The organism is Sphingomonas sp. URHD0057, assembly GCF_000620665.1.
In the GTDB taxonomy this organism is placed as follows: domain Bacteria; phylum Pseudomonadota; class Alphaproteobacteria; order Sphingomonadales; family Sphingomonadaceae; genus Sphingomicrobium.
Genome location: NZ_KK211162.1, coordinates 444,835 through 497,655 on the forward strand (window position 1 = coordinate 444,835; position 52,821 = coordinate 497,655).

63 protein-coding genes and 1 pseudogene (2 of these 64 cut by a window edge) are annotated in these 52,821 nt (G+C 64.7%); 34 read left to right on the forward strand and 30 right to left on the reverse strand.

Annotated elements, in window-relative coordinates; genetic code table 11:
- From fabF to N539_RS0111010, 4 genes are all read left to right on the forward strand, one after another.
- Positions 1-1,033: the 3' portion of a beta-ketoacyl-ACP synthase II gene (fabF, locus tag N539_RS0110995; RefSeq protein WP_028970293.1), read on the forward strand. The gene continues 224 nt to the left of window position 1, outside the view; 1,033 of the gene's 1,257 nt are visible here — the last part of the coding sequence; its start codon lies beyond the left edge, outside the window; its stop codon occupies positions 1,031-1,033.
- Positions 1,030-1,989, forward strand: a complete 960-nt coding sequence (mltG, locus tag N539_RS0111000; RefSeq protein ID WP_028970294.1) for an endolytic transglycosylase MltG — start codon at positions 1,030-1,032, stop codon at positions 1,987-1,989. The genes fabF and mltG overlap by 4 nt, the downstream gene beginning before the upstream one ends.
- A complete protein-coding gene (locus N539_RS0111005) occupies positions 1,986-2,312 on the forward strand; it encodes a hypothetical protein (protein ID WP_028970295.1) in 327 nt (108 codons plus the stop codon). Before mltG ends, N539_RS0111005 begins: the two co-directional genes overlap by 4 nt.
- A gap of 103 nt (positions 2,313-2,415) precedes the next feature.
- Entirely contained in the window at positions 2,416-3,402 is a 987-nt protein-coding gene (locus tag N539_RS0111010; RefSeq protein ID WP_443027629.1) for an acyltransferase family protein, read from the forward strand.
- On the opposite strand, the pseudogene N539_RS19200 reads toward N539_RS0111010, so the two are convergent.
- The 3 genes and pseudogenes from N539_RS19200 to N539_RS0111020 form a co-directional block, all read right to left on the reverse strand.
- Positions 3,358-3,501: pseudogene (locus N539_RS19200) on the reverse strand (glycoside hydrolase); the annotation flags it as partial. The gene N539_RS0111010 and the pseudogene N539_RS19200 overlap by 45 nt on opposite strands.
- A 91-nt stretch (positions 3,502-3,592) precedes the next feature.
- Positions 3,593-3,949: a MarR family transcriptional regulator gene (locus N539_RS0111015; protein WP_028970297.1), complete on the reverse strand. Its 357-nt coding sequence runs from the start codon at positions 3,947-3,949 to the stop codon at positions 3,593-3,595.
- A 138-nt stretch (positions 3,950-4,087) separates the two neighbouring features.
- Positions 4,088-5,485, reverse strand: coding sequence for a leucyl aminopeptidase family protein (locus N539_RS0111020; protein ID WP_028970298.1), 1,398 nt, complete (start codon positions 5,483-5,485; stop codon positions 4,088-4,090).
- On the opposite strand from N539_RS0111020, the gene N539_RS0111025 reads away from it, so the two are divergent.
- Entirely contained in the window at positions 5,444-5,917 is a 474-nt protein-coding gene (locus N539_RS0111025) for a hypothetical protein (RefSeq protein ID WP_028970299.1), read from the forward strand. The two genes, N539_RS0111020 and N539_RS0111025, sit on opposite strands and share 42 nt — an antisense overlap.
- Positions 5,918-6,570: 653 nt before the next feature.
- On the opposite strand, the gene N539_RS0111030 is transcribed toward N539_RS0111025, so the two are convergent.
- Positions 6,571-6,795, reverse strand: a complete 225-nt coding sequence (locus N539_RS0111030; RefSeq protein ID WP_156029895.1) for a hypothetical protein — start codon at positions 6,793-6,795, stop codon at positions 6,571-6,573.
- A gap of 348 nt (positions 6,796-7,143) precedes the next feature.
- Here N539_RS0111030 and N539_RS0111035 point away from each other — a divergent pair, with 348 nt between their 5' ends.
- Positions 7,144-7,446: a hypothetical protein gene (locus N539_RS0111035; protein ID WP_156029896.1), complete on the forward strand. Its 303-nt coding sequence runs from the start codon at positions 7,144-7,146 to the stop codon at positions 7,444-7,446.
- A gap of 52 nt (positions 7,447-7,498) precedes the next feature.
- Here the strand turns inward: N539_RS0111035 and N539_RS17885 are convergent, their stop codons facing one another.
- Positions 7,499-8,578, reverse strand: coding sequence for an acyltransferase family protein (locus N539_RS17885; protein WP_197018411.1), 1,080 nt, complete (start codon positions 8,576-8,578; stop codon positions 7,499-7,501).
- Positions 8,579-8,725: 147 nt separating this feature from the next.
- Positions 8,726-9,277, reverse strand: a complete 552-nt coding sequence (locus N539_RS18825) for a TetR/AcrR family transcriptional regulator (protein WP_028970302.1) — start codon at positions 9,275-9,277, stop codon at positions 8,726-8,728.
- A gap of 96 nt (positions 9,278-9,373) precedes the next feature.
- On the opposite strand from N539_RS18825, the gene N539_RS18830 reads away from it, so the two are divergent.
- Positions 9,374-9,955 carry a hypothetical protein gene (locus N539_RS18830; RefSeq protein ID WP_028970303.1) on the forward strand — a complete coding sequence of 194 codons (582 nt, stop codon included), beginning with the start codon at positions 9,374-9,376 and terminating at the stop codon, positions 9,953-9,955.
- A gap of 71 nt (positions 9,956-10,026) precedes the next feature.
- Positions 10,027-10,818 (forward strand): bestrophin-like domain, encoded by a 792-nt coding sequence (locus tag N539_RS0111055; RefSeq protein ID WP_028970304.1) that lies wholly within the window; start codon positions 10,027-10,029, stop codon positions 10,816-10,818.
- Here N539_RS0111055 and N539_RS0111060 read toward each other — a convergent pair.
- The 3 genes from N539_RS0111060 to N539_RS16765 are packed head-to-tail and all read right to left on the reverse strand — an operon-like array spanning position 10,815 to position 14,150.
- A complete protein-coding gene (locus N539_RS0111060; RefSeq protein WP_028970305.1) occupies positions 10,815-11,927 on the reverse strand; it encodes a glycosyltransferase in 1,113 nt (370 codons plus the stop codon). The two genes, N539_RS0111055 and N539_RS0111060, sit on opposite strands and share 4 nt — an antisense overlap.
- The gene (locus N539_RS18835; RefSeq protein WP_197018412.1) at positions 11,924-13,093 is read right to left on the reverse strand and encodes a hypothetical protein; all 1,170 of its coding nucleotides are present in this window, start codon (positions 13,091-13,093) and stop codon (positions 11,924-11,926) included. Before N539_RS18835 ends, N539_RS0111060 begins: the two co-directional genes overlap by 4 nt.
- Positions 13,094-13,103: 10 nt before the next feature.
- Positions 13,104-14,150, reverse strand: a complete 1,047-nt coding sequence (locus tag N539_RS16765) for a phospholipase D-like domain-containing protein (RefSeq protein ID WP_081774325.1) — start codon at positions 14,148-14,150, stop codon at positions 13,104-13,106.
- A 192-nt stretch (positions 14,151-14,342) separates the two neighbouring features.
- Between N539_RS16765 and N539_RS16770 the strand changes: the two genes are divergently transcribed.
- Positions 14,343-15,380 carry a glycosyltransferase family 2 protein gene (locus N539_RS16770; protein WP_081774326.1) on the forward strand — a complete coding sequence of 346 codons (1,038 nt, stop codon included), beginning with the start codon at positions 14,343-14,345 and terminating at the stop codon, positions 15,378-15,380.
- 2 nt (positions 15,381-15,382) lie between these two features.
- On the opposite strand, the gene rimO is transcribed toward N539_RS16770, so the two are convergent.
- Together rimO and N539_RS0111085 are read right to left on the reverse strand one after the other, a co-directional pair.
- Positions 15,383-16,732 (reverse strand): 30S ribosomal protein S12 methylthiotransferase RimO, encoded by a 1,350-nt coding sequence (gene rimO / locus N539_RS0111080; RefSeq protein WP_037552892.1) that lies wholly within the window; start codon positions 16,730-16,732, stop codon positions 15,383-15,385.
- A 46-nt stretch (positions 16,733-16,778) separates the two neighbouring features.
- Complete coding sequence (locus N539_RS0111085) at positions 16,779-17,348, reverse strand: cysteine hydrolase family protein (RefSeq protein ID WP_028970308.1); 570 nt, start codon at positions 17,346-17,348, stop codon at positions 16,779-16,781.
- Positions 17,349-17,484: 136 nt separating this feature from the next.
- Here N539_RS0111085 and N539_RS0111090 point away from each other — a divergent pair, with 136 nt between their 5' ends.
- Genes N539_RS0111090 through N539_RS16775 form a run of 4 tightly spaced genes read left to right on the forward strand, consistent with a single transcriptional unit; the run spans position 17,485 to position 21,996 of the window.
- Positions 17,485-18,801, forward strand: coding sequence for a UDP-glucose dehydrogenase family protein (locus tag N539_RS0111090; protein ID WP_028970309.1), 1,317 nt, complete (start codon positions 17,485-17,487; stop codon positions 18,799-18,801).
- Positions 18,802-18,859: 58 nt separating this feature from the next.
- Positions 18,860-20,128: a nucleotide sugar dehydrogenase gene (locus N539_RS0111095; protein WP_028970310.1), complete on the forward strand. Its 1,269-nt coding sequence runs from the start codon at positions 18,860-18,862 to the stop codon at positions 20,126-20,128.
- A complete protein-coding gene (locus N539_RS18585; protein ID WP_051531755.1) occupies positions 20,125-21,405 on the forward strand; it encodes a sugar transferase in 1,281 nt (426 codons plus the stop codon). Before N539_RS0111095 ends, N539_RS18585 begins: the two co-directional genes overlap by 4 nt.
- Positions 21,406-21,453: 48 nt before the next feature.
- Positions 21,454-21,996: an Lrp/AsnC family transcriptional regulator gene (locus tag N539_RS16775; protein WP_051531756.1), complete on the forward strand. Its 543-nt coding sequence runs from the start codon at positions 21,454-21,456 to the stop codon at positions 21,994-21,996.
- Here the strand turns inward: N539_RS16775 and N539_RS0111110 are convergent.
- Positions 21,980-23,272 (reverse strand): MFS transporter, encoded by a 1,293-nt coding sequence (locus N539_RS0111110; protein WP_028970312.1) that lies wholly within the window; start codon positions 23,270-23,272, stop codon positions 21,980-21,982. The two genes, N539_RS16775 and N539_RS0111110, sit on opposite strands and share 17 nt — an antisense overlap.
- Positions 23,273-23,350: 78 nt before the next feature.
- Between N539_RS0111110 and N539_RS16780 the strand changes: the two genes are divergently transcribed.
- A complete protein-coding gene (locus N539_RS16780; RefSeq protein WP_051531757.1) occupies positions 23,351-25,447 on the forward strand; it encodes an EAL domain-containing protein in 2,097 nt (698 codons plus the stop codon).
- A gap of 40 nt (positions 25,448-25,487) precedes the next feature.
- Positions 25,488-26,429: an MBL fold metallo-hydrolase gene (locus N539_RS0111120; protein ID WP_028970313.1), complete on the forward strand. Its 942-nt coding sequence runs from the start codon at positions 25,488-25,490 to the stop codon at positions 26,427-26,429.
- Here the strand turns inward: N539_RS0111120 and N539_RS16785 are convergent.
- Positions 26,418-28,013, reverse strand: coding sequence for a cupin domain-containing protein (locus tag N539_RS16785; RefSeq protein WP_037552748.1), 1,596 nt, complete (start codon positions 28,011-28,013; stop codon positions 26,418-26,420). The genes N539_RS0111120 and N539_RS16785 overlap by 12 nt on opposite strands.
- 189 nt (positions 28,014-28,202) lie before the next feature.
- On the opposite strand from N539_RS16785, the gene N539_RS0111130 reads away from it, so the two are divergent.
- From N539_RS0111130 to N539_RS0111150, 4 genes are all read left to right on the forward strand, one after another.
- Entirely contained in the window at positions 28,203-28,409 is a 207-nt protein-coding gene (locus N539_RS0111130; RefSeq protein WP_028970314.1) for a hypothetical protein, read from the forward strand.
- 278 nt (positions 28,410-28,687) lie between these two features.
- Entirely contained in the window at positions 28,688-28,855 is a 168-nt protein-coding gene (locus N539_RS18590; protein WP_156029899.1) for a hypothetical protein, read from the forward strand.
- Positions 28,856-28,952: 97 nt separating this feature from the next.
- Entirely contained in the window at positions 28,953-29,168 is a 216-nt protein-coding gene (locus tag N539_RS0111145; RefSeq protein ID WP_028970315.1) for a hypothetical protein, read from the forward strand.
- A 98-nt stretch (positions 29,169-29,266) separates the two neighbouring features.
- On the forward strand, positions 29,267-29,458 hold the full coding sequence (locus tag N539_RS0111150) for a hypothetical protein (RefSeq protein ID WP_028970316.1): 192 nt from the start codon (positions 29,267-29,269) through the stop codon (positions 29,456-29,458).
- Between the two features lie 43 nt (positions 29,459-29,501).
- On the opposite strand, the gene N539_RS0111155 is transcribed toward N539_RS0111150, so the two are convergent.
- Positions 29,502-29,684, reverse strand: a complete 183-nt coding sequence (locus N539_RS0111155; protein WP_028970317.1) for a hypothetical protein — start codon at positions 29,682-29,684, stop codon at positions 29,502-29,504.
- Between the two features lie 147 nt (positions 29,685-29,831).
- Here N539_RS0111155 and N539_RS0111160 point away from each other — a divergent pair, with 147 nt between their 5' ends.
- Together N539_RS0111160 and N539_RS18840 are read left to right on the forward strand one after the other, a co-directional pair.
- A complete protein-coding gene (locus tag N539_RS0111160; RefSeq protein WP_156029901.1) occupies positions 29,832-30,584 on the forward strand; it encodes a hypothetical protein in 753 nt (250 codons plus the stop codon).
- A 181-nt stretch (positions 30,585-30,765) separates the two neighbouring features.
- Positions 30,766-31,113: a hypothetical protein gene (locus N539_RS18840; protein WP_197018413.1), complete on the forward strand. Its 348-nt coding sequence runs from the start codon at positions 30,766-30,768 to the stop codon at positions 31,111-31,113.
- A 141-nt stretch (positions 31,114-31,254) separates the two neighbouring features.
- Here the strand turns inward: N539_RS18840 and N539_RS0111170 are convergent, their stop codons facing one another.
- From N539_RS0111170 to N539_RS0111205, 8 genes are all read right to left on the reverse strand, one after another.
- Positions 31,255-31,908: a glutathione S-transferase family protein gene (locus N539_RS0111170; protein WP_028970319.1), complete on the reverse strand. Its 654-nt coding sequence runs from the start codon at positions 31,906-31,908 to the stop codon at positions 31,255-31,257.
- Positions 31,905-32,573, reverse strand: coding sequence for a hypothetical protein (locus N539_RS0111175; RefSeq protein WP_028970320.1), 669 nt, complete (start codon positions 32,571-32,573; stop codon positions 31,905-31,907). The genes N539_RS0111170 and N539_RS0111175 overlap by 4 nt, the downstream gene beginning before the upstream one ends.
- 62 nt (positions 32,574-32,635) lie before the next feature.
- Entirely contained in the window at positions 32,636-32,944 is a 309-nt protein-coding gene (locus N539_RS0111180; RefSeq protein WP_028970321.1) for a hypothetical protein, read from the reverse strand.
- An 89-nt stretch (positions 32,945-33,033) separates the two neighbouring features.
- A complete protein-coding gene (locus tag N539_RS0111185) occupies positions 33,034-33,270 on the reverse strand; it encodes a hypothetical protein (protein ID WP_028970322.1) in 237 nt (78 codons plus the stop codon).
- 11 nt (positions 33,271-33,281) lie between these two features.
- The gene (locus N539_RS0111190) at positions 33,282-33,482 is read right to left on the reverse strand and encodes a hypothetical protein (protein WP_231463039.1); all 201 of its coding nucleotides are present in this window, start codon (positions 33,480-33,482) and stop codon (positions 33,282-33,284) included.
- A gap of 20 nt (positions 33,483-33,502) precedes the next feature.
- Positions 33,503-33,709 carry a hypothetical protein gene (locus N539_RS0111195; protein WP_028970324.1) on the reverse strand — a complete coding sequence of 69 codons (207 nt, stop codon included), beginning with the start codon at positions 33,707-33,709 and terminating at the stop codon, positions 33,503-33,505.
- A gap of 64 nt (positions 33,710-33,773) precedes the next feature.
- Positions 33,774-33,980 carry a cold-shock protein gene (locus N539_RS0111200; protein WP_028970325.1) on the reverse strand — a complete coding sequence of 69 codons (207 nt, stop codon included), beginning with the start codon at positions 33,978-33,980 and terminating at the stop codon, positions 33,774-33,776.
- A 140-nt stretch (positions 33,981-34,120) separates the two neighbouring features.
- Entirely contained in the window at positions 34,121-35,053 is a 933-nt protein-coding gene (locus N539_RS0111205) for a hypothetical protein (RefSeq protein WP_156029902.1), read from the reverse strand.
- A gap of 227 nt (positions 35,054-35,280) precedes the next feature.
- Between N539_RS0111205 and N539_RS18600 the strand changes: the two genes are divergently transcribed.
- Positions 35,281-35,562, forward strand: coding sequence for a hypothetical protein (locus N539_RS18600; RefSeq protein ID WP_156029903.1), 282 nt, complete (start codon positions 35,281-35,283; stop codon positions 35,560-35,562).
- 32 nt (positions 35,563-35,594) lie between these two features.
- Here N539_RS18600 and N539_RS0111215 read toward each other — a convergent pair whose 3' ends face one another.
- Positions 35,595-36,086 carry a hypothetical protein gene (locus N539_RS0111215; RefSeq protein WP_028970327.1) on the reverse strand — a complete coding sequence of 164 codons (492 nt, stop codon included), beginning with the start codon at positions 36,084-36,086 and terminating at the stop codon, positions 35,595-35,597.
- 267 nt (positions 36,087-36,353) lie between these two features.
- Between N539_RS0111215 and N539_RS0111225 the strand changes: the two genes are divergently transcribed.
- Both N539_RS0111225 and N539_RS18605 read left to right on the forward strand, forming a co-directional pair.
- The gene (locus N539_RS0111225) at positions 36,354-36,887 is read left to right on the forward strand and encodes a hypothetical protein (protein WP_028970329.1); all 534 of its coding nucleotides are present in this window, start codon (positions 36,354-36,356) and stop codon (positions 36,885-36,887) included.
- 25 nt (positions 36,888-36,912) lie between these two features.
- Entirely contained in the window at positions 36,913-37,653 is a 741-nt protein-coding gene (locus N539_RS18605; protein WP_156029904.1) for a hypothetical protein, read from the forward strand.
- Positions 37,654-37,902: 249 nt separating this feature from the next.
- On the opposite strand, the gene N539_RS0111240 is transcribed toward N539_RS18605, so the two are convergent.
- Entirely contained in the window at positions 37,903-38,217 is a 315-nt protein-coding gene (locus tag N539_RS0111240) for a GIY-YIG nuclease family protein (RefSeq protein ID WP_028970332.1), read from the reverse strand.
- A gap of 139 nt (positions 38,218-38,356) precedes the next feature.
- Positions 38,357-40,336, reverse strand: a complete 1,980-nt coding sequence (gene parE / locus N539_RS0111245; RefSeq protein ID WP_028970333.1) for a DNA topoisomerase IV subunit B — start codon at positions 40,334-40,336, stop codon at positions 38,357-38,359.
- Between the two features lie 100 nt (positions 40,337-40,436).
- On the opposite strand from parE, the gene N539_RS0111250 reads away from it, so the two are divergent.
- Entirely contained in the window at positions 40,437-40,895 is a 459-nt protein-coding gene (locus N539_RS0111250) for a hypothetical protein (protein WP_028970334.1), read from the forward strand.
- A gap of 99 nt (positions 40,896-40,994) precedes the next feature.
- Here the strand turns inward: N539_RS0111250 and N539_RS0111255 are convergent, their stop codons facing one another.
- The 3 genes from N539_RS0111255 to N539_RS16795 form a co-directional block, all read right to left on the reverse strand.
- The gene (locus tag N539_RS0111255) at positions 40,995-41,174 is read right to left on the reverse strand and encodes a hypothetical protein (RefSeq protein WP_028970335.1); all 180 of its coding nucleotides are present in this window, start codon (positions 41,172-41,174) and stop codon (positions 40,995-40,997) included.
- Between the two features lie 78 nt (positions 41,175-41,252).
- Positions 41,253-41,813, reverse strand: a complete 561-nt coding sequence (locus tag N539_RS0111260) for an OsmC family protein (RefSeq protein ID WP_156029905.1) — start codon at positions 41,811-41,813, stop codon at positions 41,253-41,255.
- Between the two features lie 28 nt (positions 41,814-41,841).
- A complete protein-coding gene (locus tag N539_RS16795) occupies positions 41,842-42,750 on the reverse strand; it encodes a diiron oxygenase (RefSeq protein WP_051531758.1) in 909 nt (302 codons plus the stop codon).
- A gap of 309 nt (positions 42,751-43,059) precedes the next feature.
- Here N539_RS16795 and N539_RS17895 point away from each other — a divergent pair, with 309 nt between their 5' ends.
- Positions 43,060-44,874, forward strand: coding sequence for an alpha/beta fold hydrolase (locus N539_RS17895; RefSeq protein WP_051531759.1), 1,815 nt, complete (start codon positions 43,060-43,062; stop codon positions 44,872-44,874).
- A gap of 66 nt (positions 44,875-44,940) precedes the next feature.
- Entirely contained in the window at positions 44,941-45,486 is a 546-nt protein-coding gene (locus tag N539_RS0111275) for a hypothetical protein (protein WP_028970337.1), read from the forward strand.
- Between the two features lie 179 nt (positions 45,487-45,665).
- Here N539_RS0111275 and N539_RS0111280 read toward each other — a convergent pair whose 3' ends face one another.
- On the reverse strand, positions 45,666-46,322 hold the full coding sequence (locus N539_RS0111280) for a GcrA family cell cycle regulator (protein WP_028970338.1): 657 nt from the start codon (positions 46,320-46,322) through the stop codon (positions 45,666-45,668).
- Between the two features lie 81 nt (positions 46,323-46,403).
- Between N539_RS0111280 and N539_RS0111285 the strand changes: the two genes are divergently transcribed.
- From N539_RS0111285 to N539_RS0111310, 6 genes are all read left to right on the forward strand, one after another.
- Entirely contained in the window at positions 46,404-47,207 is an 804-nt protein-coding gene (locus tag N539_RS0111285; protein WP_037552897.1) for an ABC transporter permease, read from the forward strand.
- A complete protein-coding gene (locus N539_RS0111290) occupies positions 47,189-47,578 on the forward strand; it encodes a hypothetical protein (RefSeq protein ID WP_156029906.1) in 390 nt (129 codons plus the stop codon). The genes N539_RS0111285 and N539_RS0111290 overlap by 19 nt, the downstream gene beginning before the upstream one ends.
- A 92-nt stretch (positions 47,579-47,670) precedes the next feature.
- Positions 47,671-48,165 carry a hypothetical protein gene (locus tag N539_RS0111295; RefSeq protein ID WP_028970341.1) on the forward strand — a complete coding sequence of 165 codons (495 nt, stop codon included), beginning with the start codon at positions 47,671-47,673 and terminating at the stop codon, positions 48,163-48,165.
- A 31-nt stretch (positions 48,166-48,196) separates the two neighbouring features.
- Positions 48,197-48,709: a hypothetical protein gene (locus N539_RS0111300; RefSeq protein ID WP_037552751.1), complete on the forward strand. Its 513-nt coding sequence runs from the start codon at positions 48,197-48,199 to the stop codon at positions 48,707-48,709.
- An 83-nt stretch (positions 48,710-48,792) separates the two neighbouring features.
- Positions 48,793-49,191 (forward strand): hypothetical protein, encoded by a 399-nt coding sequence (locus N539_RS0111305; RefSeq protein ID WP_028970343.1) that lies wholly within the window; start codon positions 48,793-48,795, stop codon positions 49,189-49,191.
- Between the two features lie 135 nt (positions 49,192-49,326).
- Complete coding sequence (locus N539_RS0111310) at positions 49,327-50,517, forward strand: aspartate aminotransferase family protein (RefSeq protein WP_028970344.1); 1,191 nt, start codon at positions 49,327-49,329, stop codon at positions 50,515-50,517.
- 64 nt (positions 50,518-50,581) lie between these two features.
- Here N539_RS0111310 and N539_RS17900 read toward each other — a convergent pair whose 3' ends face one another.
- The gene (locus tag N539_RS17900) at positions 50,582-52,528 is read right to left on the reverse strand and encodes a tetratricopeptide repeat protein (RefSeq protein ID WP_051531760.1); all 1,947 of its coding nucleotides are present in this window, start codon (positions 52,526-52,528) and stop codon (positions 50,582-50,584) included.
- 92 nt (positions 52,529-52,620) lie between these two features.
- Here N539_RS17900 and N539_RS0111320 point away from each other — a divergent pair, with 92 nt between their 5' ends.
- Positions 52,621-52,821, forward strand: the start of a protein-coding gene (locus tag N539_RS0111320) for a calcium-binding protein (RefSeq protein WP_028970345.1). Its footprint extends 1,758 nt past the window's final position; the window shows 201 of its 1,959 coding nt (coding positions 1-201); the start codon lies at positions 52,621-52,623; the stop codon falls past the right edge of the window.

Here is a 52,821-nt window from a genome sequence, read left to right on the forward strand (position 1 = left end):
CGATCCGTTCATCGTCTATGCGATCGACGCCGCCGGACAGGCGCTCGAGGATGCCGGGCTGACCGACATGGATCAGGATCTCAAGGAGCGCACGGGCGTCTCGATCGGCTCGGGCATTGGTGGCTTGCCGGGAATCGAAAGCGAATCGCTGGTGCTTGCGGAAAAAGGGCCGGGACGGGTCAGCCCTCACTTCGTCCACGGTCGTTTGATCAACCTCACCTCCGGCCAGGTTTCGATCAAATATGGGCTGATGGGACCCAACCATTCCGTGGTCACCGCCTGTTCGACGGGCGCACACTCAATCGGTGACGCCGCGCGCATGATCAAGGATGGCGATGCCGACATTATGCTGGCCGGCGGAGCCGAGAGCACGATCAACCCGCTTGGTGTGGCCGGGTTCGCCCAGGCGCGTGCGCTCAACACGAGCTTCAATGATCGGCCGGAGCAAGCGAGCCGGCCCTACGACAAGGGCCGCGAGGGCTTCGTCATGGGCGAGGGTGCAGGCGTGGTGGTGCTCGAGGAATATGAGCATGCCAAGGCGCGCGGCGCCAAGATCTATGCCGAGGTCGTCGGTTATGGCCTATCGGGCGACGCGTATCACGTGACTGCGCCGCACCCGGAAGGCCGGGGCGCCGAGCTGGCGATGCGAATGGCCCTCAAGAAGGCTGGGATGAAGCCCGAGGACATCGATTACGTAAATGCCCATGGCACTTCGACCATGGCCGACACGATCGAGCTGGCTGCGGTCAAACGCGTGCTTGGCGACGACCTCCATGGCGCCTCGATGAGCAGCACCAAATCGGCCATCGGGCATTTGCTTGGCGGCGCCGGGGCGGTCGAAGCGATCTTCTGCATTCTCGCAATTCGCGACCAGATCGTTCCTCCGACGCTTAATCTCGACGACCCGGACGAAGGGACCGAAGGCGTGGACCTGGTTCCACACAAGGCGAAGAAGCGACGGGTGCGCGCAGTGCTGAACAACAGCTTCGGGTTTGGCGGGACCAACGCCTCGCTGATCATGAAGGCCGTGTGAGGAAACTCGCCGCCGCCGCCGCGGCACTTGCCGTCGCGGCCCTTCTTGGCATCTACCTTCTGTGGCTTGGCGGCGGAGCCAGCGCTCCGACGACAATCATGGTCGAAGAAGGCGCGACGTTGACAAGCCTTTGCCCTGGGCTGGAGCGCAAATATCTCGTACCCGGCAATTGCACGACCTATCGCGCGATGGCGCGGCTGCTCGGCTCCCCCGACCCGATCCAGGCCGGGGAATTCGAGGTTCCGGCAGGCACCGGCGGCGCTGCCTTGCTCGAACTGCTGCAGCATGGCCGGCCGGTGCAGCGGCTGATCACCGTCACGGAGGGAATGCCCGCGATCAGCGTCGCGGAGAAGCTCGCCGCAAACCCATATCTGACCGGCGCCACGCCGCCGATCGGCGAGGGTTCGCTGCTCCCCGACAGCTACGGGTACGAGCGTGCCGAGGCGCGGTCCGCGGTCGTCAGACGCATGCAGACCGCGATGACCAGGACGCTTGAGCAGCTGTGGCCGGAGCGGAGCACCGATTGCCCGATCGTCACCAAGGAGCAGGCGGTCATTCTCGCCTCCATCGTCGAGAAGGAGACGGGCAAGCCGGCCGAGCGCCCAACCATTGCCGGGGTTTATTGCAACCGCCTGCGGATCGGCATGAAGCTCGATGCCGACCCGACCGTGATTTACCCGGTCACCAAGGGCAAGCCGCTCGGCCGACGCATCCTCAAGTCCGAGCTCAATGCGAAGAACGGATACAATACCTATCGGATTGAGGGTCTGCCCCAAGGTCCGATCGCCAATCCCGGCAGGGCGAGCATCGAGGCGGTGCTGCATCCGGCGCCGACCAAGGCGCTCTATTTCGTCGCCGACGGGACCGGCGGGCATGTCTTCGCCGCGACTCTGGCCGAGCAACAGGCGAACGTCGCCAAATGGTTCGCGCTTCGCAAGGCAAGAGGACAAATGTGAGCAACCGGGGGATCGGTCGCGCACGTCTGTTTCTCGGCACCGTGATCCTGCTCGCAACGGTCATGGCCTGGGCCATTGCGTTCATGATGAGCCCCCACGGCGACACCGTTGTTCGCGGCACCGAACACGTGCGCCCGTCCGTCGCCGCCTTCCTCAACAAGAGCGCGATCGGGACGCTGCTCTTGGCAGCGCTTGCCGGCTGGCTGTTGTTCCCTGCGCGACGACCAAGGAAGCCGCGGCGCGACTGGGCGATTGCCGCGGTGCTGGCCGTGCTCGTGCTCAGCAGTCTCTACCAGTTGTTCTGGTTGAACTTCGTCCTTTAGCCGGCAGTCCCTTCGGTAGAGCGTTTCTTAAGGGGCTGAACCTTAAACTTGACCCCGCCGAGCGCTGTGGCGGGGAAAAGTCGTGAAGTTGCGGTCGATCCAAGTGTTGCGCGGTGTCGCCGCGATGGCGGTTGTGGCGCATCATGCCTTTGCCGGGGGCACGAAGCTCGGCGCCGCCGGCGTCGACCTGTTCTTCGTGATTTCGGGCTTCATCATGGCGACCTGCGCCGGCGGCCGCAGCCCGGGGCAATTCCTCGCCGACCGCGCCTGGCGGATCTATCCGCTGTGGCTCATCGCCGTCCTCCCGTGGCTGTTGATGGAGCCGGTCAGCCTGCTCGGCCTCGTGCGGAGCCTGACGCTGTGGCCCGTCTACGGCCGCCAATATGTCGAACCGGCGCTGGGCGTCGGATGGACATTAAGCTTCGAGCTGCTGTTCTACGCCGGCTTTGCCGTGGCGATTGCGAGCCGCGCCTCCATTCCGTTGCTGATCTTCGGCCTGTGCCTCATCCTCGGCCTGACCACGAACAACCTGTTGTTCTGGTTCATCGGCAGCCCGCTGGCGTTCGAGTTCCTGCTTGGGGTCGCCATCGCGCAGATGCCAAGCCGAGCGAGTTTCGGTGCAGTTGCGGCTGCCTTGGGCCTGATCCTGCTCGCCGTCGCTCCGGACACCTATTACGATCAGTCGTTCGGCGGGGGCGCGATCCTGCGGGTCATTTGCTGGGGCGTTCCGGCGTCCTTGCTGGTGTACGGCCTACGCTCGCTGGAGCCGCGGCTGTCAGGCCGCGCCTTCGATCTGCCGGTGCTCATCGGCAATGCTTCCTACTCGATCTACTTGTTCCATCAGCTGATCTTCAAGCAATTCCACGGGATCGGGGGGCTCGTCCTGTCGGCCGCCGCCGGGATCGCGATCTACTTCCTGGTCGAGCGGCCGATCATCCGGGCGCGGCCGAAATGGACGCGCGGATGGAAAAGCGGGCGTTCAGGACAGGGCCTCGCTCCGCACGTAGCCGACACGCCGCTCCTCGCCGGCATAGCCCCACGCCCAGCCGACGCTGTCGTCGAGCATCGCGAACGGCTCGCCCGGAACTAGCTCGCGGACGGCGTCCGCTTCGTCGGACGGCCCTTCGCGGAGCGGAGCTCCGTGAGTCACAATGCGCTCGACCGGCTCCGCATAATGCGAAGCGATCACGCAATCGATCAGGGCGACGTCGGCGAGGTCCTTGCGAAAGGCGTGGAACCGGCGGTCGGGCGGATTCGACGGCCCGGTAAGCGAGACTTCCTCAGCGCTGATGGGCGTAGGCGTGGGCCTGGCCGATGATCGGCCGGTGCGCCGTGGATTGCCCGCCGTCGCCTTCGCGGAGGTTACGCTTGAAGCCTTCAAGGAAATCTGCCCCGTTATTGGTGCGGACGACGAACACGTTGCGGCGGTCGTCCTGATCGCGTTCGCGACGGAGATAGCCGAGCGCGCCGAGCGTATTCAAGGCGCGTGTGACGACCGGCTTCGACACGCCCAGGACGCGCGCCAGGCCACGCACCGTATGGGGGCCCGGAGTCAGGTAGACCATCATCAACAACGCCATCTGGCGATTGGTCAAATCGGGCTCGCCCGAACGGACGTAGGCGATAAGCGCCTTCATCCAGCCTGTTAGCGATACCTCGCCCATAGCTGCCTCGTTTCCATCCCGTGCCGCGTAGCGTCGAACTAAACCGGTAAGGACGCGAAATGTTGCAGCGAATTGGCCGAAAAGACCCGGAACTTTCGGCGAACGGCAACGTCAGCGAGGCGGATAACGCGCTTCGAGCAGGCCAAACACCGCGCGCAGTCCAAGCGCCTCGCCGCCCTTCGGCCGCCCCGGCTTGGCCGAATCGCGCCACGCATAGGTGTCGAGATGGGCCCAGGGAATGTCGTCGGGGACGAAGCGCTTGAGGAACAGAGCGGCGGTGATGCAGCCGGCCATCGGCGAGTTCGACGCATTGGCGAGGTCGGCGACATCGCTTTTCAGCAGCTCGGCATACGGATCCCACAACGGCATCCGCCACAGCGGATCGTCGGTTCCGCGGGCTGATGCCTCGAGCTCGGCGGCGAGGTCGTCGCGGTTGGCGAACAGCGCCGGAAGATCGGGCCCGAGCGCGGTGCGCGCCGCCCCGGTCAGAGTCGCGAAATCGACGATCAGCTCGGGCTTGTCCTCGGCGGCGCGAGTCAGCGCGTCGGCGAGGATCAGCCGGCCTTCCGCATCGGTATTGTCGATCTCCACGAAGTCGCCCTTGCGGGACTTGACGATGTCCCCGGGACGGTAGGCCGCGCCCGACACCGCATTCTCGACCGCCGGGATGACGAGATGCAGCCGCACCGGCAGCCGGGCCATGCTGACCAGCCGCGCCAGCGCCAGCGCATGGGCCGCCCCGCCCATGTCTTTCTTCATGTTCCGCATCCATGCCGGCTGCTTGAGGTCGAGCCCGCCGCTGTCGAAGCACACGCCTTTGCCGACGATCGCAATGCGCGGGCTGCCGGCCTTGCCCCATTCGAGCTCGATCAGGCGTGGCGCGCGCTCGGCCGTCGCCGCGCGGCCGACCGCGGCGATCAGCGGATAGCCTTGCGCAAGCTCATCGCCGCCGGTGACGCGGACGTGACCGCCCGAACGCTTGGCCTCGTCACGCACCGCGGCCTCGATCTCGGCGGGTCCAAGGTCGCCCGCCGGCGTGTTGACGAGATCGCGGACCAAAGCGGTCGCCTCGGCCAGGCGCACCGTGGCTTCGATCCGCGCCGGCTCGCCGCTCACCAGCACGCGCGCGCCGCGCTCGGGCTCGTCGGCCTTCGCGCGATAGGAATCGAACCGATATTGGGCGAGCAGCCAGCCGAGCGCCGCCACGCCCGGATCGCCGTCCGCCAGCTTGTAGGTTCCTTCGGGCAGGCTCGCGCCGAGCTTGGCCAGGCACCACGGCGACAGGCTTTTCGCGTCCTTGACGGCGCTCACCACCTCGAAGTCGCCGCCGCGCGGCAGGATGACGAAGGCGAAGCCGGTTTTGCCGTCGAAGCGGTGCGCCGCGAGCAGCGCGCGGTCCTCGGCCGGGCGCTTCTTGGCCCAGCCCTCGAAGCTCTGCTTGTCGACGACGTGGATCGGGCGAGCCTTTTGCCCGCGGTCGGCGACGAGGAGGGCAGCGAAATCGGTCATGGGCAGCCCTTACCCTCCACGCCCCCTCTCCCCAACCCCTCACCCGCGGAGGAGAGGGGCATCCTGGTCGCCGTCATTTCCTACGAAGTTGACGAAGTTGACGCCATCGATCGCGCGCGAGGTTTCGCCGACGCCGCCGGGAAGTGCGGCTTCGTCGACAAGGTCATCGAGCTGGAAGTCGAGCGTTTCAATCGCTTCGTCGGGATCGATCTCGCCGTCGCAGTCTATGACCGATTAGGCTATCCGTCACGAGCGCGCTGGAGGGTTGTCACCCCACGTGATCGTGGTCCGGAAAGAGCGATCTCCAAAGCACTAGAGACGCTGGAGACACCGCCCCGATCCAGCAAAGGCCGGCGAGGCCAGACCATGTTGTTGCCGACGAAAGGCCAGAGCCGACACGTCTCCCAGACATTGATTGGGAAGGTCCGGTAACGGCTCTCTATGGTGTAGTTTTCAATTCGAGAGGCGTTAAGGTGAACGAGGATACGCCCGAGCAAGAACGAGATCGACTGTACGTTCTTGGGGCGTCCCCAAGGCGGTGGATTAGAAACAGGCCCTGTAAGTGAAATGCCGACGCTGTGACGGTTATAACGAATCCCGTGTTTGATGTTGTGGTTGATTAAATAGATTTGGAAGTAATCCGGAATTGCTCCCCTGTCGCGTAATGCAAAGCGGTCAGTTTCCGGCGTGAGCGTAGTGTCGCGAGAGGCGTGTTCTGCGACAATGCATTTTAGAGCGACCCATCGTGCAACTATAGTGCCTTGTTCAACTCCTAGCGCAATCAGTGACCCCTTAATCAACGGCGTGAGAAATGGTCGTGCTGCCTCTTCGAGATTTCTCATCCAACCCGTGTTGCAAGTGGCGCAAACGGCGCGGATTTTAATCGTGTGGAGCGCACCAGGGCGATGCGATGCACCCTCCTCAATCGTACCGACCTTTGGGTGATAATGATACGCCTTCCGATTGTGACGCGGGTCCGGCAATTGTGGTAGGAGCTCGTGCATCCATTCAGGCCAGAAATGCTCTTTGCTGTTGGCCGGATTGGTGCAGAATATGCATTGTTTTTGAGGTCGCGACATGAAAGCTCAGATGTCCAATGGAACCCTAAGAGCGACGCGGTAGGTCTTTTCGTGGGCGGTGATCTGCTTGCTCTGCTCGATGTTACGGGCGAGGGTCAAAAAGGTCGGTGGACGATTGACACTGACAACGATCAATTTGCTCTGCATCAGTGTCTGCTTTCCACCCATTGCGGACATTCGATGTTCCGGCGATGTTAGCGGGATGATCGAAGCCAACATCAATTTGTTCAATGGTATGGCCTGCATTTTTTGGTCGGTCGATTTATCGGCAGAAAATCCCCTACAGCAAGCATGGGGCGGTCGTGCGCCGGGAGTCGCCCAAACTGTTTTGGGTGTTGGTCGGCGTGATCGGCGCCGTTGTCGTTTGGACGGGCGTGGCCTTTGTGCTTCATCAAGCATGACCTGACGTCTGCTTTCCGCCCGTTGCGGACGTCAGCGCCCCGCCCAGTCTGATCTCCGCATCGCCAGTCTCGGACCGGACAGCGAGGGGCAGTTTTGCCGCCCGGCGTCGGATCGCGTATAGCGTTGGCGGGGGATTGCTCGGTGCCCCCTGCACTCCAAATCGCAGGGAGGACGAGCATGAACATGGCATTTGCAGCAATGATGGGCTGGTGCGGCACGATGTGGCCGGGCTGGTTCCTGTGGTGGTTGATCCACCATGGCGGCCGGCCGCCGATCCCCGATCCCGAGCCCTGGTGGCGCAACCTCGTTCGCGGGGTGATCGGGGCCATCGGCGGCATCGGGGCGGTGACCGTCATCGGTCCCGATTTCCCCAATCCGGGCCTGGTCGGCACGGGTGTCCTGGCGTTCTTCGGCGGCGTCTTTCTCGGCAGCCTCGCCGACAGCGTGATGGCTGCGGGACGCGGGCAAATACGCGGATAATCGGTTGCGTGCGGGCGGGGCGGCGAAACACTCGCCGTCCCGCTTCCGCGGCTCAACCGCCTCGAGAATGCGCGGTATTGGCGCCAATGGCATGCGCCTTCGAGCGCGCGGTCAGCCAGGCACGCAGCGGTTCATCGATGTAGCGCAACACCAGATAGGACGTTGCAACCAGCGTCACCATGAACAAGGCCAGCGCGGGGCCGGCCAAGCCGCTCGCCACCACCGTGAACAGGAACGGCACGATCAACAGGAACGCGAGCGGAAAATGGAGGACGTAAATGGGATAGGACAGGACGCCGCTCAGTAACATCGTCCGTCGCGCAATCCCATAGAGATTGTCGTTCGTGCTCGCGGCGACCAACAGCGGCATTCCCATCGTGATCGAAGCGAAATCGAACGCGGCGTCGAACCTGGTCGGAGGCGCGAGCAGGACCGCGCACAGAATTGTCACCGCCATCACGGGCGACAGCCTGAGTGACGTCAGCCTGCCGTCGCGGAACGCGCGGCTCACCAACACGCCGGCAAAGAATGGGTAGAGCACGCGTCCCGCCGAAAGGCCGATCGTGTCCGATTCCCACACGCGGCCGATCCCGCCGCTCATGCTTAACAAGACGAGCAGGATGCCGAGCCCGGCCACGAGCAGAGCTTGCAGCCGGACACGGGTCAAAGCCGGCGCGATGAACGAATAGAGGATGTTGACCCAATATTCCGCGAAGAGCGACCACACCGGCCCGTTGAGCGGAAACGCGGCAGGCGCGGAAAGCGTGTGAAACGGAATGAACAAGGAGGCCGCGACCAGGGCCCACAGGATGGCTCCAGCGCCCGTGCCCGTGCCCGACCAGCCCTCGATGATGACGATGGTTGCGGTCAGGACCGCGCCCAGGATCACCATCGGTTGCAGACGGATGGCGCGCCTGATGAAGAACTCGCCCGGCGTCATGGTCGTCTGCAGTCTAGCCTCGTAGACCTGGGCGATGACGAAGCCGCTCAGGACGAAAAAGAAATCGACGGCCAAATGGGCGTGGGGAAGCACGCCGAAACCGAGCACTTCGCTGATGTGGCCGAAGGCGACGATCAGCGCCGCAACGCCCCTCAAGCCATCGAGCATCACAAAGCGGTGACCAGTCGACACGCGCAACTCCCGATTGATCAAGGGCCGGTTGCGGCCAAGAGCCTCCGGGACAGTTCGAATTTCGCCGAGCGAGACCCGAGCCATCCAGTTCAAGCAGGCTAGGACTTTACGGTTGAGGTGGCGTTAACGTCACCGGTTCGCGCATCTCTAATCGGCACCGAGAAGCGCCAGCGCCGAGGCGCGGCTGCTCCGGTGGAGCGCGGCCGCAAGATCGTCGGGCGCGGCGTGGGCGTGGCCGCGCAGCCAGCTTTCAACCAGCGACAATTGCGCCTCGGCGAGATGAATCGCGGCGAGGCGGGAAGGAAGCGGCCCTTGCGGTCCGATCGTCTTCAACCGGCTTTCGATGAGGTCGGTTTGGTTGCGCGAAAGCACCTTGCGCGCCTGGCCCGAGAAGATCGCGTCGGTCAGGCGCCGGTTCGACCACAAATGCTCGAGCACCTCCACCAGCCGGCCCGGCGGCTGGTCGGACGCGATGCAGTCGGCGACGACCGCGAATATGCGGGTCATGCAGGCGCGCAAGACATCCTCCTTGTCGGAGAAATGCTCGTAGAAAGTGGAGCGGGCCAGTTGCGCTTCTTCGACCACCTTCTTGACCGAGACGCTTTCGAAGCCGTGGGCGAACACCAGGCGCGTGAACGCCTTCATGATTTGGGCGCGCGTCTGGTCGCTGCGCCGTGCCGGATGTGCCGGACAATTCATGCCCAATGTCCGCCTGATCGTTCCCTGATCGAAATCGCGGCCCTTTCCTAAGCGCGTGTGGCTAGCGAAGCGACGAGTTTTCGACAGGAGACAAGGATGCGATTCTCGATTGCGATTGCGACGGCTTTGCTGGCCGTGCCTGCCGCCGCCCAACAGCCGGCGCCCCAACCACAGATGCGGATCGATGCCCCGACCATGATCGCCAGCCCGTATGGAGCGTACGAGTTCCTCATCGGGGACTGGTATTCCAAGCCGAGCGGCGGCCCGGACATCTCGATCCATCAGAAATTCGAATACGGCCCGAAGCAATCGTACATCTTCTACACCACCCTGACCCGCGAAGGCGGCAAGCCCGAGGCGGTGCATTTCGAGGGCATGGCGGTGTGGAACGGCAAGACCAAAAACCTCGACTATGTGGTGACCAGCGAGCCCGGCTCCGGAGCCCAGGAGCAAGGGACCATGCACGCGGAAGCCGACGGGTCGATCGTTCGCGATGTCCTCCTCACGCGCGCAGACGGCAATCAGTCCCAGTTCCGCCAACGTTTCTGGAAGGTTGGCGAAACCACGGTGATGACGTCGCTGATGCGCAAGATCGCGACGGGCTGGGAGCCGAACTTCCCCGGCAGCGAGAAGATCGAGATGAGCCGCACGCTCGCTCCAACTTCCGCCTCGCGCTGACGGCAACGTCCTTGGAGCCATGACGAGCGGCTGATAGGCTCCGCTCGCCGTGTTGGCCGAGCGGGGGTGGGATGGTCGGGTTCTTCTATGGCTTGCCAATCTGGGCGGCGACAATGCTCGTGCTCGGCCTTTCGCTGGCGGTCGGTCTCGGCAGCAGTTTCGGCCTGCGCCACGCCTTTCGCCTGCACTCGTCCGACGACGAGATGGAGGCCGCGGTCAGCCTGATGCAGGTGGTCGCGGCCTATATCGGCATCCTCATCGCATTTGCCGGCGTCCAGGTCTGGCAGGACTTCGCGGACGCCGAGAATGCGGTGCACCGGGAGGCGGCGTCGGCGGCCGAGCTCTACCGCGACCTCGCGGTTTATGGCGAGGCGACCATCCCCGCGCGGCAGGAGTTGCGGACCTACACCGCCAGCATCCTCAAGGACGAATGGCCGCTCCTCGCGCAGGGCAAGCCGAGCGGAAGGACCGAGGTCCAGCTGTTCCGGTTGTTCAGCGCAATCGGCCGGCTCCAGCCGGGCACCGAGCGCGAGAGCGCGATCTTCGCCGAGGTCTTCCGCAACCTCAACGAGCTGGTCGGTTTGAGGCGGGACCGCCTGATCCACAGCGAATCCGGGATGCCGGTGATCCTGTGGATCGTGGGGCTGGTCGGCTCGGTGCTGATCGTCGCTTATACCGCGACATTCCCGCGCACGCGGACCAACCTCCTGATGGTCTCCGGGATCTCGATCGCGCTCGGCCTGGTGTTCCTGTTCATCCTCGTCGTCGATCGCCCGTTCATGGGTGAGTTCAGCGTCAGCAACGCCGAGCTGAAGACGCTGTCGGCGAAATTCGACCTGATCGATCGGATGAGCGGTCCCTAGCGCGGCACGCCCTCGCGGGCGACAAGGCCAAGGGCCCGCGCGTGACTGTCGACGCCGGCCTGCAGCCGATAGCGCTCGACCCATGCGCGCACGCCCTCGATCCGCGATGGCTGCCGCAGTTCCGCGCGCACGGCGTCGGCGAACGCCTGAACGTCGTTGGGCGGGGTAAGGCGCCCGTAGCGGCCTTCGCCCAGGACCGCGCCGACCGCCGAGCTCGATCGCGTGGCGACCACCGGGCAGCCGCACGCCAGCGCCTCGAGCAGCACCGCGCCCTGGCCTTCCCATGACGAGCTCAGCAGCAAGGCCGCGGAGCGTCGCAGAAAGGGCACGGGATCCATGACGAACCCGTGGAAGCGCACGCGGCCGCCGATGCCAAGGTCGCTGACTTGGCGCTCGAGCGCGGAACGCTGTGGACCGTCACCGAGAACGTCGAGGGACCAGTCGGGAGCATCGATCCGGGCAAGGGCCGAGAGCATCAGTCCATAATTCTTCTGTGGCACGAGGCGGCCGATGGCGAGGAGCCGGCCGGGTTCGGCTTGGCGCGGCTGCTCGCCCGCGGCAATCATCGCGTCGGTCACATAGGGATTGTCGACCACCAGCACTTTCCGGGCGGTCGCCGGGTCGTCGATGCCGAGCTCGCCGCGAGCGCTCTCGGCGATCAGAAGGATCTTGCTCGCCTGGCGAAATGCGCGGCCATACCAACCGCGCCGGACCGCATTTTTAAGTCGGCCGGTGCCGGGCCGCTCGACCGGATTGGTCATCTTCAGGATGAGCTCGCTGCCGGGCACGCGGGCCAGCGCGTGCGCCGTCGCGGCCAGCACGTGCATGTGATTGCCGGCCGAGATCAGCTTCGTCGGCCGCTCCCGGTGCAGCAAGCGAGCCAGTCTGCCGACGCCGAGCAACATCATTGCGCCGCGCCGAGCCATCAGATCCAAGCTCAGCAGCCGAACACGCGGCTCGAGCATCGCCTCGTGGACACCGCCCCGCTGGCCAACGACCAAGGCGACGTCGATGCCGGCCTCGGCCAGGCCATTGACGACAAGCGTGGTCGCCCGCGCCGTTCCTCCGGTACCGAGGTCCGAAATCACGAAGAAAACTTTCTCGGTCATCCCGTGCGTTGTCTCAAAAATGCGAGGATCGCGTCGGCTGCCTGTGCGGCGGCGCCGGCCGCGCGGTCGATTGTCTCCGCGATGCGCGACGCCTGTTTCGCCAAATAGAGCGAATGGCGCGCGCGTGCATTGCGAATGGCGTCGATCGCCTGATCCGGGGCTTCGACGACGTCGCCGAGGTCCCAATTGGGAAAATCGGGATTGCTGCGCCAATCGAGCCCGTGGGCATTGAGGAAAACACACGGCTTGGGGCGATCGAGGAACTCGTACAGCTGGCTGCTGATGTCGCCGACGTAGATGTCCGCCGCGCTGGTGTAGCTCATGTCGAGCGAACGGCTGGAGCCGAGGTCGACGATCACCCGGTCCGGCACGGCCAGCCGCTCCCATCGCCGCCACAGGAACCGCGGCCGGCGGTTGAAGAGCTTGACGTGCGGAGCGACGATCAGGTTGAATTCGCCGGTGCGCGCGGCATGATCGATCAGCGGGCGCGCGAAGCGCTCCCACGAGCGAAGCGCGCGCTTCGAATGCGGATTGAACAGGACGACGGGCCGGTCGTTGCGAAACAGCGGGTCTCGCCGCTGGGCGAGGCGCTCGGCAGCCTCGAACTTGGGATATCCTGCGACGACGTAATGGCCGGGCCGGATCATGCCGGTGTCGAGCAACCGTTGCTCGTCCTTGCGGTTGGCAACGACCACGAAATCGAACTTCAGATATTTGTCGCTGTACGAGGCGGCGCGCCCGCCAATGCCGTGATTGACGTAAATCATCGCGGTGCGCGGCGACAGAGCCGAGCGGAGGATGCCGGCATGGTCGGTCGGGGTCACGATCGCGTCGTAGCCGGCGAGCAGTGCGACGTTTCGCTTGTCGCGCATAACGTGGGTCTTGAGCGTTCCGAGGACCGACAATCGCTGCAGTGCCGCGACCCACGCCGGAGTCTTGAGGAGTCGTCGGGAAATCCCGAGATCGCGATCGTCGCGCGCAAGCCGGTCGAGCTCGTCGAACGTCGCGGGTAAGGACGACACCAGGTCCACCACCACACCGGGACGCTCAGCCAATTGCCACGCAATGTCGGCGACATGGTGAGCCTGATAGGGCTCGGCTCCGATGAGAACGCCGACGCGAAGCGACGGCGATGCCGAATTCACGCGGGCGCTGCGACGGGCCATAACGTGGCCATTAGGTTGCGGCGCAAGCGGCGGCCAGTTCCTTCCAGTGCAGATCGAGCTCGGCCCAGACCTCGCGATCTCGCGACAGCAGCAATGTCTCGTAGTTGAGCCAGCGCGAAGTCTTGGTGAGATTGTAGCTGCCGAACGCCGACCACCGCTCACCGCCGCTTTGCGCGAGGATGAATTTGCAATGCATCGGCGCGCCCGCGCAATCGCCCAGCCGGCGTACAGAAACTCCAGCCTCGGACAGTTCCCGCTCCATGCTGCGCGGCGAGCGCCGCCCGGCGCCGCCAGTGATCACTTCCACATGCACATTGCGGTGGGCCAGCTTATCGAGGACCTTCGCGACTGAGCGATCCCGGATATGAGAGGCCGCAATTCGCACGGTTGATCGCTCCGGGAGCGCCTCGAGGCGCTCGGTCAGCACGTCACCTCCGGGCCGCGGGAACAGGAACAGCTGGCACGTCGCGCCGCTAATGTCGTTCGGCTGCGCGCGCATTCGCCACTGGAGCGCAAGCGGGCTTCGATGGAGGGAGCGGACCCAGTCGAACAGGCTTGTCACGACGACGGGGTCGGCGATCTCCACCAGCAGATTGTCGCCCCGGTCCTGATCGCCGATCCTGGCAATAATCGCCGAATCCTCCGGGTCGTTTCCCGACGGGTTGAAGGATCCAAGCAGCGCCACCGGCCGCGGATGCGAGAAGCCGTAGATTTTGCCATGAAGATGAAGCGGGATCGGGTGATGGACTACCCGGAGCCGGTCGCCGATCGCGCTTTTCAGGCGGCGAATCACGGCTTCGTTCGCTGATCCTGTGCGCGGTTTCCCCTCTATGCAGAGAGTGAGGCGAACGCCGCGTCGATGCGCTCGTACCAATGCTTCCGCCAAAGCTTCATCACGAAAGTAGTAGGTCGCCCATAGGATCGATCCGCCCTCTGGCACGGCGTCAATCCGCTGTTCCAGGAGATTGCGAAGGAAGCGGGGCGCGCGGTCCGATCCCCCGAAATAGACCGTTGGGTCCGGGGTCGGCCGATGAACTGCACGGTTTGCGGTGGCCACATTCTATCCTGAAACTTGCCCCGCTGAAATAGACCGGCGACCAAGACAGTGACGTTACAAATTCCCCATGTTGCCCGGTGGAATAGACCAGGCGCCAGCGCAACGTCCGTTACAAATTCCCCATGTCGATTGTGTCGGTCCGGCTCCGTTTCCATCTGCGCGCCGCTGACCTGAACCTTCGAGTGTCTTGCAATGCCTTCCCCGTTAGTTTCCCTGATCGTGCCGGTCTACAATCGGGCGCCGGTGATCGGCGATGCGATTTCCAGCGTCGTTCACCAGTCGTTGCAGGACCTTGAAATTGTCCTGGTCGACGACGGCTCCAGCGACGGTTCAGCCGAGGCCGCGCTCGGGGCCGGGGGAAGATGCGTGCGCGTCATCCGCCATGATCGGAACCTGGGCATCCCGGCAGCGCGCAACACCGGACTCGAAGCCGCTCGCGGCCGATTCATCGCCTGGCTCGACAGCGACGACACTGCCCGCCCGGACCGGCTCGCGCATCAGGTCCGGTTTCTAAGCGACCATCCGGAGGTCGCGCTCGTCGGAGGCTGTACCGGGCGAATGGATTGGCACGGCCGGCGGTCGGGCCGCGCTCGCATTCCTTTGTTTACGCCTGAGGCCTTGGCTCCGGGATTGCTGTTTCGGACCGCGCTCGCGCAGTCGACGGTCATGGGACGGGCGGCAACGTTGAAGCAGTTTCCTTACCGCGCCGAATTCCCGGTTTGCGAAGACCTCGACATGTTCATCCGCGCTTCGCAGCGCAATCGGATCGCCAGCATGCCCGATATCCTCGTCGATCGCCGCCTCCATGCCGGCCAGATCGCAGAGATCGAAAGCGATCTCGTCAGGAGCCGGAAGCGCGTCCTCTTCCGCGAATTGCTCGGCAAGCTCGGGCTTGACCCGACGGACGAGGATCTGGATCGGCACATCACTTTGGGCCGCGCCAAACACCATTTGCTACCCGATGGTTTCGGAGCGTGGGCTGAAGACTGGCTGACGAAGCTGCGCGACGCGAACCAGCGGGCGCGGGTCTATGATTCCGACGGGCTTGCACTGGCTTGCGCTCGCATGTGGCTCGGGCTTTGTCTGGCTTCGGCGCCGAGGAAAGGACCCGGTGCCGGCATCGATCGCCTGCTGCTTTCTCCGGTTGCTCGCGGCTTATTGACGCATGAGGGACGCGCGTGGGTTGCGCAGGCTCTGTGGGTCGCAGCTCGCCGCAACCGACCAACCTAAAATCAGGCGACAGGCACCCCGTAAAGGTCATGTTCGTCAGAGTCCTCCATGCGGGCGCTGACGATGTCGCCTGGCGCAAGGCCGCCGGCACCGCGGAGATGGACTTCGCCGTCGATCTCGGGCGCGTCGGCCTTGGAGCGGCCGGTGGCGCCGCCGGTCTCTGCGTCGACGGCGTCGATCAGCACGTCGAGGGTCGAGCCGACTTTGGCGGCGAGCTTCTCGGCGCTGATCCGCGCGGAGAGCGCCATCACCGCCTCGTATCGCTCCTGCTTGAGGTCCGCGGGAACCTGATCGTCCATCGAGGTCGCGGGGGCGCCTTCGACGGCCTCGAACTTGAAGGCGCCGACGCGGTCGAGCCGCGCTTCCTCGAGCCAGCTCAGCAAGTAGGCGAAATCCTCCTCGGTCTCGCCGGGAAAGCCGACCACGAAGGAGGAGCGGATCGCGAGGTCGGGCACCTGTTCGCGCCAGCCGCGGATGCGCTGGAGCACCTTAGCGTCGTTGGCGGGTCGGCGCATGCGGCGGAGCACGTTGGGCGACGCGTGCTGGAACGGGATGTCGAGGTAGGGGAGCACGAGCCCCTTGGCCATCAGCGGGATGACGTTGTCGACGTGCGGGTAGGGGTAGACGTAGTGGAGTCGGACCCATGCGCCGAGATTGCCGAGCTCGCGCGAAAGGTCGGTCATGTGGGCGCGGACCGGCTCGCCCTTCCACTCGCGCGGCTGGTGGCGGATGTCGACGCCGTAGGCCGATGTATCCTGGCTGATGACCAGCAGCTCCCTGGTACCGGCGGCGACGAGCTTCTCGGCTTCACGCAGGATGGCGTCGGGGCGGCGGCTGACGAGATCGCCGCGGATGCTGGGGATGATGCAGAAGGCGCAGCGATGATTGCAGCCCTCAGAGATTTTTATGTAGCTGTAGTGGCGCGGGGTGAGCTTGAGGCCGGGCCCAAGGTATTCTGGCGGCACCAGGTCGATGAAGGGTGAGGGGACCGGCGGCGCGGCGTCGTGGACCGCGGCGACGACTTCCTCATATTGCTGCGGGCCGGTGATCGCGAGCACTTGCGGGAAGCGGTTGCGGATCACGTCCGCCTCCTTGCCCATGCAGCCGGTGACGACCACCCGGCCGTTTTCGGCGATGGCTTCGCCGATCGCCTCGAGGCTCTCCTCCTTAGCGCTGTCGAGGAAGCCGCAAGTGTTGACCAGCACCACGTCGGCGCCGGCGTAATCGGGCGACATGGCGTAGCCGTCGGCGCGCAGCTTCGTCATGATCCGCTCGCTGTCGACCAAAGCCTTGGGACAGCCGAGCGAGACCAGCCCGACGCGCGGGGGCTTGGGGAGCGTGGTGACGTTCATCGGAAGGGCGCCGCCCATATAGGGATTTTGCGGCGAAAACTAGGCGTTAGGCGGCCTGGCGCTGTCCGATCAGTTCCTCGGTCGAATAGCCGCGGCAGAATTCGAAGAGGAGCGTGGCGACGTGCGCCGCGTGGATTTGCTCGGCGGGGATGGTGCCGCCCTTGCCGTCGGGCAGGTCGAAGCAGTCGCAGGCGTCCGCGGCCAGGATCATGTCCCAGCCCATGTTCGCCCCGGTTCGAATGGTGGTCGAGACGCATTGGTCGGTCGAAATGCCGAAGGCGATCACGTGCCTGGCGCCAAGCCGCTTGAGGCGAAGGTCGAGGTCGGTGCCGATGAAGGCCGAGTTGACGCTCTTGGTGATCAGCGGCTCGTCGCCTTGCGGGCCGAAGCCGGGGCGGAAGGCATTTCCCGGCGTGCCCGGGGTCAATGACGAGCCGGGCTCGATCGAATCGTGGCGGACGTGGATGATCGGTCGCCCCTTGGCTCGCCACTCGGCGATGAGAGCGAGCCCGTTGGCGTCCATGGCTTTGTTCCAGCGGCGTGGCCAGTAGGAGGCGTCGAAGCCCTGCTGCAGGTCGATTGGCAGGAGCACGGTGCGGTCGAGATCAAGGTCCATGGCTGAAGCTTAACGAAGCGCCGCGGCGGCGGCTCACAAAAAGACTCGTGGAGGTCATAAGCGCAGCTTGAGGCGGCGCTTGTTCATTGCGCGGCGCGGCGGCTAAAGCGCCCGCGCAGCGAAATCAGGAGTAAGCATGCGCATCGCGATGATCGGCACCGGTTACGTCGGGCTCGTGTCCGGCGCGTGCTTTGCCGATTTTGGCCACCAGGTAACCTGTGTCGACAAGGACACGGGGAAGATCGACGGGCTCAACGGCGGCGTGATGCCGATTTGGGAGCCGGGCCTCGAAGCGCTGGTCAAGGCCAATGCGACCCGCGGGCGGCTGACCTTCACTACCGACCTTCCGGCCGCGGTCGAGGGCGCGGAAGCAGTGTTCATCGCGGTCGGAACGCCGACGCGGCGCGGCGACGGCCACGCCGACTTGACCTTCGTGTTCGAAGCGGTTCGCGAACTGGCCAAGGTGATCGCACCGGGAACCGTCGTCGTGACCAAGTCAACGGTTCCGGTCGGCACCGGGGACGAGATCGAGAATATCCTCAGGCAGGAAGGCGTCACCGAAGTGTCGGTCGCATCGAACCCGGAGTTCCTCCGTGAAGGCGCGGCGATCGCCGATTTCAAGCATCCCGACCGCATCATCGTCGGCGCCGAAGAGGAGCACGCCCGTGAAGCGCTGCGCGAAATCTACCGGCCGCTGTTCCTCAACCGCGCCCCGATCCTGTTCACGGCGCGGCGCACCGCCGAGCTCATCAAATATGCGGCGAACGCCTTCCTCGCGGTCAAGATCAGCTTCATCAACGAAATCGCCGATCTGTGCGAGGCGGTCGACGCCGATGTCCAAGACGTGGCTCGCGGCATCGGGCTCGACAACCGTATCGGACCCAAATTCCTGCACGCCGGTCCGGGCTATGGCGGCAGCTGCTTTCCCAAGGACACGCTGGCGCTGTTGCAGACCGCTGAAGGCGTCGGCGTCGCTCAGCGGATCGTCAAGACGACGGTCGAGGTCAATGACGACCGCAAGATCGCCATGGCCGAGCGCGTCGCCCGCGCGCTCGGCGGTGAAGTGAAAGGCAAGCGCATCGGCGTGCTCGGCCTGGCCTTCAAGCCCAATACCGACGACATGCGCGAGGCGCCGTCGATCCCGCTGATCAAGGGCCTGATCGAGCGCGGCGCCGAGATCAGCGCCTTCGATCCGGTAGCCCGGCTCCAGGCCGAGGCGATGTTCGACGGCATCGAGTTCGCCGACAGCGCGGAAGCGGCCGCGGCGAATGCCGATGCGGTGGTCATCGTGACCGAATGGGACGAGTTCCGCGCGCTCGACCTCGGCACTCTCGCCCGATCGATGCGCGGCAAGACGCTCGTCGACTTGCGCAACGTTTATGATCGCGGCGATGCCGAACGGGCCGGGCTCGATTACTTCGGCGTCGGTCGCGGCCGGCTCAATCCGTCCTGATCAATCCGATCCGGACCAAATTGCATCGGAATTGGGCTGATTGCGTATAGGGGGCCTGATGCCGAACGATCCGCGCATAATTGTCATCGGGCTGGGCTATGTCGGCTTGCCGCTGGCGATCGCGCTCGCGCGGCGATTCGACGTCGTCGGGTTCGATATCGACGCCGGGCGGATCGCGCAGCTTCGCCAGGGCCATGACCGCACCCGCGAGGTCGATGAAGCGGATCTTCGCAGCACCTCGCTGACCGTGACCAGCGACGCGCCGGACTGCTCAGGCGGCGACGTCTATATCGTCACGGTGCCGACCCCGGTCGACGGGTCCAATCGCCCCGATCTGACCGCGGTGGTGGCGGCGACACGGATGATCGCGGGCGTGATCGATCCGGCGCGGCGGCCGACGATCGTCTATGAGAGCACCGTCTATCCCGGCGTCACGGAGGACATTTGCGGGCCGGAGATCGAGCGCGCCGGTAGTCTCCAGCGCGGGCGTGACTTCCGCCTCGGCTATAGCCCCGAGCGGATCAACCCGGGCGACCGCGCGCATACGATCGACAAGATCGCCAAGGTGGTCGCCGGCGAAGATGCCGAGGTCGTCGAGCAACTCGCCGGGCTGTACGGCGCGATCAATGGCGGCAATGTCTTCCGCGCCGCCTCGATCAAGGCCGCCGAGGCGGCCAAGGCGATCGAGAATGCGCAGCGCGACATCAACATCGCCTTCATGAACGAGGTCGCGCAGATCTTCTCGAAGATCGGGGTTTCGGTGTGGGACGTGCTCGCCGCGGCGCGGACCAAATGGAATTTCCTTGGCTTCGAGCCGGGGCTCGTCGGCGGGCACTGCATCGGCGTCGACCCTTATTATCTCAGCCATCTGGCCCAACAGGTCGGCCATGATCCGCAGGTGATCCTCGCCGGCCGCCAGACCAACGACGGGATGGGCGCGTGGATCGCCGACACGCTGCACGACCGCAGGCGCAAGGCCGGCACCGCGCTCGTCCTCGGCCTGACCTTCAAAGAGAATGTGCCCGACCTTCGGAACAGCCGCAGCGTCGATCTCGTCCAGCGCCTGAAGTGGCTTGGCTATGACGTGGAGGTCGCCGACCCGCTGGCGCCGGCTGAGGAGGTCGAGCGCGAATTCGGCTTGAAGGTCTGCGAGCCCGACGGCCGCCGTTACGACTTGGTCGTCGGCGCCGTGTCCCACGACGAGTATCGCGGATTGCCGAACGACCGCCTCGTCGCGCTCGTCGCCGACGGGGGCACGCTCGCCGACTTGAAGGGCATGTGGCGCGACCGCAGCTTCGCCGGCGCGATCGATCGCTGGACCCTATGATGCGGCACGACCGGCTGACGCGAGTGGGTGACGGCTCGATCCTGGTGCGCAAGCGCTTCCAGTTCGCCGGCGCACTGGTCATCGGGGCGCTGCTCCCGTGGCTGGCGCGCGGACCGATTCTGCCGGGCGAGCTGTTCGAGGCGGCGAGCGTCAACACCCTAATCGGCAACGCGATCGCGATCGTCATCGCATTCTGGATGCGCCTGTCGATCGAGACCTATCCCGGAATCCGCCGAAGCTATGTGATCTTCCCGTCGGCGCTGACCGGCCACGGCCTGACGATCGTCTATTTCGTGCTGACGCGCTTCCCCTACGACCGCCTCGCGCTGCTCGCCGGGTTCCTGCTCCACGTCTTCTGGCTGTACACGCTCTACGTCTATGCGGAGCGGGGCGTTCGCCGGCGGTTCGCGGTCGTGCCGTTCGGCGGGATCGACGGCCTGACCCTGATCGACGGCGTCGAGTGGAAGATGCTCAGCCGTCCGCGGCTCCACGATACGCGCGGCTGCCATGCGATCGTCGCCGATTTCTCCGAGGATCTGCCCGACGAATGGGAAGCGTTCCTCGCCGATGCGGCGCTGGCCGGGCGCATGGTCTACCAGGTCAAGCAGCTGTCGGAATCGCTGACGGGACGCGTCGAGCTCGAGCATTTGTCCGAGAACAGCTTCGGCTCGCTGCTTCCCGCGCGAGGCTATTTCCACCTTAAGGGCCTGATCGACTTTCTGTTCGCGTTGCTACTGTTGCCGATCGCGCTGCCGGTGATGGCGGTCATTGCCGCCGCCATCCGCGCCGAAAGCGCGGGGCCTGTCCTGTTCCGGCAGAAGCGCGTCGGCCATGCCGGCAAGCGCATCACGGTCTACAAATTCCGCACCATGCGCCCGGCCGAGGTCGAGGACGAGCGGCTCGCGGCGATGACCAGCGATGGAGACGAGCGCATCACGCGCGTCGGCAGGTGCCTGCGTTATTTGCGCGTCGACGAGCTGCCGCAGATCTTCAACATCCTGTGCTGGCAGATGAGCTGGATCGGCCCGCGCCCCGAGGCCGAGGTTCTGTCTGTCTGGTACACCAGCGAGATACCTTATTATCGCTATCGCCACGTGGTGAAGCCCGGCATTTCGGGCTGGGCCCAGGTCAATCAAGGTCATGTCGCCGAGGTCGGCGAAGTGCACCGCAAATTGCAGTACGACTTCTATTACATCAAATATTTCTCGCCCTGGCTCGACCTCCTGATCCTGTTCCGGACGATCAAGACGATGCTGACCGGCTGGGGCGCCAGATGAACGGTTTCGGCCGGCTCAGCGACTGAAGCTCGAGGGAAAGTTGCTTCGATGGAGTTGAAAGAGAAGGTCCCGCGGCGGCGTACTCAGCAGCTGGACGAATATGATCGGCAGATCCTGGCGATCCTCGAGGAGGACGCGCGCCGCCCGACGGCCGAGATTGCGCGCGCCGTCGGCCTGTCCGGACCGACTACCGCCGAACGCATTGCCCGGATGCGCGACATCGGCCTGATCCAGGCGTTCACGATCCGGCTCGATCCGGGCAAGCTCGGCCTCGCCGTTTCCGCGATCGTCGAGTTCGAGCCGCACGACAATGGCGATGCCAAGGCCATGGCGGCGGTCGTCGGCCATCCGGCGGTGCGCTCCTGCTTCAAGGTGACCGGCCCGGCGATGCTGATCCTGATCGTCCACGCGGTCGATGGCGCGGAACTTCACAATGTCCTGCTCGAATTTGCCAGGCACGGCAGTACAAAAACCGCGGTGATCCTCTCCTCCGAGCTCGCCGACATGCCGTTCTTCGCCGATCGCCCCGAGGTCATCCCGGCGCTGCTCAAACGCAGCACTTCGAACGCGAAGGTCAGCTCGCTCCGCTGAAGTCAGCGCGCGCCGGCGCGGTTTCGCGCATTGTCAGGAACACCGGCAGCACGCCAAGCGCAACCAGCGCGATCATCGCGCCCGGCGCCATCGTCCACCCGGTGCGCTCGATCAGCCATTGCGCCAGCCACGGCGTCAGCCCGCCGAACAGCGCCGTCGCCATGGTTGCACCGAGCGCGAGGCCCGTGACCCGGCCTTCGCCCGGGAATTGCTCGGCGGTCGCCACGGCTCCAACCGCACTGTACGCTCCGGCGACTGCCGCAAGGACGAGCGCGCCGAGGAGCGCCTGAAGGCGAGTGCCGCTTGCCATGAGGGAAAACATGGCGATCGGCAGCAACGCGCTCAGGAGCGAGAGGACGATCAGCACGCGCTTGCGCCCGATCCGGTCCGACCACAGCCCGGTGAAGGGCGTCACCACGATCACGATCACCGCGGCGGCGGTCGACAGCCACAGCGAGTCACGTTCGCCGAGCGAGCCGACCGAGGTGAGGAAGGCGGGCACGTAGGTGATCCCGACATAATAAGTGATCGATCCCAGCGCGGAGATGGCGAAGGAGCGGGCGATCGCCGCGCGGTGGTTGGTCAGTGCGTGGCGGAAGGGGACTTCGGGCACCGTGCCCGCGGCCTGCTGCCGCTCGAACTCGGGCGATTCCTGCATGGTCGAGCGCGCGATCCACACGCTCCCGGCAAGCGCGGCGCCGAAGAAGAAAGGGATTCGCCATCCCCACGCCTGCAGGTCCGCCTCGCTCAGGCACGCGACGGTCAGTGCCGACACGCCGACGGCAAGCAGTCCGCCGACTTCGCTCGCTGCCGACGCCGAAGAAGCAATGAGTCCGCGCCGCCGCTCGGGGGCGCCTTCGAGCAGATAAGCGACGACGCCCGTATATTCGCCGCCGACCGAGAAGCCCATGACGCAGCGCAGCAGGATCAGGAGCCAGCCGGCGGCGGCGCCGATCTGGCTGTGGGTCGGGAGGAGGGCGGTTGCCAGCATCGCCGCGGTCATCATCGCCACCGAGCGGAGCAGCATGTGCCGGCGCCCGATCCGATCGCCGATATGGCCGAACACGACCGCGCCAAAGGGGCGCATCAGGTAAGCGATGGCGAAGCCGCCGAGCGTAATCAGGAGCGATTGCGCGCCGCCTCCGAAAAAGACCCGGCTGAGCACCGTCGCGAAGTAAAGATAGAGGGTGAAATCGTACCATTCGACAACGGTCGAGAAGGCCGCGACCGCCATCGAGGCGCGAGAGACTGACGGCGGGCGGTCGGATAATGGCATCGCTGCGAGCTTATTCCCGAAATTCAACCGAATCTAAACCAGATCGGCGCATTGCCGTTGGCGGACGAGGAACTTTGCGTGGGAGCCTTTGACCGGATCTTGAGAGCGGGGGGCAATTCTGGCCACGAAGAGTCGCGCCCGCAGTCCGCGCGCGCGGAAGGGCTCATCCAGGAATTCGAGAACAGCGAAAAGGGCTGGTTCTGGGAAACCACGCGGGACGGAACCCTGTCCTATATCAGCGAGTCCGTCGCGCGCGCGCTGGGACGCGAGCCGAGCGACCTGGTCGACCGGCCGTTCACCGACCTCGTCTCGACCGAGACCGAAGATGGCTCCGCGACGTCGGAACGAACCCTTGGCTTCTACCTCTCGTCGCACGTCGCCTTTCAGGACCTGATCGTCCGCGCCAAGACCAAGAATGAAATCTGGTGGTCGATTTCCGGCCGGCCGGTTCACGATGACGTGGGCCGCTTTTTCGGATTTCGCGGCTTTGCCTCCGACCTGACCAAAATGCGCCAGTCCGAAGTGGAGCTGGACCGGCTCGCACGCCAGGACGCCTTGACCGGGCTCGCCAATCGCCAGGCGCTGCGCCGGGCGCTCGACGACGCGCTGGTCGGAGCGGTTCGGCGCAAGCATCGGTGCTCGATCTTCCTCCTCGATCTCGACCGGTTCAAGGCGGTCAACGACACGCTCGGCCACCCTGCCGGCGACACTTTGCTGCGGCTGGTGGCGCTGCGGCTGACCGACGAAGTCGGCGAGCTCGGGCAGGTCGGGCGCCTTGGCGGCGACGAGTTCGAGGTCGTGCTTCCGTCCATGTCCTCGAAGGATGAGCTGTCGAAGCTTGCCCAAGGGATCATCGGCAGCCTGTCGCGGCCCTACACGATCAACGGCTCCGCGGTTTCGATCGGCGCCTCGATCGGCATCGTCACTTCCGACTATGACGACCGCACGTCGGACGATTTGATGCGCGACGCCGACCTCGCGCTTTATGCGGCCAAGGCGGCGGGCAAGGGCTGCTTCCGCTTCTTTGCCTCCGAAATGCACGAGGCGGCCCGCCAACGCCAGTTGATGGAATCGGACCTTCGCGTCGCGGTGGAAAAGGGTCAGCTGTGGGTTGCCTTCCAACCCAGCGTCGACGCGATGAGCGAAGCCGTCACCGGCTTCGAGGCCCTGGTTCGCTGGGACCACCCGGAACAGGGGCCGATCAGCCCGGCGATCTTCATTCCCCTCGCCGAGGAGATCGGCTTGATCGATGAAATCGGCGAATTGGTGCTCCAGACCGCCTGTAAAGAAGCAGCGAACTGGCCCGATACCATTTCGGTCGCGGTCAATCTGTCGCCGGTCCAGTTCAAGTCGCCGTCGCTTCCGGCAACCGTCAGGGGTGCGCTTGGCGAGGCGGCGCTTGCCGCGCATCGGCTCGAGCTCGAGATCACCGAGGGCGTGTTCCTCAGCAACGACGAGCACGTCGATGACATGATCCGCAGCCTCAAGAACATCGGCGTGAAGCTGGCGCTCGACGACTTCGGCACCGGTTATTCGAGCCTGAGCTATTTGCAGCGCGTCCCGTTCGACAAGATCAAGGTCGACCAGAGCTTCGTGCGGGGCGCGTCCGATCCCACCAGCCGCAACGCCGCGCTCATCCGCGCGATGGTCGGGCTCGCCTCCGACCTCAAGATGCAGACCACGGCCGAGGGGGTCGAGACCGACGAGGAACTGCAGCTGGTCCGCGATCTCGGCTGCTCGCTCGTCCAAGGGTATATTTTCGGCAAGCCGATGCCGGCGGAGCAGGCGCGGGAGCTGGCGTCGAAGGGTGCGGTCGAGCGGCCCGACGCGCACCTCGAGAAGCGCGAGCCGAGGATCCGGATCATCCGCGCCACCCTTCTTCATCATGCCGGGCGAGTGATCGGCGCGCGGCTGCGCAACATCTCGAGCGGCGGCGCGCTGGTCGAATGCCGCGAGGAAATGCCGGTCGGGGCCCCGATCCAGCTCGACTTCGCCGCCGGCGGCTTGCTCGACGCCAGCGTCCGTTGGGCCGAGGGCACGCAGTTCGGCGTCGAGTTTGCGGAGAAATTCGACCTCAGGCTGCTCCAGCCAACGAAGCCGGCGCCAAAATCCGTGACGATGATGACGCCGGACTTTCTGACCGCCGGCCCGGCCGAGACTTCCGAGAGCGCCTAGCATCATTGCGCGGCCGGCGGTTCCGCTTCACTCTGTCTTCATGGTGAAGCTTCTCGTCGTCGCCGCCGTCCTTCTCACACTCAGCGGCGCGGCGTCGGCTCAGACCGCGCCGCTTCCCTTCACGCTCAAGCAAGTCGGTCCCGGCGTCTACGCGGCGATCGAGCCCGAGCACCAGGCTGGGTCGAATGCCGGCTTCGTCATCGGCGACGAGGGCGTGCTCGTGATCGACGCCTTCTTTACGATCGATGCCGCGCGCGCCCTGGTCGGCGAGATCCGGCGCCTGACGCCCAAGCCGATCCGCTATGTCGTGAACACCCACTATCACGCCGATCATACCGGTGGCGACCAGGTGCTGCGCGACGCCGGCGCCATCATCATTGCCCACAAGAACGTTCGCGGGTGGGTGCGCACCAACAACTTCGCCTTGTTCGGCGACCGCATCACGCCCGAGCTGAGAAGCCGGATCGAGGCATTGCCGCTGCCCGACCTCGTCACCGACACGGACCTGACGGTGTGGCTTGGCGCGCGCAAGGTGATGGTGCGGACCGTGCTCGGCCACACCGGCGGCGACCTCACCATCTTCATCCCCGACGCCAACGTGCTGTTCGCCGGCGACATGCTGTGGCGGAAGATCCCGCCCAATTTGATCGACGGCTCGGTCAAGGAATGGGCGGCGACGGATGCGGATTTCCTGGGCATGCCGGGCGCGGCGCGGATCCGCTTCGTCCCGGGCCATGGCGATGTCGCGAACGTCAAGGACGTCGAGGAATTCCGCGGCTATTTGCTCAACCTCCAGCGACTGGTGGGAGAAGGTAGAGCGGCTGGCCTCAAGGATGATGCGCTGGCCCAGTCGGTAGCGCCCAAGCTCAGGGCGCTCCATCCGGATTGGACCATCAGCGACCGCGCCGCAGCGGCCGAGATTCGCTACATGGATCAGGAACTCGCCGGGACGAAGAAGCGCCCCGTCCCGTCAGGCGACTAGCTCGCCATCCGCTTCCGGCGAGCTGCCGTCCGGGGGAATCAGGCAACCCTGTTTCGGCGGCGCCGAGCGCAAGCTCGGTGCCTGAGCGGCGCCATGGAATTCGAACACGATGTAATGCGCGGGCTCGTCGCCGGCATTGCGCATGCCGTGCAGCTCGCCCTTAGGATAATAGATCAACGATCCGGGCCCTGCGTCCCGGCCCAGGGTCCGCACCCGGCCGGACTGGATGAGGATCGCGACGTCATAGTCGTCGCGGTGCGCGGCATAGCTGCCGCCGACCTCGAGTCGCGAGGTGTGGCAGTGGAATTTGCCGAGCCAGCGGGTCGGCGCCCCGAACAGGTTGCGCACGACAAACGGCCGCGAGCCGTTCGCTTCGGCCGGGGCAGGGCTGCGGAACACGCCCGAGCGAAGGCGCGCTCCGCCGACCGCGGGCGTGCGGCCGTGCCAGCGGAACATCATGTAGGTCACCGGCGCATTCGAAGGGTTGCGAATCGAGTGATGCTGAAAGGCGCGGTAATAAGCAAAGTCCCCTGCCTTCACCCGGATCGGCCGCGCGCCTTCGTGGCTTGGCTTGTCGGCGACCAGCAGATCCGCCTCGCCGTCGAGGACCATCAGCAATTCCTCCTCCGGATGGGCGTGGGGCGGATGGGGCCAATAACCCGGGCTCAGCACCGCCGCATGGCATGTCATGCTTTCGAGGACGGGCGTGGAGCCGGAAAAGAACGGATAGTGCTGCCACCCTCCTTCCACATTCTCGGCGAGCGGCAGGCCGATCGCGTGAATCAGCGACGGTAGCGCGGGCAGCGGCTTGGCCGCCGGCGGCATCGGCGGCGGCACCAGCCAGTTGGTCGCCGGCGGCGCATTGCCCTGGACGAGGATCGCCGGTGCAAGCTGCGGTTCGGTTTCCGAGGGAATGCGAACGGGGCAGTCGGCCGCGGCGAAGTGCAGGATGAGCGCGAACCGCGCTTCGGATTCGAGGCGGTTGTGCGAGCCGTGCCACATGCGCCCATCGAACAATATGGCTTCGCCGTCGGCGACCGCGGGCTCGACCATCCGCGCCTCGGGATTTTCGCTTTGTGCCCACCCGAGCACCGTCTCGGTCGAGCTGTCCTCCCTCGAAACGCCGGTGTCGGCCTGGAACTGGCTGAGCGTGCGGCGGCAGAGATGCGATCCGGCGATCATCCGGATGCCCGAGTTGGCGGTAGTGTTGTGAAGCCCGATCCAGGCGGTGACGAACCGACCGTCGGGAGCTTCGGTCTCCTCGTCGACGTGCCACGTGTGAATGTGTCCGGGGTTACGGAAGATGAGCTTGGTGCCCCACAGGATGATGTCGTCGCCCAGCAGCGGGGTCAGGAGCTCGATCAGCTGCTGATTCGAGCCGAGCTGGTAGAGCAGCCAGTCGGTGACCGCGCCGCCTTTCTTCCACACCGCCGGAGCAGGGCGGTCGGGGCCCGTGAGATGCGCGACCACCGCGCGGCACTGCCGCTCGTCGAGCAGGCGGATCGGGCCGAGGAAGCCGTCGCGGGCGAACGAATTCCCGGCGGGCGCCAGTGCTGGGCTTCGGTCTTCGGTCAAGTCCAGCATGCCCCGCCTTCGTTCCTAAGGTGCTGCGATTAAACTCGATACGGCGCGTCGTGTCACGCATCGATCGCGGGTTTGGTCCCGCCGTCCTGCCTTGGCGTTAACCACGACAATCCTGCATTTCGTCAACATTTGCGTAAGAATATCGAACGCGGCGTGGGTCCGGTGGCTTGAAAAAGGGGAGCACCGTCCATGAGGGTATTTGGGACGAAGCCGATTGAACCGACCGATGAAGACCGGGCGGCCGCGGCGCGCTTGAGCGCCGTTGCAGCCCGCTTCAAGGCCGAGCCCGTGGCCGACTTCACCGACGTGGAGCCGGACCCGTTCGAGGCGCCCGAAGCGCTCGATGAGCCGGACGGTGAATCGGATGCGGCGGACGAGCCGGACGGCGACGAGTGACCCGGCTCGCGTTGGCCGCGCTGGCGTTGGCCGCGGGCGGATGCGGCGCCAAACCCGAGCTTGCCTTCAACAATTCGATCACAGTCAAGCTCCCACCCGCGAAACCCGCTCTTTCGGCCCCCGGTTTCGCGTTCCAGCGCCTGCCGAAGGCGCACGGATAGCCCGCGACCATCTTCTCCCGGCTACCTGCTCGACATGCATTCACGCCGGGCAGTGAGTATCTCGCTTTGACACTGCCCCCGAACCATGACTAACTTTCGGTAACGGGGGAGAACGCGATGAAAGCGTTCGTCGTCTTTGCGGTTGCGGTTTGGCTGGTCTGCGGACTCACCGGCGCGTGGATACTCGACAAGCTCGACAGCGAGCATTGGAGTTATATCGTCCGCGGCCCGCTGACCCTGGTTCAAGCCATCAACGAAAGACCCGTTCCATACACGGGTCCGTAACGGCGCACGTCGCGTGCGGACCGGACTCGACCTGTGGGCAACTGCTGTTAAATTCCCATTCAACGACTCGGCAGTCGACGCTTCGGGGAGGGGGCGAATGGAATCCGATCTGCGCTTTTTTCGTCGGCGGGCGAATGAGGAAATGGCCGCTGCGCAGCGCGCGGTGACCGAAGCGGCGAGGGCGCGCCGCCTGGTCCTGGCCGATGCGTTCCTCCAGCGGCTGAAAGCCGTCGAGGCGTGCGTGGTGTCGAGCCAGCTCGATGCCTCGCTCGTGGCCGAGCGGCCGGTATTCCCGTGGGCCGCCGCCGAATAGCAGCGCCAGCTTTTGTCGGGTAGCCGACAAATCCTAACAATTTCAATAACATGAGTGACGATCCGCAACTGGAACGGCCCGCCGGCGGTTCTCGCTCAATGCCCATCGACCTGGCCTATTTGCTGTCGCGAGCAATCGAAGAAGAGGCGCGCGCCGCGAGCGCAGACGACGAAGCCGCCAAGGATGCCCATCGGCGGCTCGCCGAATATTACCGCAAGTGCGCGGAGGGGCGCGGGCCGCCGCCGCTCCCGGACCGCTCGTCGCCGTCCGGCCGGCTGACGATTTTCTAGACCGGCAGGCCGCGATCGCGGTTCTCCCGTCGGGAAGCGCGGACTAGCCGTTACGCCGCGAGGGGAAAAACAGCGGCTCTTCGCGGGTCACGATTTCGCGCACGCGCTCCTCGTAGCGCTCCGCCAGCTCGAGATGAGCGTGCCGGACCCGCGGATCCGGCTGCCGCAACGCCGCAGTCCGCTCTTCCGACGCGCGGACGAGGAAATAGCTGAGGTCTGTAGGCATGCTCGCCGCCCCCAAAATCGCTGGTGTCTTTATCACCGGATCAACAGGGATTGAATCACCTGCGTTAATTGACGGTCGTGCCCATTAATTTGGGGCGGGATGACGTTCGGTCGCCAAAGGATTAGGCTGTCCGCCGAGGGGGTGCGCATGTTCAGGCTGCTGAAGCTCACCCCTCCGCACGGGTGGAACGCGGTGGGCTGGGAGCTGGGGATCGTCACGCTCGGCGTGCTGATTGCGCTTGGCGCGCAGCAGGTTGCCGAAGCGCTGCACGACCGCAGCATTGCCGCGGAGACGCGCGCCGACATCACCGATGAGCTCAACAGCGACTTGATGAGCATGGTGCTGCGGCAGGCGGCCGAGCCGTGCATCGACCGTCGCCTGAGCGACGTGCGGGGCATCGTCATTCAGTGGGAACGGACGGGGTCGTTCGTGACGCCGAGCTGGGTGTCGCAGTCGCCGGTCATCGAGATCGAGCTCAGCCGCTACGATGCGGCGCTGTCCGCTGGGCGGCTCGCGCTGCTGTCGGGCGATGAGCAGTACCGGATGGGCGCGGTGGTGGGGCGGATCCGCAAATATGACGAGTGGCAGATGGCGGAGCGCGTGCCGTGGGGCAGGCTGCGGGCGCTGCAGTTCGGAGCCGATGCGCTGTCGGCGGGCGACCGCGCGGCGATCCGCAGCGCGCTCCAGGACGCCGCGACTTTCAACTATGAGGCCAAGCTCAACATCGCCCAGGCGCTGCCGATGGCGCGCCGATACGGGTTCAGGCCCGACGAGAAGGGCTTCCGCGAAATGGCGCCTCAGGTGTGGCCCGGCGGCAAGTTCACGCCGTCCATTTGCGCGGCCATCGATACCCCGCCCGCGGAAGCCAATAAGCGGGTGATCATCCCGCTCGCGCAGTAAGTGGCCTAATCGCCGGTCTTGAAAGCCGGTAAACGGCCGCAATCGCCTCAAATCCGACACGGCTTGTCAAAGTTCATGAACCTTTTGCGTCCTGGGGGACGCTAACCGATGCTCGGTTGGCTCGCCGCCGGACCTGTAGCTGCGTTCCCAAAGAGGGGGGCAGACCAAGGAGCCCAAAATCATGAAACGCTTTATCGCTTTTGCCGGAGCATCGGCCATGCTGTTCGCGCCTGCCGTGGCGTTCGGACAGGGCGCGCCCGGCAACGGCCAGAATAATGGCACCGGTTATTGGCATACGAATAGCGGCAACGCCGCCGGGCAGCCGGGCCAGGATTGCGAAGAGTTGATCCTGGAGGGCCTCGGCGCGGCCCCCGGCCATTCGGGCAGCGCGCCCGGCGGCGGCTCGCCGTTCACCGGCGAGGACAGCACGGCGGGCACGCATTACGCGGGCTCCCAGCCGCAGAATTCGCGCAATACGGCGTCGGTGTCGCAATATGACGTCGCCTGTGCGAACCAGACGCCGCTCTGAGGACGGTGAAAAATAAGGCGGCCCGGTGGACAGAGTCCGCCGAGCCGCCTTTTAGGTGTCGCCTTCGACCCATCGCCCCTTGGGGAACGCGACGGCCGAAAGCTTAACACAGATTGCAAATTAGTCGAGTCTTGAGTCACGTCACGAGCCGGCCGAGGCCGCGGCGAATACCGCATGCTGGTCAGCGAAGGCGCGCCTGAAGGCGGGGCGCGCTTCGCCGCGGGCGACGAAAGCGGCGAGGTTGGGATACTCGCCGAGGAAGTTCGCCCCGGCCGGCCGGCGGAGCACGTTGACCGTCAGCAAGTCGCCGGCGCTGAACCCGCCGTCGAGCCAGTCGGCATCGCCGAGCCGGGCCGAGAGCTGGACGAGACGGTCGCGGACGCGGCCGTCGAGCAGCGGCAGGCGCTCGGCGAACCACGGCCTGTCCTTCTCGAGCAGGATGAAACCTTCGCGCTCGACGATCGGCGCCTGCACGGTCGTCAGCGCGGCGAACATCCAGGCAATCGCGCGCGCCCGGGCGTCGGCGTCGGCGGGCAGGAGGCCGGCGTGGCGCTCGGCAATATGGAGCACGATCGCGCCCGATTCGAACAAGGCGAGATCGCTTTCCTCGTAGGTCGGGATCTGCCCGAACGGATGGATGGAGAGATGCGCCGGTTGCTTCATCTCGGCGAACGAGACGAGGCGGACGTCGTACGGTTGGCCGACCTCTTCGAGCGCCCAGCGCACCGCCATGTCCCGGGCGAGCCCGCGGCCGCGATCGGGCGAGCTTTCGAACGCGGTGATGGTCGGGGTCATTGGTCGTCCTCTCCAAGCATGACATCGGCGAGGCTGTAGCAGTGGCTTGCCTGATAGGCATTGCGGCCGCGGTTCATGTGGGTGAGGTTGAAGCGGCGGATGGCGCGGAGCGCGTGGGGGGCGGCGAGGAATGTGCGGATCGAGGCGGCGCCGCGGACTTTCGCGCCGAAAGTGTCGGCTTTCCAGTGGAAGTGGCCGACGTCTTCGGGTCTCGCCACGCAATGCTCGAGCAAGGCCTGGTCGAGATGATCGGGCTCGGGCGACCCGTCGGTGGTGAAATCGGAGAGATGGAGGATGATGCGGGCGCGGAGATCATCCGCCTCGGCGTGCAAGGCGAACAGTTCCATCCAGCCTGCATTGACCCTGACCAGCGGCTTGTCGGGGCTCGTCGGCAGGCAGGAGACCGACCAGTAACGGCGCTCGGTCGTGCGCGGGATGGGGATGCAGGTTGCGCCGTAGATCTTGAGGATTTCGAGGACGTCCTGCGCCTGCGGCCGGCGCAGCAGCTTCTCGAGCCGCGCGGCGTATTTGAAGCGCTGTTCGAGCGATTGGGAGCGTTCGTCGGCGTCGGCCGGAGTTGCCTTGCCTTCCAGCCAATTGCGCTGCTGCTCCGGGTCGAGGAACTGGCGCAGGCCTTTTTTGATGCTGCGATCGACGCCGTGCATGGCGCGGGCGTAGCAAACCTTATTGGCGCTCGCACCCACGCCTTACCCGCTAGCTGGATGCACTAGCCGGGAGGTTTCGCCTTGGCAGGCGCAGGATTTGCCAGCCGGCTAGCTTCGTCGTCGTCCGGTTGGAACGGATCAAGCAGGCTGGCGACGGCCTCGCGGACGCCCTCACGATAGCGGCTTCCGCGGTCGCCAGGTTCCTTGTCGTAGACCTTCAAATCGTCTCCTCGAAGCGCTTCCTCGCGAATGATCGCCAGTGTGCGATCATCGCCGCCATAAATGTTCTGAATGAGCAGCCGAACAGCCCCCCGCAGGGCAGTGATTTCTGCCTGGAGATCTATAATGCGGTTGGCAGTCTCGTCGTCCACAACACTCAAATAGGAGCAAATCTTCAGCCTCGCTAGCCGCGGGGAATCGGTGAAACCTGCCGACACACGAAACCAAGTCTGAGCAATCCTCAGTCGGCGGCGGGCCGATCGTAGATTGGCGACAGCTTGCGGGTGGGGACCGGGGTGTTGCGTTTGATGAAGGCCTCGGCCTCGCGCATCGTGCCGAAGCCATGTTCGGTGGCGCCGCTCCCCTGGTGCGCGAGCACCGCGACGAACGGCAGCGCGGCGCCCGCGACATGCGTGACGCGGCCCGCGGTCGAACTCATGTGCCCGCCTTCATCTTTCCAGGTCTGCTCGGGCGTCATCTCGATCTCTTCTACCAGAGCGGCTGGGCGGGGCGATGCCGCGCCCGCGCGCGCTCGATTCCGATGATCTTCCGCTTGAACTTGCGGCGGATCAGCTCGGCCCCGTCGACGCTGTTGCAGACGAGCCGGACGCCGCCCTCGGGAAGCGCTTCGATCGCCGACACGCCGACCTTCGACGCGAGGCAGTGGGCGAGCGCTTCGCTCTCGCTCATGGCGAGTTGCATGGCCCTGCTCATACGCCGCACCCGGCCCGGCCCTGCTCGGCTTTGCGCGCCGCATCCTCGACCCGATAGGTCTGGGTCCGGCGCAGCCGGTCGGCCATGTCGTCCCAGGCGGACGCGGCGCTGAGGCAGCGGTCGCGGACGTTGGCCAGGCGGGTCTGTTCGGCTTCGGCACGGCACTGGGCCGCGCGTTCGGTATAAAACTCTAATGTCGACATGGCGCGCGATCCTTCTGAGGGCAGGGCCCGGTCCGCGATGGTCGCGGAGCGGGAATGACTGCGATCAGGCGCTCTGCAGGTTGACCGCGCTGGAGCGGCCCTGCTTGTCCGTTTCGATTTCGTAGGTCACGCGCTGCTCGCGGTCGAGCGTGCGCATCCCCGAAGCTTCGACGGCGCTGATGTGAACGAACGCATCGGTGCTTCCGTCCTCGGGCTGAATGAAGCCGTAGCCCTTGTCGATGTTGAAGAACTTCACGGTTCCGGTGATCATATTGATATTTCCTTCTGTGGCGGACCGCCAATCGGCCCCCATGGCTATGAGAGGCGAGAGAAGGAAAAGGAGCCGCAAAGCACCGCAGACCGACTGATGCGACTGGTAGCAATTCCTACATAGGCGTTTGCGGCGGAAAATCAATTGATTGGAGTTGGCGAGGAGACGGTCGCTTGCCCTCGACCCGCGTCCGAACCGACCGGCACCAGTTGGCTGCGGAGCGTCGCGAGGAAGCCGTCGCGCTCGGCTTCGGCATCGGCCGCGAGCTCGGCCTGCTCTTGGGCTTCGGCGGCGGCCTGGTGGGCGTCGAGCAACTCGGCTTCCTCCGGCGTGCACTCGCGCTCGTAGGCGTTGAAGCCGTCCCACGCGCGGCTCTGATAGCCGTCGAAGCCGGGCGGCGGCGGGAAGTCGGTCATCCAAGCGCCATCGTCACGCTGCCAGACACTGTCCCAGGGGTCCAAGCCGGGCGGCTCGGGGATAGGATTTTCGCTCTCGGGAAGTTGACCAAATTGACCATGCGGCGGCGATTCCAATATCGCCCGGGCGCCAGCCGCGTCGCCCTTGCCGATCAGGTCGAGATAATCGTCCCACCGGCGCATGACCGCGAGGTGCGCCGAGCCTTGCTCCTCGGCGCGGTCGCAGCGCTTGTCGAGGCGGTGAAGCACGGCGATCGACAGGCGGCCTTCGTAGCGATGGCGCTGCGCGACCACCTCGCCGTTGCGGGTGACGGTATCGGTCACGCCGTCGAGGCTTTTCTCGATTATGTCGTCGGCGAGCGGATTGCGGGCCATCAGCGCGGCGGCGTCCCAGCCGGTGGCGAACAAGGGATCGCGGTTGCGGAGCGCGTGGGCGGATTGCTTGCTGAGCCCGGTGTAAGCCAGAGCCAGGCTGACGCGCCCGGTCTCAGCCAACACCTGCAGGAACAGCTTGCGCGCGAACGGCGTCCAGCCGTCATGGCGCGTTCCTTCGGGCGCGAGGCTGGCGACGAACTCGGCCAGTGCTTCGGGGTTGGCGCGGAGGTGGTCGACGACTTCGGCGAGCGGGGTGGCTGTGGCGCGCGATTCGCGGGTCATCGCGGGTTCGTCCTCTTCGGCGTGCCCGGCTAGCTCAGGGCAGGCTCCTTCGACTTGCTCAGGACGCGTCTTCAACCAGGCGATCGGCGCGGAATGCGGGGTTGAGCAGGGACGGGGCGATGGTTGTGGTTCATCTGATTCGTAGTCCATGAACCATATTGGAACTCAGATGGCCTTTCAAACTCGTCTTTCAGTGTTACAAAAGCCTGAGGGCTCAGGGGGCTGCGTTGGTACTCATTCTTATTGGGCTTTGGCTCGGTTCGGCAATTGCCGGTTGGTTCCTATTCTGGCCTTGGCTGGCAGTGCCACTCGCTGTGATCGGCCTGTACGTGATGCGCTTCAACGCCAGATTGCGCGCAGCTCGGGAGCGGAACGGATTGCCGATAGGTGGAACAGGGTTTCCGGGAACGTCGATGGTCGGTCCGAACGTCAAACTTTTGGTCATGACGCTGGCGCAACACCTTGCGATCTTTGGGGCCGCTGCTGCCCTCCATTGGATGGTCGGCTAGGGAGGGACTGCGGTCCGTTGTGGTCATCGCTTCTAGAAACAATGGAGCGTGACCAGATCAAGCAGCTTCCCAAGCCTAAGAAAAATCGGAGCGGGAACCGGCTCGAACACGGGAGTTGTCGGTCCTGTCCGGATTGTTAGCCCGACATTCTCCACGTTCATCGTGTTCCTCTTTCCGACTGCGATCCTGAACTCGTCTTGCCATGCAAAGTCCTCGGGCTTGATGAGGACAAGCCGCTCGGGAAGTGCCCAATCCGCTCCAGGTTCCTTGCTATGCCTTCTGTACTCGACCTTACCGCAGACCACTTGTTCATAGTCGAATTGCGAGGAGGAGTTCGCGCGCATCTTCAACCGTCGCGCCAGCATCTCTGGGTCTGGTATCTCGACGCAGAAGGAACCGAATTTCTTAGCCAACTCCGCAGAGAGCTGATTGCTGGCGCAGTAGACGAAAATGTCGTTCTGATTGACGGAGGAGTTGAAGCTTCCGCCTTTCAAGGTGACGATTCGCCCATCCTCCATATTCATGACCAGACCGCCTTGCGGTGCATAGGTCAGAATGCCGTCACGCGGGTCGCCACGAACCCGTCTGCTTCCCGACCCCGAAAGTGGGAGAGTGGTTGCAGCATCAATTCGCCCTTGTTGATGAGCGCCAATGCGTGCGCTTCCCCGGTAAAATATTTGAATATCGGCACGCTGAAACCTCGGTCGGCGCTTAGCGCCCCAGCTGTGGTCACCAATGTGTCGGAATCCTCTGTCTGTCAGCAGTGTACCTAGCCGTGTAAGGATTGCTGCATGGAACTGACTGAAGACCTTCGACGCCAAATAATCGAGCAGAACGAACAGGCAGGGAAGGAGCTGTCTTATGGGCTTAGCGAAACCCTCCTGAGGAAAATCGGAGAGTGCATTCTGCTCTGGAACAAGATTGAGTTTGAGGTCGAAGCAGCCGTCGCCGTCCTGCTCATGCCTCTAAGTATTGTGGCAACCGGTAAGTTGATGAAATCATACAATTCACAACTCAAATTCGATGCCCTTCAAGCTGTATTGGACGCTCAAGGTTGGGTCGGCGGAACTACGCGAAAATTCGTCGAAGACACACTTCGGAAGATAAGACCGCTAGCGGATCAGCGAAATGAGATTGCTCACGGGAGATGGCAAATTGGTGACGCAGCCGGTCCACGAAGTTCCCGCGAGTTCTACGCGGCGAAAGGAATCGGGGAGGCCGACGTCGACAAGATTCTAACAAAGATGCGCAGCGCATACGCGCGCATCGGCGCTGCCAGGAGCTTTTTGACCATAGAGCGAAGGGCCAACTCACCGCCCAAATGAAGATTTTAGGGAGCTCTGCGCTGCTATGAGTCAGGTTAGTTGTCCGCTCGATCTGAGCGACGCAAAGGCGCTCCTTACGCGTGCCCGACGGCATTACGACGAATACAAGAAGGCCGTCCACGGCGAAGGCCTGTCTACTCTGTGGGAAATCAAAGAGTCTTTCGACAGAACATCAAACGAATGGACGTACCGCGTAATCGTCAATCGTGCGCGTTTGATCGATGCCAAACCGATCCTTTCCGATGCTGCTTCGAACATAATCTCGACCCTCGATCACGTCGTGGGAGCAATCGCTCGAAACAACGGACAGTCGCGAGACACCGGCCTCCATTTTCCGCGAGATTTGCGCGACGAGCAGTTCGCGACAGGACTGGCGAAAATCGAGGATAAGATCGGCGCCGATATGGCTGGCGTTCTGGCAGTTGCGCGGCGGAAGTTTCGACTTGAAGCGAACCATGTTCATGCCGTTCGACAAATTGCTAATTCGGGCAAACATTGGGAGCTGATGGTATGCGACGCCGGGGTCGACGCTGTAATCTTGAACGAGGACGGAAGGCAGCGCGTCTTCGAAACCCCACGGGATGCCGACAGTTACGAGTTTTATCGTGGCCCGCAGCGGATCACGAATGGGATGCACCTTTGGGTCATTCTCAAAATTGAGGGTTTGGGTCAGGACCTGCCGAACACCCCAGATAGTATTTTTGAATGCGCTTTTCGATTTGTTGACGGGATAATGACGGCGTTGGAGCACACGGCTCCGTCATAACGGCGGTGTGGTCAGCGGGCGACACTCGGCCCGTTAGGCGCTCGACCAAATTCTTGGCCGGCTGGCGGTACTCGTAGGAGCTCGGAAGCGTCACCTTCAGCATGGACCGGGGCGTCGGGTCCATGGTGGCGACCATACTTTCGTCATTCCCGCGCAAGCGGGAACCCAGCGGGTCCAAAGGCTGCGGGAGCAGTCTGCCAGCTGTTGCGGGCATCATACGCTGGGTCCCCGCTTTTGCGGGGATGACGTTTAAGATTTGAGCGGAGCGAAACCGAAATCTTCTGCCAGGTCGCGCCACTCAGGATTATCGGCTTCAATCAGCTCCAGCTTCCACGCGCGATTCCATTTCTTGATGCGCTTTTCGCGCGTGATCGCGGATTCCATCGTCGGATGTTGCTCGAACCAGACGAGCAGCTTTACGCCATAGTCGCGGGTGAAGCCGCGCACGAGGCCGTGGCGGTGCTGATGGATGCGGGCGAGGAGGGTGGAGGTTACGCCGGTGTAGATCGTGCCGTTGCGCCTGGATGCGAGCAGATAGACGCAGGGCTTAAAGTCAGCGTGCATGTTGTTTGTTTAGCTGGGTTCCCGCGTTCGCGGGAATGACGAAAAGCGGTGCTTGTTTAGCTGGGTTCCCGCTTTCGCGGGAATGACGAGTTGCTTTTGTTGCGCTGGGTTCCCGCTTTCGCGGGAATGACGAAGAAGGTCACGCATCGATCGCATCATCCTCGACCGCGCTCGCCCGGCTCTGGATAAACTCGAACCGCGGCGCCGGGTCGCGCCCCATCAGGCGCTCGACCAGGTCCTTGACCGGCTGGCGGTCTTCGTAGGCGCTGGGGAGGGTGACCTTGAGCATGGACCGGGTCGCCGGGTCCATGGTGGTTTCCTTGAGCTGGTTGGGGTTCATTTCGCCGAGGCCCTTGAAGCGCGAGACCTCGACCTTCTTGCCTTTGAACTCGGCCACTTCGAGCTCGGCGCGGTGGGCGTCGTCGCGGGCGTATAACGTCTTGGCGCCGCTGGTCAGGCGGTAGAGCGGGGGCTGGGCGAGGTAGAGGTGGCCGCGGCGGACGAGCTCGGGCATTTCCTGGAAGAAGAAGGTCATCAGCAGAGTCGCGATGTGGGCGCCGTCGACGTCGGCGTCGGTCATGATGATGATCTTCTCGTAGCGCAGCGCATCCTCGACGAATTTTTCGCGGGAGCCGCAGCCGAGCGCGAGGTTGAGGTCCGCGATCTCGCTGTTGGCGCGGATCTTGTCGGCGGTGGCGGAGGCGACGTTGAGGATCTTGCCGCGGATGGGCAAGATCGCCTGGGTCTTGCGGTTGCGCGCCTGCTTGGCCGAGCCGCCGGCGCTGTCGCCCTCGACGATGAACAGCTCGGTGCCTTCGGGGTTGTCGGATGAGCAGTCGGTGAGCTTGCCGGGGAGGCGGAGCTTGCGCGCGCTGGTCGCGGTCTTGCGCTGGACTTCGCGTTCGGCGCGGCGGCGGAGGCGCTCCTCGGCGCGCTCGACGATCGATCCGAGGAGCGCGCGGCCGCGGTCCATGTTGTCGGCGAGGTAATGGTCGAAGTGATCGCGGACCGCGGCCTCGACGAAGCGGGCCGCCTCGAGGCTGGTCAGGCGGTCCTTGGTCTGGCTCTGGAAATGCGGGTTGCGGATGAAGATCGAGAGCATCAGCTCGACGCCGTTGAAGACGTCGTCGGCGGTGATGTCCTTGGCTTTCTTGTTGCCGACGAGGTCGCCGAACGCGCGGATGCCTTTGGTCAGAGCGGCGCGCAGGCCCGCTTCGTGGGTGCCGCCGTCGGGGGTGGGGATGGTGTTGCAGTAATAGCTTTCGCTGCCGTCACTGTAGAGCGGCCAGGCGACCGCCCATTCGGCTGAGCCCTGGTCGTTTGGAAACGGCTGCTTGCCGACGAACGGCTGGTTGGTGACGGCCGGGCGGTCGCCGAGCTGCTCGGCGAGATGGTCGGCGAGGCCGTTGGCGAACTGGAAGACGGCGGTTTCGGGGACGTCGACGCTGGTCAGCGACGGATCGCAGCGCCAGCGGATCTCGACCCCGGCGAAGAGGTACGCCTTGGAGCGGGCGAGCTGGTAAATGCGCAACGGATCGAACGCCGCGTCGGCACCGAAAATCTCGGTGTCGGGGACGAAGCTGGTGCTGGTGCCGCGGCGGTTGGGCGCGGCGCCGACTTCCTCGAGCTTCGAGGTGGCGAGCCCGCGCGAGAAGGCCTGGCGGTAGAGCTTCTTGTCGCGCGCGACCTCGACCACGGTCTCGATCGACAGCGCGTTGACGACGCTGACGCCGACGCCGTGGAGGCCGCCGGACGTCGAGTACGCCTTGCCCTCGAACTTGCCGCCCGAGTGGAGGGTGGTCATGATCACTTCGAGCGCCGACTTGCCGGGATATTTGGGGTGCGGGTCGACGGGGATGCCGCGGCCGTTGTCGGTGACGGTCAGGCGATTGCCGGGGTCGAGCGTGACCTCGATGCGGGAGGCGTGGCCGGCGACCGCTTCGTCCATCGAATTGTCGATGACTTCGGCGGCGAGGTGGTGGAGAGCGCGGGCGTCGGTGCCGCCGATATACATGCCGGGGCGGCGGCGGACCGGCTCGAGCCCTTCCAGCACCTCGATCGCCGACGCATCGTAGCTGTCGGGCGACGACGGGGCGGAAGAGGAGAACAGGTCGGCCATGGGTGAGAGAGGTATATGCGCCGGATTCTCGGACTGCCAAGAAAGCGGCGGCGGTTTATCCACAGATGAGGGCGTGGTAGGTTTGCGCTGGAGGTAATCGATGAGGAAAGCTGCAATCGCAATCGGTGCGCTGTGTCTGGCGGGAACAGCGACGGCGCAGTCGGGCGGCCCGGGCGACACCGGCGGCCGGGGAACGGTGTCGCCGCCGAGCGATACCGCCTCGGACCCTCCCGGCAGCGGCGGCGGCTGGGCCCGAAAGTACGATTCTCAGGGCCGCATGGGCGAGGCGGACTACCAGCAGGAACTCGCACGGCGCATCGCCGCTGCCCAGGCGCTGGTCGGGCGGCCGCTGACCGAGCGCGACCGCGGCAAGATCCGCGCCGCGATCAGCGCCGACCTCATCGCCTGGCGCAAGCAATACGACCCGCGCCGCGCCGACTATCGCGCGATGCACGACCGCTGGCTGGTCGACGAGCAGGCGCTGTCCCCCGAAGGCTGGGCGAAGCAGCGCGTCGACTGGCTGCGCGCGCAGCAGGAGTGGATCGGCAGCGGCGGATAAGCCCAGTTTCGAGCGGACATGAAAAAGGCCCCGGAGCTAACGGACCCCGGGGCCTTTCCTGTTGCCGGCGCCTGAGGGAGGCACCGGCGCGCGCTGCCGTTACCAGCAGCGGGTCTCGGCGAAGTGGATTTCGGCGGCGGTGGTGAGGATCGCCTGGGCGACCTCCTCGGCCGACTGGCCGGGGTGAAGGCCGTCGAAGACGTTGATCTCGGGGTCGGGCATGAGCCCGAACTCGGCGGCGCTGGCGCGGGTGGTGATCTCGATCAGCTCGTATTTCATGGTCGTTCTGGTCCTGCGGGGGAAGCGGTCCCGCGCGCGCTGGGGAGGGAGGGGTTCGCGCGCCCGGGACCTTCGAGCTCAGCCGACGGTCAGCGTCGGGTTCATCCGGATCGGCCGGCTCAGGTTGAAGTAATTGGGGGAGGTTTTGATCACCGCCTGGTGGATCTCCTCGAACTGCTCGGGCGTGCCGTCGCCCGCGATGCGCACTTCGTAATCGACATCGGTGTAGCCGGCCGGAACCTCGTCGCTGAGGCCGAGGAAGGCTCGCAGGTCGAGCTTGCCGCGGGTGCGGATCTCAAGGCTGTCGAGAGTGATGCCGCGGATCGCGGCGCCGGCGACGTAGCCGACGGTGATGCAGGCGTTGAACGCCGCCATTAGCAGCTCCTGCGGGTTGGGTGCGCTGTCGGTGCCGAGCAGCTCGCACGGCTCGTCGGCGACGATCTTGTGGCGCCGCGCGATGCGGTTGCCGGCAAGGTCGTAGCCCTCGACCATCGTCTCACTGCGGGTCTGGCCGGTCCAACGGGTAACGACGTCGAAGCCGACCTGGGCCTGCCCGGCGTCTTTCTCGATCGCCTCGACGACGTCGCCGAGCGCAGCGAGGTCGAGGCCGTTGACGCGGGATTTCACGGTATCAAGCATTGAAATTACTCCTTGGGTTGATCGGGTTTCAGGCGAACAGCGGGGCGGCTTCGGCAATCCGCTCGGCGGCGCGCGGCGACAGGCCCTCGAGCGTCGCCTTGAAGCGCTCGTGGACCATGCCCGAGCCGATGTAGGTCCAGCGCGCGGCCTGATGCTGCTGGCTGATGATGTCGGCGCGGTTGGGAAGCACGCGGCCGATGATCTGCTCCAACGCATCCATGTTGAAGTGCGCCTGCTGGCACAGGCCCTCGTCGAGGAAGCTGCCGATCTCGAAGAATTCATCGATGACGCGATCGATCTTCTTGTCGCTGAGGCCGGCGCCGAGCTTTTCGACGATCAAGGTATCGAGCTTGGCGTGCTGCGCTTCCTCCATCCAGTGATGGCGCAGCAGGCTCTTGAACAACGGGTCGAGATCGCGATCGTCGCGGATCGAGCCCAAATAATGGCTCTGGCTCATCCACTCGATCATCAGGATTACGAGGCCGACCGCGAGCGGGTCATGGCTGAGCACCTTGGCGCCGATCGCTTCCGAGGGACCGATGACCCGGCACTCGACCGGGAAACCGCGGACGAAGGCGGCGTGGAAGCGCTTGAACAGATGGATGTGTTTGGCTTCCTCGGTCGCGAAGTTGAGCAGCGCCCGCACCCGCCAGTCGTCGTCATCGTGCAGCGCGGTGCGCGAGTGATCGATCAGGAACGGGAGAATGAATTCCTCGACGATCGCGAAGATCGACAGATACTGATGCGCGCTGATCTGGTTGAGGATGCGCTGCTCATCGCCGTCGAGCGAGGCGACCACCGCGGTGCGCGCCAGGCTCTCGGGCAGGAAGTGGCGCGAGAAATCCAGGTCCTGGTCCTCGCGCAGCACATCGTCGAGCATCCACTGCGCCCGCAGCGAGGTCGCCAGCGTCATCTTGTAGTTGAAGTCGTGATACACGGCCCGGACTCCTTCTATTCCTAAGAGTGAAGCAAAGCCGGCAGCACCGCGGTCGAAACCGCAGACATTCCGGAAAGAACTGCAAAGACCATCGCGACGAATTGTCGCGAACGGAGCTCGTAATTGGCGTCGGTCATCTCTTGTCACCTTCCCTTTTTTCGGATGAGTTTTCCCGTCTCGAAAAGCGCTGCTTTCCGAGGGAAAGGAATCTCTTCCGATTTGACGAAAGAGGATTTAGGCGATCACCCGATTCGGCAAAATGATTGCGCCGCCGTATAAATTGACCGAAACGCCGGAACGCACCCGCAAATGGACATTCTCGACGAGATCCTGAGCTCGCTTCGCCTGAGCGGCGGGGTCGTCATCGACGGCGAGTTCAGCGGCGACTATTGCGTGCTGGCGCAGTTCACGCCGGACCATTTCGCGCCGTTCTTTCCCGAGCCCGATGCGCTGATCAGCTATCATTACGTGCGCTCGGGAAAGATGCTGGTCGAGGTCGACGGGCAACCGCCGACGATGGTCGAGGCGGGCGGAATCGCGATCCTGCCGCGCAACGACCCCCACCTGCTGTCGAGCCGGAGCGGACTCCAGCCCGCCGATGCAAGCCAGGTCGGCTGGGTCACCGCCGACGGCGTCCATCGCGTGAAGAGCGGCACCGACGGCAGCAAGACCGAGGTGTGGTGCGGCTTCCTCGGCACCGCGAAGAGCGCCGGCCATCCGTTGCTGGACGCGCTGCCGCCCTTGCTGACGCTGAACGCCAGCGGCGGCGAAGCGCAATGGCTCGACAGCTCGATGCGCTTCCTCGCCGAGGAGCAGCCGTCGCCCGACATTGTGGCGCGTCAGGCCGAGCTGTTCCTCGCCCAGGCGGTCCGCGAATATGTCGAGCACCTGCCGCCGGGATCGGACGGCTGGTTGCGCGGGCTCGCCGACCCGGCGGTGTCGAAGGCGCTGTCGATCATCCACGAATGCTATGCCGAGGACCTCGACGTCGAGAGCCTGGCGCGCGCGGCCGGCGTGTCGCGGTCGGTGCTCGGCGAGCGCTTCGCCGAGCTGATCGGCGAGCCGCCGATGCGCTATTGCGCGCGCTGGCGGATGCGCATCGCCCAGAACCTGCTGCGCGAGACCGACCAGAACACCGCAAGCATCGCCTACGCCGTCGGCTTCGCTAGCGAGGCGGCGTTCAACCGCGCGTTCAAGCGCGAGTTCGGCGAGCCCCCGGCGAGCTGGCGGCGGCGGATGGAGGAGCAGGAGCAGGCGCTCGCCGAGCGGGCGACGCCGCAGCCCCTGCCGCCGCAGCAGGTCCGCTATTGCAATGCACGGGACGGGACGCGGCTCGCCTATTCGATCACCGGCGAGGGCCCGCCGATCGTCAAGACGGCGAACTGGCTCAACCATATCGAATATGACTGGGACAGCCCGCTGTGGCAGCACTGGATCCAGGAGTTCACGCGCTGCGGCAGCCTGGTTCGCTACGACGAGCGCGGCAACGGTCTCAGCGACTGGGACACGCCCGAATTGTCGCTCGACGCGTTCGTCGACGATTTGGCGACGGTGGTCGACAAACTGGAGCTCGCGGCGTTCGACCTGCTGGCGATCAGCCAAGGCGCGGCGGTGGCGATCGCTTATGCGGTGCGCAACCCGGACCGGGTGCGCAGGCTGGTCATCTGCAACGGCTATGCGGAAGGGTGGGCGGTGCGCGCCGATGCGGCCGAGGTCGCGCGGCGCGAGGCGATGCTGACGCTGACTCAAATGGGCTGGGGCGCGGACAACCCGGCCTATCGCCAGCTGTTCACCAACCATTATGTGCCGGGCGCGAGCCCCAAGCAGATGGGCTGGTTCAATGAAATGCAGCGGCTGTCTGCGTCGCCGGAGAATGCAGTGCGGCTGCAGCGCGCGCTGTCATTGCTCGACGTCTGCGAGCTGCTCCCGCAGGTGCGGACGCCGACGCTGGTGTTTCATTCGCGCGAGGACCAGGCGGTGCCGTTCGGCCAGGGCGAAGTGTTGGCCGGCGGAATCCCCGGCGCGGCGTTCGTGCCACTCGAAAGCCGCAACCACATATTGCTGGAGAGCGAGCCCGCGTGGCGCATGTTCAGTGACGTAACGCGCGAGTTTTTGAAGGGTTAGATGGCGGTTTGTCTGCCTTCGACCCAAAGCAGACTCGGAGCTACTGAATCTAGTAACAGAGGCCGTATGCAATTTGATCTCACGCTTGTCCTCAGCTTCTTAGAAAAGGCGTTTGTCGTCCTTTTGGCGCCTGCTGGGATTTGGTTTGGGTGGCTTCTGCAGCACAAGGACAAGGCCGAGGATCGAGCCCAACAACAACAAGAGCGGCTTCGAGATAAGGCGGAAGAAATTTATGCCGAGCTCAGCGCGGTTCAGGATGTATCCAAGGCCGCTCTCCTCCACGCCCTTCGTGATCTTCAGGGCACTCTCGAGGGGCCTCCCGGCTTTTCGCCCGACGTCAAATTTGATCGCCTTAACGCGCTGCTGTGGATGTATTTTCCAGGAGCTGAGCAGATCATGGTGAATCACACGTCTGCGATTTATGAGTCAGCCAAGAAACACTCCGAACTCTTTGCGAAGGTCCAAGGCGACCAGTCCCTCGCTGTGGAGGAAAAGCTCAAGCGCGTTAAACAGTCGACGCTCGATCAGGCTAAGGCGAATCAGGCACTAACAACTGAAACCGTAGCCAAGCTCACTATGTTTATGAATCAAGAGGTCAAGAAGTTGCTGTAGTCGCGCGCCGCGCCGCTCACGCAGCGGCGTCGTAATGTCAGCTTTCCACCCATTTCAGACGTTGGGTCGCAGCCGTCACGCGAGTGAATCACGTGACGTCGATCATACCCCCTCCACCATCGAATCTTCGTTCGACGGTCCCCCTCCCCACCGCTGCGCGATAGGGAGGAGCTTAAGCGCTAACGAACCCTTGGCCCGCCGAACGGGAGCGGTGGCGGCGGGCGGCGGTCTCGGCGGGGGAGCTGGGCCTGGTAGGCGACGCCGCAATGCTGGACGCAATAAGGGAAGCCGGGGTTCGATTGTTGCCCGCAGAAATGGAAGTCGGGCTCGCCGGGGTGGCCCATCGGCCACTTGCAGATGCGGTCGTTGAGATCGAGCAGGCTGGTCTTGTCGGCGACCTCGGGGCTCGGCTTGGCCGGTATCAGGCGGCGCGGCGGCGCGGGCGGGATCGGCGGCTGCTGATCGCCGGGGCCCTGGCGGATGAAGCCGCCGGGGCCAATCGAGCGATATTGCAGCTCCTGCGTCGGGCGTTGCGGCGACGGCGCGCTGCCGGGAGCGCCCGATGCTGCGGCTGAATTGGCGCGAGGCGCGGGCGAATCGGCCTTGGCCGCGGGCTTTGACGCGGCGGGAGCCGGGGCGGGCGCAGCCTTCGCCTTGGCTTCCTTCTCCTCGCCCGGCTTGACCGGCGAGGGACGCTGCTCGAGGCCGAGGCGGTGCGCCTTGCCGATCACGGCATTGCGGCTGACTCCGCCGAGCTCGTCGGCGATCTGGCTGGCAGTGGCGCCATCGTGCCACATCTTTTTCAGGCGCTCGATGCGCTCTTCGGTCCACGACATCGTTAAATATTGCTCCAAACTTGCCGGGTCACTTCCCAGCCGATAGGCGCCTCACCCGTGAACGACCAAGCTCGCCACTGGATGCGCCACGAACCGGGCGTACCGCAGCTTAAAGGCGTAAATTGGGGAGGCCTCAAGACCCTCTATATCAAGGAGGTGCGCCGGTTCTTCAAGGTCCAGATGCAGACCGTGTGGGCGCCGGCGATCACGACCCTGCTGTATCTTGCGATCTTCACCATCGCGCTGGGGCGCGGCGGGCGCACCGTGATGGGCGTGCCGTTCGCCAATTTCCTGGCGCCGGGCCTGATCGTGATGGCGATGATCCAGAACGCCTTCGCCAACTCGAGCTTCTCGCTGCTGGTCGGCAAGATCCAGGGCAATATCGTCGACTATCTGATGCCGCCGCTGTCGACCGGCGAGCTGATCGCCGGGCTGGTCGGAGCGTCGGTGACGCGCGCGGTCCTGGTCGGCTGCGCGGTGTGGCTGGCGATGCTGCTGTGGCCCGGCGTGTCGGTCAGCGTCCACAATCCGGCTCTGGTGATCTGGTTCGGGCTGATGGGCTCGCTGCTGCTGGCGTTCCTCGGGCTGTTGACCTCGATCTGGGCGGAGAAGTTCGACCATGCCGCCGCGGTGACCAACTTCGTCGTCACCCCGCTGTCGCTACTGAGCGGCACCTTCTATTCGGTCCACCAGCTCGCGCCCAAGTTCCAGGCGGTGAGTCATGCCAATCCGTTCTTCTATGTGATCTCGGGCTTTCGCGCCGGCTTCCTCGGCGTCAGCGATTCGCCGCTGATGGTCGGCGGGATCGCGCTGTTGGCGGTGAACGTCGCGCTGTGGGCGCTGTGCTACGCGCTGCTGAAGAGCGGATGGAAGATCAAGAACTAAATTTGGCGGGGGCTTTGATGATAGATCTGTTGCTACCGATGTTCGTGCTTCTCCTGTTCACGATCATCATTCTCGCGATCATTCGACTGCTTGAGACGGCGGTTCTGAGCCGACTGATCAAGTCCGCTCTCCGCGACCATCCGGAGAGCGTCCCGGGTCTGGTCGCCAAAATAGGAGAGCGCCGTCCCCAAACCGAAGAAATCTATGGCTGGGTCTTGGTTGCCCTCGCGGTCGGCCTGGTCGCCTACTCGGGCTTAGGTGGCGGCACCGAGTCGATTGAAGTTGCGAAAATCGCGATCGTCCCGGCGATCGTCGGATGTGCGATCATCGCATATGATCGACTGCGGTTGCGTCGGATGAAAGGTATCTGACAACGCAGGGTTCTATGGCGTTAATGTTGTTGAACGGCGGATAACGCGGGCGTTCAGCCGTGCCTCAAGCGACTCGGCGCACTCTCTCCCGCATGATGATGAGACCGATTTCAATTCTGGCGCTCGCCGCCGCGCTTGCCGCCGCGGCCCCCGCCGTCGCGCAGAACCGGGCGGAGCCGCCGGCGCGCGCCCTCCATCGCAATAGCGCCGCCAACTCCCTCAGCGCCCGGATCGCCAGCGTGAACGCGCGGATCGCGATGCTTCGCGACGAGCAGCTGATCAGCTCTGAAGAAGCGCTCGACCTTCGCGACCAGTCGCGCAGCCTCACTCGGCGGCTGCATGGCATGAGCAGCCGCGACCTGCGCGACCTCGAATACAGCCTCGATCGCATCGAAAGCCGGGTGCGCTACGCCATGGACGATGCCCGCTGGGGCCATCACGTCGAGGGCGGGCCGCGCCATGTCGACGGCGACCGCGACCGCTACGAGGTGGACCGCCACGACAGCGATTACGAACATTTCGACCGCTACACGGGCTCGTCCGTCGACCGCTGGCATGACCCGTTCGATCGCGGCGAGCCGCGGTGAGATCACATTAGTTCAACCAAGGAGAGTCGTAATGCGTAAGTTGGTGATTGCTCTTGCTGCCGCTGGTTCGGCTCTCGCGTTCGCGAGCCCGGCCTCGGCCCAATATTATCCGCAGCCCCAGCAGCCCTATGGGTATGGCGGCCAGGCCTATGGCTACAACGGCTACGGCAACAACGGCTTCGGCCAGGTCCAGCAGCTACAGCAGCGGATCGACGCGCTGCAGAACCGCATCCGCTGGATGGACCGCGGCAACGGCCGCGGCCATTCCGCCAAGGGGCTGAAGGAGGAAGCGCGAAGTCTCGAGAAGCAGATCCGCAAATCCTCGCGCTATGGTCTCAACCCCTATGAGCTGAACGAGATCCAGGCCCGGCTGGCCCGGCTCGAGCAGCGCGTCCAGTTCGCCGGCAACGCCCGCTACGGCCGCGGCAGCTATAACGGCAATAACGGCTATAACGGCAACAACGGCGGCTATTACGGCGACCGCGACCGTGACGGCCGCGACGATCGCTACGAAGACGATCAGGGCCACGACCGCGACGACTGAACGGCAGCCGACCGGCGCGTTCAGCACCCAAACAAGGCTCGTGCGTTAGAACCTCCCACAATCGCTCAACAAGGAGAGCCAATATGCGTAAGTTCCTGATCCCGATCGTCGCCGCCGGCTCGGCGCTGGCGTTCGCTGTACCGGCCTCGGCCCAGTGGGCTCCGCCGGTCTACAACTACCAGCCGTACAGCTACGGCAATGCGTTCAGCTTCCACAATTTCGCGAATTCGATGCAGCAGCGCGTGGAGCGCATCCGCAACGATGTTCGCGTGATGCAAAGCCGGCGCATCCTGTCGTTCAGCGAGGCGCGCAGCCTCGACCAGCAGGCCAACAACCTGCAGCGTCGGATCTTCCGCGCCTCGCGCAATGGCATCCAGCGCAACGAGGCCCGGCGCCTCGAGCGGGAAATCCGCAACCTGGAAATCCGCGTGCAGCGCGAAGCACGCGACTGGAACAACCGTCCGGGCCGTCGCCGCTACTAAGCGGTCCCGAACGGCTCCAAGAGAAGGCGCGCCGGGCAACCGGCGCGCCTTTTACTTTGGCAAGGCCGCTGGCTATAGCGCCGCCCATCTGCGGCCGGGGGGCCGCACCCAACATCGCCCAGGAGCCGTACTGCAATGGCCATCACGCCGCTCATGCCCGTCTATCCCCGTTCGCCGGTCCGCCCGGTCCGCGGCGAGGGGGTCTATCTCTACGGCGAGCAGGGCGAGAAGTACCTCGACTTCGCGGCGGGCATCGCGGTCAATATTCTGGGCCACGGCCATCCACACCTGACCAAGGCGATCCAGGACCAGGCGGCGACGCTGATGCACGTCTCCAACCTCTACGGGTCGCCGCAGGGCGAGGCGTTCGCCAAGCGCCTGTGCGATCTGACCTTCGCCGACACGGTGTTCTTCACCAACTCGGGGGTCGAGGCGATCGAGTGCGCGATCAAGACCGCGCGCCGCTACCATTACGCCAAGGGCAACCCCCACAAGCATGACCTGATCAGCTTTTCGAACGCCTTTCACGGCCGCTCGATGGCGGCGGTCAGCGCGACCGACCAGGCCAAGATGATCGACGGCTTCGCGCCGCTCCTCCCGGGCTTCAAGGTGGTACCGTTCGACGATCTCGACGCGGCGCTGGCTGCGATCGACGACAACACGGCCGGGTTCTTGCTCGAGCCGATCCAAGGCGAGGGCGGCATCCGCCCGGCGAGCCACGAATTCCTCGCCGGCCTGCGCGCGGCGTGCGACGAGCACGACCTGATGCTGGTGTTCGACGAAGTGCAGTGCGGAGTCGCGCGTTCGGGGCAGCTCTACGCCTATCAGCATTACGGCGTGACGCCCGACATCATGGCGTCAGCCAAGGGCATCGGCGGCGGCTTCCCGATGGGCGCTTGCCTCGCCAGGGAGAAAGCGGCGGCGGGGATGGTCATCGGCACCCACGGCTCGACCTATGGCGGCAACCCGCTGGCGATGGCCGCCGGGCAGGCGGTGTTCGACATTGTCGCCGACGAGGAGTTCCTGGCCGAGGTGCGGCAGAAGGGCGAGCGGCTGCGCTCGGCGCTCGAGCAGATGATTCCCAATCACGACCATCTGTTCGACAGCGTCCGCGGGGTCGGCCTGATGCTCGGCATCAAGATGAAGTCCGAGAGCCGCGCGTTCGTGAACTACCTCAGGACGCGCGGACTGCTGACGGTTGCCGCCGGCGACAACGTCATGCGCGTGCTGCCCCCGCTCACCATCACCGAGGAACATATCCGCGAGTTCGTCGAGGCATTGTCGGCGGCGGCCGCGGAATATGAGGTGCCGGCCGCGGCGGCTTAAGGCCGCGACTCGGTCGGTGGGCGAACGTCGCTCGCGGCCAAGAACTCGCTGCTCCGGGCAACACTTACATTGCGAGATTTGCTCGGCGTTGGGCTTCAACGGCGAACAAGGTTCCCGCGGGCCAGGTTTTCAAGATTAGCGGCGAGCTTTTCGCGATCGCTTCCTTCCCTTCCTGCTTTCGTCCGGCGCGAATAAGGCATTCGCCTCTCACATTGTCGACCCAGGCCGACCACGAACGGTCGGGATAGTCGGCGCGCGTGACTGGCGCAGCCTCGTCGAGAAGCTTGAGTCCCTCGGCCGTCCGGCCGGTCGAACACATCAGCTGCGCGAAGTCAGCGAGGGTCGGGCCAAGGCTGGGATGCTTGTTCTTGCGAGCAATGGCGATCGCCTTGCCGAACAGCGTCTCGGCCTCGCGTAGCCTCCCGGTGTGGCTGCGGACGATGGCGAGGTTTGAATAAGGGAAGGCCATGTTGGCGCTGCCCTCGCCGCGCTCCCGCTCGCCGACCGCGACGGCGTGCTCGAGCAGCGGCGCTGCATCCTTATACCGCCGTTGCTCCAGCAGGACACGCGCGAGGTTATTCATTGTCGCTGCGGAATCCGGATGATCTGGCCCGAGGACTTTCCGGTCGATTGCGAGATTGCCAGCGAAATAGCGCTCGGCGGCTGGTAGATCGTGGCGCATGTATGCGATCTGGCCGAGCAAGCTGAGATTGTCGCCGACACCCGGGCTCAGCGCCCCTTGGGAGTCGCGCCGGAGTTTGAGCGCTTCGAGGATGAACGGCTTAGCCTGCTCGAGATTGCCCTGGTAGAATTGGTTCTGCCCCAGCGCTTCGAGATCGTAGGCGACATAGACGGGATCGTCCCGCGTGCGGTCGATGCGAAGCGCCTGTCTAAAGGTCTGGTCCGCTTCTCTATACTTTTCCTGATTGGACAAGCTTAGCCCAAGACCGACAAGGATCAGAGATCGGGTGGACGCGCTGGCGTTGCCGGCCTGCGCCCACGCTTTCCTGAAGGTCCCCTCTGCCATTTCATATTCGGCCAACCGAACCTGTGATTGTCCAAGCGCATTCAGTTGGCGGGCGAGCGTGGCCGGTTCGCCGTGGCGGATGGCGAAAGTGCGGCGGACAAGCGCATCGCTCTGGCGGTAAAGACCGAGCGCGCCGTAGACGTCGGCCAGGGTCACGCCGAGCTCGGCCTTGACCATCGGTTCGCGATTTAGCTCCGGGGAATCGAGCTTCGCCACGCCACGGTCAACGATTTCGCGCGCGGTAATCGATGCACCGCTCGCATCCTCGGGATCGGCCTGCTTGAACATGTCTTTCACGAAGCCGAGCGTCCGTTCCGCCGTGATCGTCCGCTTTTCCGCGAGCTGGCGTTGCTGAACAGCCTCGGCACGCGAGATGAAAGCGAAGATCGTGAGGCCGGCCATTACAAGGAATCCGACCGAGGCTGCGACCGCGATCGCCGCGAGGCGCTTCTGCCGGCGCGCGGCTTCGCGCTGGCGTAACTCATCGTATGGGACGCCGAGGATTCCAGCGAGAATCTTGAGCTTCGCCGCCTGCCTACCGTCGCCTTCCTTCCGCACATCCGCTGCCAGCGGCTCCGGCGCGCCGTCCCGCACCAGCGCCGGTGGCAGGCATTCGCGCTCCGGATCTCGCGAATGCGGTTCCCCGGCCACGATGATCAGCCGGATGAATTTTTCGCGCCCGGCGGCGACAAACGTCTTGATCTCCTCGTCGACCCATTTCGACCGCGCCGAATTGGGCGAGCAGACAACGATGAGGAAGGCCGACTCGGCGAGTGCTTCCTTGACTGACGTGGCTAAATCGGACGAGGTCGCCAGCTCATCGCGGTCGCGGAAGACTGGCGGAAGTCGATTGCCGATTTTCCCCCACGACGCCGGGCGGCCCCACAGCCGCTTCGGTACGCTGTAGCGTTCCAGCGCCCGGTGCAGCCAGACCGCCCAGTCGCGGTCGCGATGATTGTAGCTGATGAACGCACTGTACCGCATCGCCCCCGACGCTCCCTGCCGTTCGAGGCGCATAAGTAGCGTTAAACCATTGACAGTGATACCGGTTCTTAACGAGTCGCAGGGGGGCAACCATGCCAAGAATCCCGACAGGACAAATCAACCTACTGGCCACGTACACGTTCATTCCGCCCGCGGACCCGCCCGATCCGCCCGAGCAGGATTATTACACTACCGAGGACGGGCTTTACACGATCTGGGGCGTAGGCCTGATCACCTACGGTGCGCCGACGCAGGCCCAGAAGGACTGGATTGCCGACCCGAGCCATTATTCC

What these genes read in the sequence shown, in the direction of transcription:
- N539_RS0111110 (WP_028970312.1), bottom strand. Translation starts at nt 23,272, where the DNA reads ATGCCATTATCCGACCGCCCGCCGTCAGTCTCTCGCGCCTCGATGGCG.
- N539_RS0111090 (WP_028970309.1), top strand. Translation starts at nt 17,485, where the DNA reads ATGCGCATCGCGATGATCGGCACCGGTTACGTCGGGCTCGTGTCCGGC.
- parE (WP_028970333.1), bottom strand. Translation starts at nt 40,336, where the DNA reads ATGGCCGACCTGTTCTCCTCTTCCGCCCCGTCGTCGCCCGACAGCTAC.
- N539_RS0111205 (WP_156029902.1), bottom strand. Translation starts at nt 35,053, where the DNA reads ATGACCCGCGAATCGCGCGCCACAGCCACCCCGCTCGCCGAAGTCGTC.
- N539_RS0111240 (WP_028970332.1), bottom strand. Translation starts at nt 38,217, where the DNA reads ATGCACGCTGACTTTAAGCCCTGCGTCTATCTGCTCGCATCCAGGCGC.
- N539_RS18830 (WP_028970303.1), top strand. Translation starts at nt 9,374, where the DNA reads ATGCGATTCTCGATTGCGATTGCGACGGCTTTGCTGGCCGTGCCTGCC.
- N539_RS0111290 (WP_156029906.1), top strand. Translation starts at nt 47,189, where the DNA reads ATGGAAGATCAAGAACTAAATTTGGCGGGGGCTTTGATGATAGATCTG.
- N539_RS0111195 (WP_028970324.1), bottom strand. Translation starts at nt 33,709, where the DNA reads ATGTCGACATTAGAGTTTTATACCGAACGCGCGGCCCAGTGCCGTGCC.
- N539_RS0111170 (WP_028970319.1), bottom strand. Translation starts at nt 31,908, where the DNA reads ATGACCCCGACCATCACCGCGTTCGAAAGCTCGCCCGATCGCGGCCGC.
- N539_RS0111285 (WP_037552897.1), top strand. Translation starts at nt 46,404, where the DNA reads ATGCGCCACGAACCGGGCGTACCGCAGCTTAAAGGCGTAAATTGGGGA.
- N539_RS0111060 (WP_028970305.1), bottom strand. Translation starts at nt 11,927, where the DNA reads ATGACCGAGAAAGTTTTCTTCGTGATTTCGGACCTCGGTACCGGAGGA.
- N539_RS0111130 (WP_028970314.1), top strand. Translation starts at nt 28,203, where the DNA reads ATGAGGGTATTTGGGACGAAGCCGATTGAACCGACCGATGAAGACCGG.
- N539_RS0111190 (WP_231463039.1), bottom strand. Translation starts at nt 33,482, where the DNA reads ATGAGCGAGAGCGAAGCGCTCGCCCACTGCCTCGCGTCGAAGGTCGGC.
- N539_RS0111145 (WP_028970315.1), top strand. Translation starts at nt 28,953, where the DNA reads ATGGAATCCGATCTGCGCTTTTTTCGTCGGCGGGCGAATGAGGAAATG.
- N539_RS0111015 (WP_028970297.1), bottom strand. Translation starts at nt 3,949, where the DNA reads ATGAAGGCGCTTATCGCCTACGTCCGTTCGGGCGAGCCCGATTTGACC.
- N539_RS0111035 (WP_156029896.1), top strand. Translation starts at nt 7,144, where the DNA reads ATGAACATGGCATTTGCAGCAATGATGGGCTGGTGCGGCACGATGTGG.
- N539_RS0111120 (WP_028970313.1), top strand. Translation starts at nt 25,488, where the DNA reads ATGGTGAAGCTTCTCGTCGTCGCCGCCGTCCTTCTCACACTCAGCGGC.
- N539_RS0111095 (WP_028970310.1), top strand. Translation starts at nt 18,860, where the DNA reads ATGCCGAACGATCCGCGCATAATTGTCATCGGGCTGGGCTATGTCGGC.
- N539_RS0111255 (WP_028970335.1), bottom strand. Translation starts at nt 41,174, where the DNA reads ATGAAATACGAGCTGATCGAGATCACCACCCGCGCCAGCGCCGCCGAG.
- N539_RS0111215 (WP_028970327.1), bottom strand. Translation starts at nt 36,086, where the DNA reads ATGAATATGGAGGATGGGCGAATCGTCACCTTGAAAGGCGGAAGCTTC.
- N539_RS0111185 (WP_028970322.1), bottom strand. Translation starts at nt 33,270, where the DNA reads ATGACGCCCGAGCAGACCTGGAAAGATGAAGGCGGGCACATGAGTTCG.
- N539_RS0111150 (WP_028970316.1), top strand. Translation starts at nt 29,267, where the DNA reads ATGCCCATCGACCTGGCCTATTTGCTGTCGCGAGCAATCGAAGAAGAG.
- N539_RS18840 (WP_197018413.1), top strand. Translation starts at nt 30,766, where the DNA reads ATGAAACGCTTTATCGCTTTTGCCGGAGCATCGGCCATGCTGTTCGCG.
- N539_RS18605 (WP_156029904.1), top strand. Translation starts at nt 36,913, where the DNA reads ATGAGTCAGGTTAGTTGTCCGCTCGATCTGAGCGACGCAAAGGCGCTC.
- N539_RS16775 (WP_051531756.1), top strand. Translation starts at nt 21,454, where the DNA reads ATGGAGTTGAAAGAGAAGGTCCCGCGGCGGCGTACTCAGCAGCTGGAC.
- N539_RS17900 (WP_051531760.1), bottom strand. Translation starts at nt 52,528, where the DNA reads ATGCGGTACAGTGCGTTCATCAGCTACAATCATCGCGACCGCGACTGG.
- N539_RS0111055 (WP_028970304.1), top strand. Translation starts at nt 10,027, where the DNA reads ATGGTCGGGTTCTTCTATGGCTTGCCAATCTGGGCGGCGACAATGCTC.
- N539_RS0111085 (WP_028970308.1), bottom strand. Translation starts at nt 17,348, where the DNA reads ATGGACCTTGATCTCGACCGCACCGTGCTCCTGCCAATCGACCTGCAG.
- N539_RS0111300 (WP_037552751.1), top strand. Translation starts at nt 48,197, where the DNA reads ATGCGTAAGTTGGTGATTGCTCTTGCTGCCGCTGGTTCGGCTCTCGCG.
- N539_RS0111155 (WP_028970317.1), bottom strand. Translation starts at nt 29,684, where the DNA reads ATGCCTACAGACCTCAGCTATTTCCTCGTCCGCGCGTCGGAAGAGCGG.
- N539_RS0111020 (WP_028970298.1), bottom strand. Translation starts at nt 5,485, where the DNA reads ATGACCGATTTCGCTGCCCTCCTCGTCGCCGACCGCGGGCAAAAGGCT.
- N539_RS0111225 (WP_028970329.1), top strand. Translation starts at nt 36,354, where the DNA reads ATGGAACTGACTGAAGACCTTCGACGCCAAATAATCGAGCAGAACGAA.
- N539_RS0111280 (WP_028970338.1), bottom strand. Translation starts at nt 46,322, where the DNA reads ATGTCGTGGACCGAAGAGCGCATCGAGCGCCTGAAAAAGATGTGGCAC.
- N539_RS0111275 (WP_028970337.1), top strand. Translation starts at nt 44,941, where the DNA reads ATGCAATTTGATCTCACGCTTGTCCTCAGCTTCTTAGAAAAGGCGTTT.
- N539_RS16770 (WP_081774326.1), top strand. Translation starts at nt 14,343, where the DNA reads ATGCCTTCCCCGTTAGTTTCCCTGATCGTGCCGGTCTACAATCGGGCG.
- N539_RS0111175 (WP_028970320.1), bottom strand. Translation starts at nt 32,573, where the DNA reads ATGCACGGCGTCGATCGCAGCATCAAAAAAGGCCTGCGCCAGTTCCTC.
- rimO (WP_037552892.1), bottom strand. Translation starts at nt 16,732, where the DNA reads ATGAACGTCACCACGCTCCCCAAGCCCCCGCGCGTCGGGCTGGTCTCG.
- N539_RS0111260 (WP_156029905.1), bottom strand. Translation starts at nt 41,813, where the DNA reads ATGCTTGATACCGTGAAATCCCGCGTCAACGGCCTCGACCTCGCTGCG.
- N539_RS18825 (WP_028970302.1), bottom strand. Translation starts at nt 9,277, where the DNA reads ATGAATTGTCCGGCACATCCGGCACGGCGCAGCGACCAGACGCGCGCC.
- N539_RS18590 (WP_156029899.1), top strand. Translation starts at nt 28,688, where the DNA reads ATGAAAGCGTTCGTCGTCTTTGCGGTTGCGGTTTGGCTGGTCTGCGGA.
- N539_RS16785 (WP_037552748.1), bottom strand. Translation starts at nt 28,013, where the DNA reads ATGCTGGACTTGACCGAAGACCGAAGCCCAGCACTGGCGCCCGCCGGG.
- N539_RS17895 (WP_051531759.1), top strand. Translation starts at nt 43,060, where the DNA reads ATGGACATTCTCGACGAGATCCTGAGCTCGCTTCGCCTGAGCGGCGGG.
- N539_RS18835 (WP_197018412.1), bottom strand. Translation starts at nt 13,093, where the DNA reads ATGGCCCGTCGCAGCGCCCGCGTGAATTCGGCATCGCCGTCGCTTCGC.
- N539_RS0111305 (WP_028970343.1), top strand. Translation starts at nt 48,793, where the DNA reads ATGCGTAAGTTCCTGATCCCGATCGTCGCCGCCGGCTCGGCGCTGGCG.
- N539_RS0111250 (WP_028970334.1), top strand. Translation starts at nt 40,437, where the DNA reads ATGAGGAAAGCTGCAATCGCAATCGGTGCGCTGTGTCTGGCGGGAACA.
- N539_RS18585 (WP_051531755.1), top strand. Translation starts at nt 20,125, where the DNA reads ATGATGCGGCACGACCGGCTGACGCGAGTGGGTGACGGCTCGATCCTG.
- N539_RS0111160 (WP_156029901.1), top strand. Translation starts at nt 29,832, where the DNA reads ATGTTCAGGCTGCTGAAGCTCACCCCTCCGCACGGGTGGAACGCGGTG.
- N539_RS0111200 (WP_028970325.1), bottom strand. Translation starts at nt 33,980, where the DNA reads ATGATCACCGGAACCGTGAAGTTCTTCAACATCGACAAGGGCTACGGC.
- N539_RS0111310 (WP_028970344.1), top strand. Translation starts at nt 49,327, where the DNA reads ATGGCCATCACGCCGCTCATGCCCGTCTATCCCCGTTCGCCGGTCCGC.
- N539_RS0111295 (WP_028970341.1), top strand. Translation starts at nt 47,671, where the DNA reads ATGATGATGAGACCGATTTCAATTCTGGCGCTCGCCGCCGCGCTTGCC.